Consider the following 57,542-nt stretch of genomic DNA (forward strand, 5'->3'; position numbering starts at 1 on the left):
CCCGCCGATCTCCTCAACGGCCCGCCCCTCGTGGTTGCCGGCTATGGCCGCACGGAGGAAGACGGGCCCGGTGAGGAGGCCTTCAGCCAGACCGGCCGCCAGCTCAGCGCCCCCAAGATGCGCCTGCAGGAAGGTTATGTGCCCTTTGTCGAGACAGAGGCCTGCCGTCAGCAGATCGACAGCCTCGTCGCGCGCTATGGCCTGTCTGACATATATACGGATGTCGCCATCAGTTCCGACAGCCAGATCTGCGCCGGCGCGGGCACGACGGATTCCTGTCAGGGCGATAGCGGCGGCCCGCTGGTCTATCGCGACTATGCCGGACCGCCGGTCCAGATCGGCATTGTCAGCTGGGGCCTCGGCTGCGGCCGGCCCGAAAGCCCTGGAATCTACACCCGTGTGGCGGCTTATGCGGACTGGATTTCCGGCATTACGGGACTGCAGATCGCGGCGCCGCAGCCCTGATTGCAGTTTTCCGTGAAAACCCGTGTCAGGCAGGCTTGCAAGCTGCGAAACCTGCCTGTATGTGTCCGCCTTCCTTTTGGCGGCACCCGTAGCTCAGCTGGATAGAGCACCAGACTACGAATCTGGGGGTCAGGAGTTCGAATCTCTTCGGGTGCACCATAAGTTTCAAGGCATTGGCAATATAAGCGTCAGGACTTCGGGCCTGCCTTTGTGTTGGCCGGCTATTGTCCTGGCCGTCGTCAAAGCGGCAAAAAGCTCCCCTTTAAGACCCCACTGGAGCTGCAGCCCTCACTGCGCTAGAGCCCTCGCATGACAGCGACATTCATTCTGGGAGGGGCGCGTTCGGGCAAGAGTGCGCGGGCGCAGGCACTGGCGGAGGCGGCGGGGGAGACCCGTCTCTATATCGCCACGGCTGAAGCGCTGGATGCGGAAATGGAAGAACGGATCGCGCGCCACAAGGCCGATCGCGGCGCGGGCTGGCGCACGGTGGAGACACCGCTGGACCTAGTGGCTGCGCTGGAGGGGGCTGAAGCGCCTGTCGTGCTGGTCGATTGCCTGACGCTGTGGCTGTCCAACCTGATGCATCATGGGCGGGACGTGGAGGCGGAATGTGCGGCGCTGTGCGCTTGTTTGGCGCGTTTCCAAGGCGAGGTGATCCTTGTGTCGAACGAGGTCGGCCTTGGCCTTGTGCCGGAGACGCCGCTGGGGCGGGCGTTCCGGGATGCGCAGGGACGGCTGAACCAGCGCGTGGCGGCGGCATGTGATGTGGTGGAATTCGTCGCGGCGGGCCTGCCGCTGCGCCTTAAAGGCTGAGCGCGGCGGCGAGGCGGCGTTCGGCTTCGGCGTTCGAAGGCAGGCCGATGCGGAGGAGATCGGGGGCATAGTCGAACCGGCGGACATAGAGGCCGGCCTCGGCGAGCCGGTGCCAGAGTTGCGGGGCATTCTCGGTGCGGACAAGGCGGAAGAGATCTGTCCCGCCTACGAGCCAGAGGCCTGAATCCAGAAGAATTTTATCGAGACGGCGGCGGGCGGCAGCGAGCTGTTCGCGCGTTTCGGCCTGCCAGTGATCGTCACCATAGGCCTGTCTGCCAATCGCGAGGGCCGGGCCGGACACGGGCCAGACGCCGAGGCGCTGGGACGTGGCTTCCAGCAGGGTAGGCGGGCCGAGCAGGGCGCCGAGGCGGAGGCCCGCGAGGCCGTAGAACTTGCCGAAGGAGCGCAGGATGATGAGGCGTTCGGCGCCTGCCATGGGGGCGAGGCTGAGGGCGGGGACAAGGTCTGCATAGGCTTCGTCGACGATCAGCCAGCCATTGCGGGCCGCCTGGCGGGTCAAAGCCTGCCCCAATTGTGACCGTTCGTGGACCATTCCCGTGGGATTGTTGGGGTTACAAAGGACCAATGCGTCGACTTTGCCCGCTTCTGCCAGCGGATCGGCCGTTTCGAGCACGTCGGCGCCGCTCGCCCGCCATGCGCGCGCATGGTCGCCATAGGTGGGTGAGGCGAGGGCGACGGTGCGCGGCGCGATGACGGTGGGCAGGAGACGGATCAGCAGCTCGCTGCCGGGGGCCAGCAGGAGGGCAGACTCCGGCGCGCCGATGGCACTGGCCATGGCGGCGCGGCAGGCCTGCATGGCGGCGACAGTGGGCAGGTGCTGCCACGCGGCGGCGGGAAGGGCGCCGGCGAGGTAGGGCCAAGGGTTGATGCCGGTGGAGAGGTCGATCCATGGGGTCGGCGCGTTCGGGTAGGCGGCCTGCATGCGGTCCAGCGCGCCGCCATGGAGGAGGTCGTCATTCATGCGAGGCTCCTGATCCATGCGGTTGCGGCGAGCAGCATAGCGAGCAGGACCATGGCGCGGAGATAGAGGTTGAGGCCGCGCTTCAATGCCAGCGGTGAGGGATCGGGCGCGCCAGCGTTCAGCCATGGCTCGTCGCTCACGCGGTCCCCATAGCGGCGCGGGCCGGAGAGGCGGACGCCGAGGGCGCCGGCCATGGCGGCCTCGGGCCAGCCGGCATTGGGCGAGCGGTGACGGCTTGCATCGTGCAGCAGGGTGCGAAGTGCGCTTGTGCCTCCGGACCTGGCTGCAAAGGCAAGACCCGTCAGGCGGGCGGGGACGAGATTGGCGACATCGTCCAGCCGGGCGGCAAAGCCGCCAAAGGCGGCGTAACGCTCATTCCGATGACCGATCATGGAGTCGAGCGTGTTCACGGCCTTGTAGGCGGCGAGGCCCGGCAGGCCGAACAGGGTACCCCAGAAGAGGGGAGCGGTGACGCCGTCGGACGCGTTCTCGGCAAGGCTTTCAAGCGCGGCGCGGGCAATGCCAGACTCGTCGAGCCGGGCCGGGTCGCGGCCGACGATTTGCGAGACGGCGGCGCGCGCGCCTGCTATGTCACCAGCGGAGAGGGGGCGGGCGACGGCAGCGACATGTGTGTAGAGGCTGCGCGAGGCGATGAGGCTGGAGGCGAGCAGGGCCTCTATGGTCCAGCCGAGGATCGTGTCCGGCAGGGCGCGCGAGATGGCAAAGGCGAGGGTGGTTGCGGCGGAGATGGCGAGCAGGGATGACAGGGCGCCCGCCACATAGCGTGCGGGGTGGGGCCATGAAGGCTGATTGAAGGCGCGTTCGAGCCAGCTGATCCCGGCGCCGAACCACACAACCGGGTGCCGGATCAGGCGGTAGAGCCAGCCGGGCCAGCCGAAGGCGGCCTCGATGGCCCAGGCCGCCAGCATCAGGCCCGCCGCGCTCATGCCGTGCCGGGATGCCAGCCGGGTGCGCGCGCCTCGGCGAAGAGGCGGTCCACGTCAACGGCGGCTTCCACGCCGTCGGCCAGTGCATCCAGCGCGCGCTCGACCTCGCCATCATAATTGAGTGCAAAATCGCCGCGTCCGCCGGAGCGGGTGATCCAGCTGCGGCGGAAGCCGTCCTGCGCGAAGGCGCCGTGCAGGTAGGTGCCTTCGATACGCCCGTTCGGGCTGCGGGCGCCTTCGGGCCTGTCGTTGAGGGTGAACATGGGCCGGTCCGTGGCAGGGCCTTGGGTGATGCCGGCATGGATTTCGTAGCCGGCGACAGGTGCGCCGCTCAGGGCGCACTGGCCGCGAGTTTCATTCACCTGTTTGTCGGCAATCATGCGCGTCTCGACATCCAGCAGGCCGAGGCCTTCGGCTTCGCCGGGCAGGCCGTCAACGCCGAGCGGATCAATGATCCGTTTACCGAGCATCTGGTAGCCGCCGCAAATGCCGAGCAGGCGGCCGCCATTGCGGACATGGGCATGGATGTCATGGTCCCAGCCCTGTGACCGCAGGAAGGCGAGATCGCCCAGCGTGGACTTGGTGCCGAACAGGATCACCACATCGGTATCGCGCGGAATGGGGCGGCCGGGCGTGACCCAGTGAAAGTCCACATCGGGCTCGATGCGCAGCGGGTCGGCATCATCGAAATTGGCGATGCGCGACAGCATGGGCGCGGCGATGCGCAGGCCTTTGCCGGAGCGGGGCAGGGGCGCATCAAGGATGACGGCGTCTTCTGCGGGGAGCTGCGTGATGGCTGGCAGCCAGGGAATGACGCCGAAACAGGGCCAGCCGGTGCGTTGCTCAATGCCGCTGACGCCATCATCGAAAAGGCGGATGTCACCGCGAAACTTGTTGACGAGGAAGCCGCGGATCATGTCGGCATCGGCCGGGTCGATCACGGTCTTCGTGCCGACAAGGCTGGCGATGACGCCGCCGCGCTCGATGTCGCCGATCAGGCAGACGGGCACGCCGGCGCGGCGGGCAAAGCCCATGTTTGCAATGTCGCGATCGCGCAGGTTGATCTCGGCGGGGCTGCCCGCGCCTTCGACGAGAACGAGGTCATACTGGTTGGTGAGCCGGTCAAAGCTTGCCATCACCGCGCCCATCAATTGGTCGCGATGGGACATGTAATAGGCCGCGTCCATTGTCTGCACGGCCTTGCCATGGACGACGATCTGGGACTTGCGGTCTGTCTCCGGTTTCAGCAGGACGGGATTGAAATCCGTGTGCGGCGCAATGCCTGCCGCGAGCGCTTGCAATGCCTGCGCGCGGCCGATCTCGCCGCCACCGGGGCAGGCGGCCGCATTGTTGGACATGTTCTGCGGCTTGAAGGGCGCAACGCTGAGGCCTCGCCGCCGGGCAATGCGGCAGAGCGCAGCGGTGAGCACGGACTTGCCGACATCCGATCCCGTGCCCTGCAGCATCAGCGCGCGGGCCGTCATGCGGCGCCCTCGATATGGACCAGCGTGCCATGGACACGGGCGCGGACACCGTAGATTTCGGCGAGGCGTTCGGCGGTGAGGGTTTCGGTCGGCGGACCGTCGGCGACGATGCAGCCATCCTTCATCCAGATGAGCCGGCTGGCATAGCGGGCGGCAAGGGAGATGTCGTGGAGGACGACAAGGGCGCCGCCGCCGCGCGCGACATAGGACTGGATGATGTCCATGATGCGGAACTGGTGGCGCGGGTCGAGGGCGGCAACGGGCTCGTCTGCCACGAGCAGCGGCGCCTCGGCGGCGAAGGCGCGGGCGCAATGGACGCGGGCGAGTTCGCCGCCGGACAATGTGTCGGCGGAGCGGTGGGCGAGGGCGGCGAGGTCGCAGGTCTCCATCGCGCGATCAACGGCGTCGGCGTCCGGCTGGCTGAGGCGGCCCGGCGCGGCGCCATAGGCATAGCGGCCAAGGGCGACGACATCGCGCACGGCATTGGGCCAGGCGAGCGGGCGCTGCTGGGGCAGGTAGGCGACGCGGCGCGCGCGTTCCATGGGCGAGAGGCGGGCGCAATCATCGCCGTTGAGGGTCGCGGTGCCTGCGTCACGTTTCTCAAGGCCGAGCGCGGCGCGCAGCAGGCTGGTCTTGCCGGCGCCATTGGGGCCGAGCAGCGCGACGAGTTCGCCGGGCACGAGGGAGAAGCCGGCGCCTTCGACGAGCGTGGTGCGGCCTGCTTTGACTGTCAGGTTCGTGACGGTGAGATCAGTCATTGCCGGTCCGCCTCTGTATCGCGATCCAGACGAAGGCGGGCGCGCCGATCAGGGCGGCGACGACGCCAAGCTTCAGCTCGTTGGAGGTCGGGATGATGCGCACGCCAATGTCGGCCAGCACGAGGATGAGGCCCGCAAAGAGCGCCGAGGGAACAAGCGAGCGGGCGGGATCATGCCCCACGAAGGGCCGTATCACGTGCGGCGCGACAATGCCGACAAAGCCGATGGCGCCTGCGAGGGCCACCGAGCCGCCCGTCGCGAGCCCGGCGCCGAGCACGGTGAGGATGCGCTGGGTGCGGAGGTTCAGGCCGACGCCGCTGGCGGCTTCCTCGCCGAGCGTGAGGGCCGAGAGGCCGCGCCGGGAGGCAAGCAGGATGGCGGCGCCAACGAGAATGAAGGGCGCGGCGAGGCCGATCTCGCGGAAGCTGCGATTGGCGACCGAGCCGAGCATCCAGTTGATCATGTCGGCGAGCGAGAAGGGATTGGGCGCGAGGTTCATCAGGAGGCTCATGGCGGCGCCCGCAAAGCTTGAGAGGCCGACGCCGATCAGGATGAGCGTGACGACCGAGCGTGTGCGGATGGCGGCGAGCGTGATGAGGCCGGTGGCCGCCAGCGCGCCAAGGATGGCCGAGAGGGGCAGGATCCAGGGCGAGAGCGCGACCAGTCCGTAATAGAGCGAGAAGGTGGCGGCGAGCGAGGCTGTGGCGGAGACGCCGAGCACGCCGGGCTCGGCCAGCGGGTTGCGGAGCAGGCCCTGAAGGGCCGCGCCACTGATGCCGAGCGAGGCGCCGACCATGTAGGCGGCGAGGGCACGGGGGAGGCGGATCTGCCAGATCACCAGCCGGTCGCCTGCGTCGCCGGCGCCGAAGAAGGCGGCGAGCACGCGCTCGGGCGACATGGGCGTCGAGCCGAGCAGGCAGGCGGCGAAGAGGGCGAGCAGCGATGCGGCCACCAGCGCGGGGAGGAGCCAGACGGCGGGTTTCATTGCTCGCTCCCTTCGGCCAGCGCTTCGATGGCGTCGATCAGGAACCAGCCATTGCAGGAGGTCCACGCGCCTTCAAGTGAAACGACGGTGCGGTCGGCCAGCTGGGCGCGGGCGACGGGGTGGTTCATCGGGCTCCAGGCGTCCGGATGATTGGTGCGCGAGCCGAAGAAGGCGGCGGCGATGACGTCCGGGGCTTCATAGGCGAGGCGCTCGAGGGGAATGGAGCGCCAGCCGGGCTGTTGCTGGAAATTCTCGAGGCCGGCGGCAAGGATCATTTCGTGCACGAGGGAGCCGGGGCCGCTCGTGACGCCGGCGGGGGTCATGTAGAGCGCGGACTTGCCGCTGCTGCGCTGGGCCAGGTGATCGAGCCGCGCCTGCGTTTCGGAGGCCAGGGCGGCGCCGCGATCATGTTCGCCGAGGCCGTCGGCGATGCGCTGGACATTGGCGAGTACGCCGGGCAGGTCGCCGGCCCAGCCGACATCGAGCACGGTGATGCCGGCGCGCTCGAAGAATTGCGTCGCGTCCGGTCCGCCGCCATAGGAGCGCACGACCAGATCCGGCTTCAGCAGGATCACGTCTTCCGCAATCGGACGGACGGTGCGAAGGCCCTGGGCGGCATCGCGCATGTAGGAGAAGTCCTTGTCCGCATTGGGCGACACGGCGAGGATGCGGTCGCGGTCTGCAAATTCAAGGACGTACTGGTCGGCGCAATAGTCGAGACTGACGACCCGGACGGGGCGTGCCGTATCGGCCGCCGGCGGTGTGGGAGGACCACCGCAGGCGGCCAGCAGCCCGGCCAGGAAAAGGATCGTCAGTCTCGACACGCTGCTTCCTCTAGTAACGCAGTCTCAGGCCGACACTGCCGGAGAGGCCGGGTGTGCCGTAGCCGAGGACTTCCTGATAGTGCTCGTCGAACAGGTTTTCGATGCGGGCGAAGAGTTCGACACTGTCGGTCAGGTCATAGCGGCCTGTCAGATCGACCCGCGTCCAGCTGTCGAGCGTGCCGCCGCTGGAATTGGGCTCCTCGCCATTGTAGCGGACGAGAACAGCGCCGGAGAGCGGGCCATCGGGATCGAGCGAGACCGTAACGTCGCCGCTATGTTCCGGCATGCGGACGAGGGCATTGCCGTTGCCGTCTTCGGCGTCGATATAGGCGTAATTGGCCGAGACGCCGAGCCAGTTGGTGAACTGGTAGCCGCCGGTCAGCTCAATGCCTTCGGAGGTCACGAAGGCGATATTGTCGTATCCGGCGGTATAGGAGAAATCGATCATGTTCTCCGTTTCCTGATGGAAGACGGTGGCGCCGGCCTGCGCGCGGCCATCCAGAGAATTCCATTCGACGCCGAGATCATAGGCTTCGGATGTCTCCGGTTTCAGGTTGGCATTGGGTTCTGTCAGGCCACAGAACGAGCAGACATAGGTCGACTGGAAGATGGAGGGCGCCTTGAAGCCCTGACCCCAGCTGGCCCGCAGCAGGACCTGGTCGGTCGCGCTGTATGCGGCTGCGACACGGCCTGTGGTTTTGGAGCCGAACGTGTCGGTATCGTCGACGCGCACGCCGCCCGTGAGGGTCAGCTTCTCGACCGGCTTGTACTCATAGAGGGCAAACAGGCCATCAATCGTCGAATCGGAGTCATTGGCCGTCGTGTCTTCGCGTTCGGCGCCGAAGGCGAGCTTGTTGGCGGCATTGACCGTGAACGTGCCCTGGTAGCGATAGACCGCGCGGTCGCCTTCGGCGGCATAGCTTTGCGCGCCATCGGTGAAGTTCTTGCGGGTGATGTCGGAATAGCCAACCACGAACAGGTTTTCGAGCCGGTCATCGAACAGCGGCACTTTCAGCGAGAGATTGCCTGAGAGCGAATCTGACTCCGTCGACTCGTCGCCATCGGCTGTGCTGCCCTGCGCGCCGCCGGAATAGCTGTCATACTCGCTGGTGGCATCGCTGTAGAGCAGCGTGCCATCGAGGCGCATCTGGCTCGGCAGGTTCAGGCCGCCGCGCGCCGACAGGGTTGTGGAGTCGTAGCCGTCCTTCTCGGTATTGCCATTGGCTTCGTCGGCCTTGGAGATGCCGTCCGTGGTCATGCCGGTGGCGGCGATGCGGAAGTCGCCGGTGTCATTGGCGCCGCCAATGGATGCGCCTCCGCGGAACGTGTTGAACGAGCCGTATTCGCCGAACGCGCTGCCGCCGAGGCCGTCTTCCGGACGCTTGGTGGTAATGGCGACCACGCCGCCAATCGCGTCGCTGCCCCACAGCGTGGATTGCGGGCCCTTGAGCACTTCGATGCGTTCGATGTTCTCTGTGTCGAGATAGGCGAAGTTGTAGCCGCCGCCTGTGCCCGAAGGGTCGTTGATCGGCACGCCATCCATCAGGACAAGCGTCTGGTCGCTGGAAGCGCCGCGGATGCGGACAGTTGCGTTGCCGCCAAAGCTGCCGCTCTGGTTGATGGTGACGCCGGGCGCGGAGGCAATGGCATCAAGGGCAAAGTCGAAGCCGAGCTTGTCGATGGTCTCGGCGCTGATGATCGAGACGCTGGAGCCGACTTCGGTGGCCGTCTGGTCGAGGCGCGAGCCCGAAACGATCACGGTGTCGAGCTTGGTTTCTTCGGTATCAATTGCCTGGGCTAAAGCTGGCGCAGCCATAGCAAGGATGGTCATGCCCAGAAGGGCAGTCTTGAAAGACATAGTAGCATTCCTCTGCACCCTTGCCGCCCGCGAGGAGGGTACATTTCACAACGACATGCTGGCCCACTGCGAAACGCAGCCGGGCGGCCAGGCCTGATTTTACGGTTGTCGTCACAAAGGACTGGCGTTTAGCCTTCCCGCCCACTGAGAACTTTCCCCGGTTCTCGGACGAACGACGCGATGGCAGGTCTCCTGGCTCACCGATCATCACTTCAGGCCGGCCTTCCCAGGGCAAAAGCCCCAGTGGCAAGTTTGGCCATCAGCTCCTGGCTGACAGTTGCGGGTACAGCGCCGGATTTAAACCGGCTTCCCTCTTAGCTCCCGGTTAGGGGAGCACCATCTGCTGTGTCTGTTGCTGTAAGCGCGAAAGGCTGTCAACAGAAATGCGCGCTGCAGGGCGTGCTGGCGGGATCAGAAATCGAGGCCGCGCTGGGCCTTGATGCCGGCCTTGAACGGGTGCTTCACCTCGGTCATTTCGCTGACCAGATCGGCATAATCCATGAGTTCCGGCCTGGCATCGCGGCCCGTCAGGATGACGCTGGTGCGGTCGGATCGGGCCTTTAGGCCGTCAATCACGGCCTGCACGTCGAGATAGTCATAGCGCAGGGCAATATTGATCTCGTCGAGCACAATCAGGTCATAGTCGCCGCTCTGCATCATCTCGCAGGCGCGGGCGAAGGCGGCTTCGGCGGCGGCAATGTCGCGGTCCTTGTCCTGCGTGTCCCAGGTGAAGCCTTCGCCCATCGTGTGCCAGGTGACCTGATCGGCGAACTTCGCAAAGAACTGGCGCTCGCCGGTGATCCACTTGCCCTTGATGAACTGGACAACGCCCACTTTTTGGCCCCAGCCAAGCGCCCGGATGATGACACCGAAGGCCGAGCTGGACTTGCCCTTGCCATTGCCGGTGTGGACGAGGATGAGGCCGCGCCCGGGATCGCGGGCTTCGGATGTTTTCTTCTTCTGCTCGGTCTGCAGGGCCTTCATCTTTTCCGTATGCGTCGGGTCAGTGGTCATGCAGGAAGTCCTCGCGAAGGGTGATGAAATGGCCGAAGCCGATATTTGTGTTGTAGCCCTGGGATGTCGCCTCCTTGGCCAGCGCCGCCTTGATGACGCCCGCATGGGTGACAATCAAGGCGTGGCTTTCGCTGGTCTGCCATTCGGCCAGCGCTGCACGAACGCGCGCGGTCAGCATGGCGACGCTTTCGCCGCCATGGGGGCGGGCATGCAGGAAGTCGGTTGCCCATTGGTCGAGTTCGGCGCGGGGGATGTCGGACCAGGGGAGACCCTCCCATGCGCCGAAATCCATTTCGCGCAGGCGTTCGTCCATGGTGACCGGCAGGTTCATCGCCTCGCCAATATGCTCGGCCAGCAGGCGGCAGCGTTTGAGCGGGCTCGTGGCGATACGGTCCGGTGGGGGGAGGGCGGCCACCACGTCGCGCGCTTCCGCCGCAAACGTGTCAGCCACATCGAGATCCGTCATGCCGTAGCAGACACCGGACGCGATGGCGGGTGTGGTGTGGCGCAGCAGGGTCAGAGCCATGCGAGCAGCCCGAGATAGAAGCCGATCTCGCTTGCCTGCTGCACGGCGCCCAGCGTGTCGCCCGTATAGCCCTTGAGCTTGAACTCGAAGAAGGCGCGCATGGCGACATGGCCGATCGCGAGGCCGATGAGGCCATAGAGGAGAGGCGCCACGGGCAGGAGATTTATCCATGCGAGGCAGATGGCTGCACCGGTAATGATGGCAATCAGCAGGCTCGGCAGGGAGAGGCCTTTGGCGACGGGCTTGCCCGTGCCTTCGGCGCGGACATAGCGGCTGGTGGCAATCGTGAGAACGCTCGACAGGCGCGAAAGGCCATGCGCTGCGGGGAAGGCAAAGAGCAGCATATGTGCGGGCAGGGCGGTGAGCGTCGCCGCTTTCAGGGCGAGGGCGGCGACAAGCGCCAGCGTGCCATAGGTGCCGAGGCGGCTGTCGCGCATGATCTCCAGCGCGCTCTCTCGCGTGTGCCCGCCGCCGATGCCGTCGAACGTGTCGGCGAGGCCATCCTCATGGAAGGCGCCGGTGACGAGCAGGCCGGCGGCCACGGCGATGATGACGCTCACGAGGAGCGGGAAGATCAGGAGGGCGCCCCAGAAGACCGCGCTGCAAAAGGCGCCAACCAGCGCGCCCACGAGCGGGTAATAGGCGGCGGAGGTGGCCATGCGCGCCTCGGTATAGGTGAACCAGCCCGGCACAGGCAGGCGCGTCAGGAACTGGACGGCCAGCAGGAATGACGCGATCTGGTTCCTCATGCAGGGCCGCTGACGCCGGCGCTGTCAAAGCTCGCCATCTCGCGTAGCATGGCGGCGGCGGCCTTGACCAGCGGCCAGGCGAGGAGGGCGCCGGTGCCTTCGCCAAGGCGCATGCCAAGGTCGAGCAGGGGTTCAGCGTCCAGCGCTTCGAGCACGCGGGCATGGCCGGCCTCGGCAGAGCGGTGTGCATAGATGAAGAACGCGGCTGCCTCGGGCATCAGGTCGCTGGCGCAGAGGGCGGCGACGCTGGCGATGAAGCCATCGACGATCACGATCGTGCCAGCCTGCGCTGCGCCCATCATGGCGCCGGCCATCATGGCGATTTCGAAGCCGCCATATTCCATCAGCGCCGTGCGGGCATCGAGATGTGCCTCGGTGCGGGCGGCGGCCTTGCCGAGCAGGCCCCGCTTGCGGGCAAGGCCGGCATCATCAAGGCCCGTGCCGCGACCGGTCATGTCTTCGACCGGCAGGCCGAGCACCTTTGCGGCGACAAGGCTCGAGGCGGATGTATTGCCGATGCCCATCTCGCCGAAACAGGCGACGGCGTGGGTTTTTTCAGCGCCAAGCGCGCGGCCTGCGGCGATGGCCGCGTCCACCTGTGCGCCGGTCATGGCCGGGCCTTCAAGGGCATTCGCTGTACCGGCACCGATGCGGCGGGAGACGAGGGCCGGATGATCAACGGGTTCGCCCGCCACGCCGCTGTCGACGATGCGGATATCGGCGCCGAGGCTGCGGGCGAATACGTTCGCTGCCGCGCCGCCATTCAGGAAGTTTGCCACCATCTGGCGCGTTACGTCCTGCGGATAGGAGGAGACGCCAGCGGCTGCCATGCCATGATCGGCGGCAAAAATGGTCAGGAGGCAGGTTTCGGCGGAGGGCTTCAGCGTTCCCTGTATCTGCGCGATGCGGGCAGCGAGCGCTTCCATCCGGCCAAGCGAGCCGACCGGTTTGGTCTTCGTGTCGATGGCGTGCTGCAGGGCGGCGGTGAAGTCAGTGTCTTGGGTGATCATGCCGCCTGATAGCAAATGCGCGGGCCTTGGATAGGGGCGCTGTTGTTTTTGCTCGGAATGACGGGCCGCCCGAGGTTCCTGATGACGCCTCCGGACAGATGTGGCACGTTTGGCTCCAGCGAGGCTGGCGCACGATGCAGGCGCCTCCGATCAGAACGGCATTCAAGGCAGGAAACCCATGGCAATCATCTCCCTTTCACGCATCGTGGCGCACTGGGCCGCCATCCAGCCGGACCGGGCCGCGCTCGATCATCTAGGCGACACGCGCACCTGGGCCGAGCTTGAAGCCCGCACCAACCGGCTCGCGCGCGCCTATGAGGCGCTGGGCGTCAAACCGGATGATTTCGTCACGATTGCGCTGCCCAATGGCTGCGAGTTCATGGAATCCTGCATTGCCGTCTGGAAGGCGGGTGCGACCCCGCAGCCGATCTCGGCCAAGCTGCCCAAATTCGAGCGCGACCAGATCATCGAGCTGGGCCAGCCGACGCTGGTGGTCGGCGTTGAGGCGGGCGAATATGCGCCTGTGCCGTGCCTGACCAAGGGCTTCGAGCCGGATGCGTCCCTGTCGGACGCGCCGCTGCCGGAGCGGACGGCCAGTTCGATCAAGGCGATGACATCGGGCGGATCGACGGGCCGGCCCAAGCTGATCGTGTCCAAGATGCCGGCGGCCTGGGACCCGGAGATGGACTATCTCGAAATCCGGCAGCAGGGCACGATGCTGATTCCGGGACCGCTCTATCACAATGGGCCCTTCCTCTGGGCGTTCATTGCCCTGTTCAAGGGCTGCACCGTGGTCATCACCACCCGGTTTGACGCCGAACAGGTGCTGGAGCGCATCCAGACGACCGGCGTCGATATCGCCTATTTCGTGCCAACCATGATGCGCCGCATCTGGGCGCTGCCGGAAGAGGTGCGCAACAGCTATGACCTCTCCAGCCTGAAGACGATCTGGCACCTCGCGGCGCCATGCCCGGCCTGGCTGAAAGAGGCCTTCATCGAATGGCTGGGCCCGGAAGTGGTGTGGGAGCTTTACGGCGGCACGGAAGGGCAGGGGTCGACCACGATCCAAGGCACGGACTGGCTGAACCATCGCGGCTCGGTCGGCCGGCCCGTCGAGACCTGTGAAATGAAGATTGTCGGCGAAAATGGCGAAACGCTGCCGGCCGGTGAAGTTGGCGAGGTCTATATGCGGCCACTGGCCGGGCCGGGAACGACTTATGAATACCTTGGCGCGGAAGCCAAGATCATCGACGGCGGCTGGGAAAGCCTCGGCGATCTCGGCTGGATGGATGAAGATGGTTTCCTCTATCTGTCGGACCGCCTGTCGGACATGGTCCTCTCGGGCGGCGCCAATATCTATCCCGCTGAAGTGGAAGCGGCGCTGGACGCCTTTCCGGGTGTTCGCTCCTCCGCCGTGATCGGCCTGCCGGACGAGGATCTGGGCGCGCTGCTGCATGCGATTGTCGACTTCCCGGAGGGAGAGCCGGACGAAGCCGCGCTGATGGCGCATCTGGCCGAACGCCTTGTGCGCTACAAGATTCCGCGCTCGGTGGAATGGGTGCGTGAGCCATTGCGCGACGATGCGGGAAAGGTGCGGCGCAAGGCCCTGCGCGAGGCCCGGCTGGGCCAGTTGCAATCGGCAAATTAAGTATACCTGGCGCGATAGAGAAATTCTCTCTAAAGGCGAGAAATAAAAAGGAACGGTCTGCGTCATGAAGGCGTAGGAGGGGCATGGCCAATAATCATCCCCTCCAAAATGTTCTGAAGACAGCCGCGGACGAAGCCCCGGGGGACAAAGTCTCTTTCGGAGACCTCCTCGACCTTTGGGACGACCGCACGCTCGGACCGATCTTCACGATTCTGGGTCTTCTGATCGTGTTGCCGCCACTTGGCGCGATACCGGGCCTGCCCTTGGTGATCGGCATGGTTCTCGTGCTTTTTGGCTTCCAGATGATGGTTGGCAGCGCGCATGTCTGGGTACCGGATACGGTGGAAAACCTCTCGATTTCCAAGAAGAAGGTCCGCAAGGCGCACGAGAAGTCCAAGGGCATACTGCAGGAAATCGATTCCTTGATTACCGACAGGCTATCCTGGGCCGTCAGCCAGCCGGCGCGCCAGATTGCTGCAGGCGTGGTGATGATGCTGGGCCTGACATTGATTCCGCTGGAAATGGTGCCATTTGCGGTCGCCGTGCCCGGCCTGGCGATCACCATGATCGGACTGGCCATCTTTGCGCGTGATGGGCTGCTGATGCTGCTGGCGCTGGGCCTCAGCCTGGCGGCGTTTGGCGTGGTTGGCGTGGCGTTCCTGGCCTAGTCCGGCTGTGGCGCCTCATGGCGCCGCGTATAGAGGATCAGCAGGGCGACAAGGCCGATACTTGTGCCCTGGCTTGAGAAGAGTTCCAGCATGGCGGCGAAGAACCAGCTCGGAATGGACGCGCGGGCCTGTGTCTCGATCAGGATGTCGCCGCTGCCCTGGCCGAGCAGTTCTGCATTGGCCGCTTCGATCTTGGCCTGGAGGTCGTCGCGGCGGCGGGCGAGGCCCAGTTCGTTCTGGGCGTCGCGATAGGGTTTCTGCTCGGTGCGGCCGACGCGTTCGACTTCCGATATATAGGCTTCGAGGCCTTCGACGGACCGCGTTTCCGGGGGAATGCCGGAGAGCTGTACACGCCAGTCGGCCACTTGCTGTTCCAGAAGCGCCCGGTTCGATCCGGCGGTGGTCACCTCGGCCTGTGAGGCCTGATTATTGGCCGCAATGTACATTTGCGTGCCGAGGATGCTGGTGCCGGCGCCGGCAATGGCGAAGAGGAGGGCGCGGACGCCTTCCTTCATGCGCTTGTTGGCCGTGTGCCAGTAGAAGAAGGTGAAGCCGCCGAACGAGATGATCGAGGCGATAACGCCCGTCCAGCCCCAGATTCCGGCCTGCAGCGGGTCAGTCACCGAGCTGGAAAAGGCCTGGTAATTGGCAAAGCCCGAGAGGGCGGCCGCGCTGAGCCCTGCGCCAAGGAAGACAAGGGCGAGCAGGGTGATGATGAGGCGTTCGCCGAGGTTTCTGTGGGGTCGGGGAGAGTTGGCTTTTCGCCTATCGGCGGGTTTTCTGCGCGTCTTCCGTGGAGCTGCCGGGGTTACGGCATAGCGCTGAACATGACGTCCGCTGGCATACTCATCTCGCGGATCGACATCAGCTCTTGGCGGGATCGCCAAGGCTTTTGTTGTCTCTTCTCGATCCGGCAATTCGTTCAGCAATGCCCCCAGCTTGGGCAAACTTCCCTGCGTACCGCAATTGGCGCAATGGAAGGTCTGACGCTCGACATAGAGGGTGAGGCTATTATCGCCTGACTCGATACACTCCTCGGTGAGGGGACACTGGCACCTGATTTCTCCGTCGTCCTGACTGGCATCGTCGTCAATGCGCAACTTCTGGACAATTTCCTTTAGGAGAAGCTCGTCGCTTCTATCGCTCATGACCTGAGGTTCCCCGCATGTACCCGCTGGCCGTATTTATCCGAATCCGGCGCGCGGCGTCACCCCTTTGATCACAGGTCCGTTAGGGCTGACAATTTACACTCACCAGCGCTGGCGCGGGGTCTTAAGTATGTGTTAATTGGACCTGCCTGAGAATGGCTTGCAGAAAGCAGAATGGCCCGCCGGCCTATTGGAGACCACGCATATGATACCTCGTTCGCTGGCCATTCCGAAGACGTGGAAGACGTTCGATATTCCGAGCTTCTTCTCGGCCTTCGGTTATCCCGCTCTTGGCCTTGGCCTGTTCATCACGATGGTGGTGCTGGGCTTTGCGGTTAGCGAACTGGCCTTTCACTGGTGGTACCTGCCGCTGGCCTTTGGTGTGATCGCGTTCTCTGTCTTCATGTGCAATGCGGGGATTGGACCCTTGCACCGCATCCTGCAGCACCGGGCAGGGGAGCTGAAAGCACCGGCGCAGTTCCTGACCATGCTGAACCTTATTCTCGCCATGCAGGGCAATGTGAAGGACTGGGTGAACTATCACTCGCAACACCACCGCTTTGCCGATGGCCCGGGCGACCCGCACAACCCTTTCGAGTCCAAGCGCTGGGCCTGGGTCGGCTGGATCCTGTGGCGCGACAAGAAAGACACCGATCGTCCGATTGCCATGTGGCTGAAGGGCCAGCCGGTCATCGTGTGGATGGACCGTTTCTATAATGAGATCAGCCTTGTCGTGCACCTGTTCATCCCCGCGGCGATCTACCTGATCGTCTGGGCGAGCGGCGGATCGCTGGTGCTGACCGCGCTGATCCACGCAAGCGTCGTGATCGGCCGTGCCATCCAGTTCCATGCGACGGTCTATGGCATCAACGTGCTCGGCCACCTCAAGACACCGATATGGGCCGACCATCTGATGGCCCTGCTGACGGGCGGCGAAGCCTTCCACGATCACCATCATGATGCACCGATCAGCGCGTTGCACCGTCCGCGCAAGGGTGTGTGGAACCGGATCGTTGATTACAATGGCACGATCCTGCTCGCCTTCGAAAAGATCGGCTGGGTCAAGAACCTGAAGATTGCGCCGCAATTCGCCTGAGCCCTTCCGTGCCCGGCCCTTCTGTGAACGGCAGATGAACAAGCCCGCCCCTCAAAAGGCGGGCTTTTTCTTGGCATGGACGCAAGCTGGCCACAGGCGCGCCCTAATCTTCCGTAATGTTGTGTCTCACCAAGGCTGGGGAGCCGATGCAACAGGGAAGGGACGCCCCTATGAAATCCACACTCATCACACTTGCCATGACCGGTATCAGCCTCGCCATGGTTCTGCCCGCTGCCGCCAAGGCGCCGGCACCGAAACCTGCCGCTTCGGGCGAGTCGGTCCACTCCTATATCCTCCTTGACCGGACGGGCTCGATGAGCGGCATCTGGGACGAGGCGCTCGGATCGGTGAACGCCTATGCCAAGAGCGTCGGCGAGGCCGATGAAGGCGAGATCGAGGGCAAGGACATCAAGACCGCTGTTACGCTCGCCGTGTTCGACTATCAGGAATCCCTCCAGTTCGATGTGCTGCGCAAGGACGTGCCGGCCGAGAAATGGACCAATGTCACCAATGACGAAGCCAATCCGCGCGGCATGACCCCGCTGTTCGATGCCATCGGGCGCGTCGTCTCGCTGGCCGAAGCCGACAAGCCGGAAAAGGCCGTGATCGTGATCATGACCGACGGCTATGAAAACTCGTCGAAGGAAATCACCCGCGACGGCGCCAAGGCGGCGCTGGACCGGGCCAAGGCCAATGGTTGGGAAGTCGTCTTCCTCGGCGCCGAGTTTGCGAGCTTTGGCGATGCGGATGCGGTTGGCATGAGCGCCTCCAAGACCATGGCTGTCGGCCAGGGCCGCATGCAGGATTCGATGTCGGCCCTCGCCAAGAAGTCCCGCGCCTATGGCAAGGGCGAAGAGGCCGAAATCACCTTTGACGATGCTGACCGCGCCGCCGCCGACGAAGAAGGCGTCAAGCAGCGTAAAGGCCAGTAGGAACAGGTTCGGGGCAGTCACAGCTTCCCGTTCAGCTGCCCTGATGAGGAAAGCCCGCTCATGCCCGAGCGGGCTTTTTGATGTCCGGACACAGGCTTTTCCTGTTCATGTTTTGTGCTAGAATGACCGCCTCTTGCCGGGGGAGTGGAGCGCATGGACATGACGGGTGGGTGCAGCTGCGGCAGGGTGCGGTATCGCATGCGGGCCGCGCCGATGATCGTGCATTGCTGCCATTGCAGCTGGTGCCAGCGCGAAACGGGATCGGCCTTTGTCGTGAACGCACTTGTCGAGATGTCTGAAGTGGAATTGCTGGCGGAGGCGCCTGTCATCGTGGACACGCCGAGCCATAGCGGGCGCGGGCAGAGGATTGCGCGCTGCGCGGCGTGTCATGTGGCGGTGTGGAGCCATTACAGCACGGCCGGGGAACTCGCCGCCTTTGTGCGCGCAGGCACGTTGGACGATACGTGCGTGCTGGCGCCCGATGTGCACATCTTTACCGGATCGAAGCAGCCCTGGGTGGTGCTGGCCGACGGGAAGCCGGTCTTCGAGGACTATTATCCGAGCCCGGACGGGGTCTGGCGCGAGGATGCTCGTGTGCGTTGGCGGGCGCTGCTGGCGCAGGTGAAATGAAAAAGCCCGCCCGGATCGCTCCGGACGGGCCTTGTGTTCATTGCCGTGCCGGATGGCTCAGCGCGGGGCCATGCGGATGGCGCCGTCGAGGCGGACGTCTTCGCCGTTGAAATAGGCGTTGCGGCACATTTCAGTGGCCAGCGAGGCATATTCTTCCGGATTGCCGAGACGGGCAGGGTGCGGCACCTGGGCGCCGAGGGCTTGTTTCACGGGCTCTGGCGCAGCGGCCAGAAGCGGCGTGTTGAAGATGCCCGGCAGGATCGTGTTGACGCGAATGAACTCGCGGCTGAGGTCGCGGGCGATTGGCAGGGTCATGCCGACAACGCCGCCCTTGGAAGCGGAATAGGCCGCTTGGCCGATCTGGCCATCTTCAGCAGCGACCGAAGCGGTGTTGACGATTGCGCCGCGCTCGCCGTCGATCGGGTCGAGCGTCATCATGCCGGCGGCGGATTTCGCGATGCAGCGGAACGTGCCAACCAAGTTGATCTGGATGATCATGTTGAACTTGTCGAGCGGGAAGTGGCTCACTTCGCCGGTGTTCTTGTCGCGGCTGGCGGTCTTGATGGCGTTGCCGGTGCCGGCGCAGTTGATCAGGATGCGCTCCTGGCCGATGGCGGCGCGCGATTTTTCGAAACCGGCATCGACCGAAGCATCGTCGGTGACGTTGACATTGCAGAAGACGCCGCCAAGCTCTTTGGCAAGGGCTTCGCCTTTTTCAGCGTTGAGGTCGAACAGGGCAACCTTGACGCCATAGGAGGCGAGTTTCCTGGCGGTTGCGGCGCCGAGGCCGGATGCGCCACCTGTAATGACGGCGGAAATGGATGAGTCGAGTTTCATGGGGCACTGCCCTCCCTGGTTTTCGTCGGAACGGGATGTGTCTATAATGGTCTGAGGAGGACGCAATGACTGACGCAGCGGAAATTATAAATACCGTAAGGGGCCGTAACGGCACTTATCTGCCGAAGACCATCGAGCGGAATGAGCGTCTCGCACGCGGCGTGCTGCCCAAGGTGATGCGCGTTCTCAGCCGTGTGCCTTTCGCCGACGACCTGCTGGCAGCCTATTATGCCGCGCGCGACCCCCTCACGCCCGTGAAGGCGAAAGCCATCCTGTTTGCGGCTGTGGCCTATTTCGTGATGCCCGCCGATGCGCTGCCCGATGTGATCGTGGGCCTCGGCTTTACCGATGACGCGACCGTGCTGGCGACAGCGCTGAGCGTGGTGGGCATGTATGTGAAGGAAAGCCACCGCAAGGCGGCGCGGCGCGTGCTGCGTCTGCCGGAGCCGATCAAGCAGGCCGATTAGGTCCGCATGACGGGGGGCGATATCTCGTTCTACGGCGCAATGGCGCTTGGCGCGCTTTATGGCGTGGGCTTCTGCTATCGTGAGAAGGGCCTCGCAGGTCTTGTGATCAAGACCGGGTCGACGGCCCTGCTGGCGCTGTGGGCCTTTCTGGCAGGTGGACCGCTGCTGCTGGTGGCGGCGCTGGGCTTTTCTTCGCTGGGCGACCTGTTCCTGGCGCTGAAGGGCGAGTCCTGGCTGAAGCCGGGCATGGCGGCCTTCTTCTTTGCGCATGTGGCCTATGTGGCGCTGTTCTGGGGACTGGGGGCCGAGGAGCGGACGCTGCTCGTGCTGGCAGCACAGATTGTGCTCGTGTTTGCCGGGGCGGCGTTCCTGCGCTGGCTGTCGCCATGGCTGGGCGAAATGCGCATCCCCGTCTTTGCCTATACAGCTGTGATCCTGATGATGGGGGCTGCCGCGCTGAACCTGCCGCCGATGCTGTGGCCGGTGACGCTCGGTGCGCTGATGTTCATCGCCTCGGATGTAATCCTGTCGCTGCAGCTGTTCAAAAAGCCGACGGATGTGCCTGCGGGCACGCTGTCATCGCTGGCGGTGTGGTGTCTCTATTTTGGCGGACAGGCGTTGATCGCCTGGGGGCTGCTGGCGATGCTCGCCTAGCACGGCCTGTCGCCGTCGACCGTGGCGCGGCGCATGTGGCGGCGGTGGCCGTGATAGTCGTTGAGGGCATAGTGCCAGACGCAGCGATTGTCCCACATGGTGACGTCGCCTGCCTGCCATTGGACGCGGCAGGTGTTGCGCTCTTCCTTTGACACGTCGAACAGGTAGTTCAGCAGGGGACGGCTTTCCTTGCGGCTCCAGCCGGCAAAGCGCAGCGTGAAGGCGGGGTTGATGAAGAGGCCCTTGCGGCCGGTTTCCGGGTGGGTCCGGATGACGGGGTGTTCGTATTCGGGGGCTTCCGGGGCCGCTTTGGCGTCCATCGACTGGCGCACGGCGGCGGAATAGCCATCAGCGCCGTATTCCTTGCTGGCGGTATGGATCGCGGTCATGGTGCCAAGTGTCTTCTGCAGGCCGGGGGAGAGGCGGTCATAGGCCGCCTGCTGGTCGGCGAAGAGCGTATCGCCGCCATAGGGCGGGACTTCGATCGCGTGCAGGATCGAGCCGAGGGCGGGCTCTTCAAGGAAGCTCATGTCGGAATGCCAGCCGCCGCCGAAATTGGTCTTTTCCTCCGGCTCCTTGATGATCTCCAGGAGTTCCGGATGACCGTGCATGCCCTTGACGTAGGGGTGGATGTTGAGCGTGCCGAAGCGGCGGGCAAAGGCCTTTTGCCGCTCAGGGGTCAGCCCGTTCTGGCCGCGCAGGACGATGACCTTGTGGTCGAGAAAGGCCTGATGGATCGCGTCGAAATCGGCATTTGAAAGGTCAGATGTCAGATCTGCGCCGTGGATGACGGCGCCGAGTGTGCCGGTAAGAGGCTGGATGGTGAGGGTCATGCGGCAAATGAACCACCGTCCCGGGACCTATGCAAGAATGTCATTTGCAAGCCCCCATCAAATATGCGACTGACGCGGCGGGCCACATGCCCCCAACGGCATGCAGCCTATCTGTGAGGATAGGAGTAAAACAGATGACGACGACCGCCAAACCCGGCGTGCTTCCAGCATGCCCGCATTTTTCTTCCGGCCCGACTGCCAAGCGTCCCGGATTTTCCCTCGAAAAACTCGAAACTGCCGTCCTTGGCCGCTCGCACCGCTCCGGTGATGCGAAGAAGAAGCTGAAGGCCGCGATCGACCGTTCCAAGGCGCTGCTTGGCATTCCTGACGATTACCGCGTGGCCATCGTGCCGGCCTCCGATACGGGCGCTGTCGAGATGTGCATGTGGTCCATGCTTGGTGCCAAGCCTGTCGATGTGTTCGCATGGGAAAGCTTTGGCCAGGACTGGGTGACGGATGCGACGAAGCAACTGAAGCTGCCTGACTGCAAGACATATGGCGCCGACTATGGCGCGCTGCCTGACTTCACCCAGGCGCGCGACGATGCCGACATCATCTTCACTTGGAACGGCACGACGTCCGGTGTGCGCGTGCCGAACGCCGACTGGATCAAGCCGAACCCTGACCGCGTCGTGATCTGCGATGCGACGTCTGCTGCCTTCGCGCAGGACATTGAATGGGCGAAGCTCGATGTCGTGACCTATAGCTGGCAGAAATGCCTTGGCGGGGAAGCTGCGCACGGCATGCTGGTGCTCAGCCCGCGCGCTGTTGCCCGCCTTGAAAGCTACACGCCTGACCGCGCCCTGCCGAAACTCTTCCGCATGACCAAGGGTGGCAATCTGGACGAAGCGCTATTTGAAGGCGCGACGATCAACACGCCGTCCATGCTGTGCGTGGAAGACTTCCTGCAGGCGCTCGACTGGTGTGAAAGCCTTGGCGGCTGGAAGGCCCTTGAAGCCCGCTCGAACGAGAGCCTCGGCCACCTCACGGATTGGGTCGCCAAGACCGACTGGGTCGATTTCCTCTGCCCTGACGCATCCGTGCGTTCGAATACCGGCGTGACGTTCAAGATCGTCGATCCGCGCGTTGCAGGACTCGACGAGGACGGCCAGCGCGATTTCGTCAAGCGCATGATGAAGCGCCTCGAAAAGGAAAACGCCTGCTTCGACGCTGCCGGTTATGCCAAGGCCCCTCCGGGACTGCGCATCTGGTGCGGCGGCTCGGTTGAGCCGTCGAACGTGGCTGCGCTGACGCCCTGGCTCGACTGGGCCTTCGCGGAAGAAGCCGCGAGCCTCTAGCCGCTTTCTCCCGCGCCCTCGTCCTTCGACTGTGTTCGGGACGAGGGCGCACGGAAACTCCCCCACAAGCAGGCTCATCCTCAGCAACGTCCAAGGAGAGCCGGGCCACGCGCCCCGAATTCACAAAGAGAACCAAGATGCCAAAAGTCCTTATCGGAGATACGCTCTCCCCCGCCGCCGTTGAAATCTTTCATGCACGCGGCATCGAAACGGTCACCAAGACCGGCCTCAACACGGAACAGCTGATTGCTGAAATTCCTGAATATGACGGCCTCGTCGTCCGTTCGGCCTGCAAGCCGAACGCGGATGTCATGGCCGCCGCCACGAACCTGAAAGTCATCGGCCGGGCCGGTATCGGCGTCGACAATATCGACATCAAGGCGGCGACCGCCAAGGGTGTCGTGGTGATGAACACGCCGTTTGGCAACGCGATCACGACGGCCGAACATGCCATCGCCATGATGTTTGCGGCTGCCCGCCAGATCCCCGCGGCCAATGCCGAGACACAGGAAGGCAAATGGCCGAAGTCCGGCTATATGGGCATCGAGGTCAGCTACAAGACGCTTGGCCTGATCGGTTGCGGCAATATCGGCAGCCGTGTCGCCGAGCGCGCTATTGGCCTGAAGATGAAAGTGGTCGCCTATGACCCGTTCCTGACGGACGAACGCGCCGTTGAACTCGGTGTCGAGAAGGTGGAACTGGAAGAACTGCTGAAACGCGCCGACGTGATCACGCTGCACGTTCCGCTGACGGACCAGACCCGCAATGTTCTTTCGCGCGAGAACCTGGCCAAGACCAAGAAAGGCCTCATCATCGTCAACTGTGCCCGTGGCGGCCTGGTCGACGAAGAGGCTGTCGCAGAGATGCTGGAAAGCGGTCATCTCGCTGGCGCGGCCTTCGACGTGTTTGCGGTCGAGCCTGCCAAGGAGAACGTCCTCTTCGGCAAGAAGAACTTCATTGCAACGCCGCACCTTGGCGCAGCGACGAACGAAGCGCAGGAAAACGTGGCGCTTCAGGTGGCCGAGCAGATGTCGGACTATCTCCTGTCCGGCGCTGTGACGAATGCCCTCAACATGCCGTCGATCACGGCGGAAGAAGCCCCGCGCATCAAGCCGTTCGCAGGCCTTGCCGAGAAGCTCGGCTCGTTTGCGGGTCAGATCTCGGACTTCGGCTATGATGAAGTCGTCATCGAGTATGAGGGCGAGGTCGCTGACCTTAACCGCAAGCCACTGACGGCGGCTTTGCTGGCCGGCCTGCTGCGCGCCTCGCGCGGCGATGTGAACATGGTGTCGGCGCCGGCGATCCTCGCCGATAGCGGCGTCAAGCTGACCGAGACGAAGACCGAGGCGAGCCCTGTCTATGACAGCCTGATCCGCGTCAAGGTGAAGACCAAGGCCACGAAGAACGCGACCGAAGGCGGCTGGCGCACGCTGGCGGGCACGGTCATCGCCGGCCAGCCACGCATCGTCGAGATCAAGGGCATGGCGCTCGAAGGCGATTTCTCGCCGGTCACGCTCTATGTGAACAACCTCGACAAACCGGGCTTTATCGGTGCCCTCGGCCAGATGCTGGGCGAGGCGAAGGTCAATATCGCGACCTTCCACCTCGGCCGTACGGAAGCGGGCGGCGAGGCGATTGCGCTGATCGGCATCGACTCGGTGCCGGCGGATGCCCTGATGGACAAGCTCGAGAAGCTGCCGCAGGTCCGCTATGCGAAAGTGCTGACCTTCTAAGCCGTCACGGCCTGAATAAAACTTATGCAAACAGGGCGGGCTGCTGACAAGGTGGCCCGCCCTTACGTACCGGGCTCCAGACAAGACAGGAGCCTCTCATGGCAAAAATCGCTATCGTTTATCATTCCGGCTATGGCCACACGGCCAAGGTCGCTGAACATGTCCGCATCGGCGCTGCACGTGCAGAAGGCGCCGAGGTTACCCTCTACAAGGCCGATGACCTGACCAGCCCTGACGCTGGCCCGTGGGACGAACTGGCCGCCGCCGACGCCATCATCTTCGGCGCGCCGACCTATATGGGCTCGGCCTCAGCCGTGTTTAAGCAGTTCCAGGATGCGACGTCCAAGCCGTGGTTCAGCCACGCCTGGAAGGATAAGATCGCTGCCGGCTTTACCAATTCCGGCAACCTTTACGGCGACAAGAGCACCACGCTGCTGCAAATGGCGACGCTTGCCGCGCAGCATGGGATGATCTGGGTCGGCACCGGCATGATGCCCGGCTACAATGCCTCCACCAAGGATATCAACGCCGTGCACAACCGCGCCAGCTTTACGATAGGGCTCGGCACTCAATCCCTGACCGATAAACCGGCAGAAGAGACACCCGACCGTTTCGACCTCGAAACAGCCGAGATGTTTGGTGGGCGCGTCGCAGAAGCCACACTTCGCTGGGTGCGCGGCAAAGCCTGACGGAACCGTCTTGACGGGGCGGTGTTTAGGCCCTTGGTCAGGTCACAAAACTGTAATGGGGTTATCATTGATGCACCGCGCTGTTCTCAGCCTAACGGCCGTGCTTGCAATTGCAGGCACGGCTTCCGCCGATATCCTGGATGAAGTGCGCTTCGGCGTCATGCAGGAGAATATCTGTGTGCTCGACTGCGACAATGCCAACAAGGAACCGGGCCAGAGCCTGACCGGCGAGCTTCTGTTCAAGTCGCCTGATGTGCTTGATCTCATCTGGAGCCCAAGGCCCTATGTGATGGGTAGCGTCAACCTGAACGGCGACACGAGTTTCGGCGGCTTCGGCCTGCACTGGTCTTTCCCGTTTTCCGAGCGCTGGGCGTTCGAGCCGAGCGTCGGCTATGTCATCCACGATGGCGAACTGGAAAGCCCGTTCCCGCAGGGTGATCCGCGCGGCGACGCCTTTACCGAGGATCATGTCCTGCTTGGATCACGTGACCTTTTCCGCACCACGTTCGGCCTGAAATATAAAGTGGACGAGACCTGGGGCGTGGAAGTCCTGTACGAGCATCTCAGCCACGGCCAGATCCTCGGTAATGGACGTAACCAGGGCCTCGACAATGTCGGCGTCCGCGTGAGTTACGCGCTGGGGAACTAGGTTCGTGCGCCGCTTGGCGTAGCGATACCCCTTGCGCTCAAACCTGTTCCTGCCACTCTCTCCTGAAAATACAATCAGGAGGAAGTGATGCCGGACAAGCATGTCGTTGTGATCGGTGCCGGGCTCGGTGGCCTGACAGCCGCCATCAAGCTGCAGGAAGCAGGCTATGGTTTCACGCTGCTGGAGCAGGGGGACCGTGTGGGCGGCACCTGGGCGGCGAATACCTATCCGGGCTGTGCCTGCGATGTTCAGGTGGCGCTCTATCAGCTCTCCTTTGCGCAATCGATGCACTGGACGCGCCTTTACCCTCAGCAGGCCGAGATCCAGGCCTATGCCGAGGAAGTCACTGACCGGTTCCAGCTGCGCCCGCACCTTCACCTGAATGAAGGCGCGACATCGGCGGTCTGGAACGCGGACACGAAAAAATGGACGGTGACGACGGTCAAGGGCCGCACCATCGAGGCGGATGCCGTGATCGGTGCGCTTGGGCAGCTGAACCGTCCCTTCTGGCCTGACATTCCGGGCATGGATACTTTTGCCGGGGCGAAGATGCACTCGGCCGGCTGGGATCATTCGGTGGATTTCAAAGGCAAGCGCGTCGGCGTGGTCGGTTCGGCGGCGAGCGCGGTGCAGCTCATCCCGCAGGTCGCCATGGAAGCGGCCAATGTAGGTGTGTTCCAGCGCTCGGCCAATTGGGTCGTGCCGCGCAATGACCGCGAGATCCCGCCGGAGGAGCTGGCGCTGATGTTCACCGTGCCTGAAAAGGCGATGGAATTTGCCGAGATCAACCGGCGCATCATTTATGAGAATGCCGACTATTTCTTCTGGCAGGCTTTCCAGTGGACGCCTGAAGGCCGTGCCTTCTTTACGCGGCAGGCAACGGACCACCTGAATGCGCAGGTTCCCGATGCGGAATTGCGCAAGAAGCTGACGCCGGATTATCCGGTCGGCTGCCGCCGCATCCTGATTGCCGACGATTTCTATCCCGCCCTGATGCGCGACAATGTCGACCTGATCACGGACGGCATTGCCGAAATCGTGCCGGAAGGCATCCGCACCAAGGATGGCACGCTCCACGAATATGACATTCTTGTCTTCGCGACGGGCTTTGAGACGACCGGCTGGCACTGGTCGGTCGATGTGGTCGGGCAGGATGGCATCACGATCGAAGAGGCCTGGGAGGACGGTCCGGAAGCCTATCTCGGCATCACAGTGGCTGATTTCCCGAATTTCTTCGTGCTCTACGGCCCGAACACCAATCTCGGGCACAATTCCATTACGTTCATGCTGGAGCGGCAGGTCGAGTACACGATCAAGGCGCTGGCCAAGATGAACGAGAGCGGCGTGACGGCCATGGCGCCCAAACGTGCCGCGCAGGACCGGTTCAACAAGGACATCCAGGCGCGTCTCGGCACCACTGTCTGGGCCGATCCGGCCTGTAACAGCTGGTACAAGACCGATGATGGCCGCATCACCCAGAACTGGGCTGACCATACGCGCGCCTATGCCGAGGCCGTCGCCGAAGTGGACCTGAAGGACTATGAACTCGTGAAGTAGCGGCAAAAGGCCCGAAAGCGGCATCTGCCCCCTTGCTTTTCGGGGCAGATTCCTGCCCTTGTCGCGGCGGCTGAACACGGGAGCAGTATATGTCAGGTGTCGTCGTCGTAGGCGCCCAATGGGGCGATGAAGGCAAGGGCAAGATCGTCGACTGGCTGTCGAGCCGGGCCGATGTGGTCGTGCGGTTTCAGGGCGGGCACAATGCCGGCCACACGCTCGTCATTGACGGCAAGGTCTTCAAGCTGGCGCTGCTGCCCTCGGGCCTTGTGCGCGGCGGAAAGCTGTCTGTCATCGGCAATGGCGTCGTGGTCGATCCGTGGCACATGCTGACGGAGATTGAAGGCATCCGCGCCCAAGGCGTTGAAGTGACGCCCGACAACCTGATCCTCGCTGACAATGCCTCGCTGATCCTGCCCTGGCACAAGGATATTGATGCTGCGCGGGAAGGGGCCCTCGGCGCCGCCCAGATCGGCACCACCAAGCGCGGCATTGGCCCGGCCTATGAAGACCGCGTGGGCCGCCGTGCCATTCGCGTGGCGGATCTCGCTGACCCCGCTGCCCTCGACATGAAGATCGAACGCCTGCTGGCCCACCATCGCCCGCTGCGGACCGGCCTCGACCTGCCCGAGCCCGATGGCGCGCAGCTGAAGGCAGACCTGCTGGCGATTGCGCCGCAAATCCTCGCCTATGCGCAGCCTGTCTGGAAAGTGCTGGACGAGCAGGTCCGGCGTGGCCGCCGCATCCTGTTCGAAGGCGCGCAGGGCGTGATGCTTGATGTCGATCACGGGACATACCCGTTCGTGACCTCGTCCAACGTTGTGGCCGGCAATGCTTCGGCAGGCTCGGGCGTGGGTCCGGGCGCGATTTCCTATGTGCTCGGCCTGGCCAAGGCCTATACGACACGCGTGGGCGCAGGCCCGTTCCCGACGGAACTGAATGACGAGATTGGCGAGCGGCTTGGCCGGATCGGCAAGGAAGTCGGCGTGAACACGGGCCGCGCGCGGCGTTGCGGCTGGTTTGACAGTGTCATGGTGCGCCAGGCCTGCGCGACGAGCGGCGTGACGGGCCTTGCCCTCACCAAGCTCGACGTGCTCGACGGCTTTGACGAGATCAAGGTCTGCGTGGCCTACAAGCTGAACGGCAAGATAATCGACCATTACCCGGCCGGCCTCACCGATCAGGCTGCAGTCGAGCCTGTCTATGAGACGATGGAAGGCTGGAAGGGTTCGACCGCCGGGGCGCGCTCCTGGGCGGACCTGCCGGCGGAAGCGGTAAAATATGTCCGCCGCCTTGAGGAGCTCGTCGGCAAGCCCTGCGCCCTCGTCTCGACATCGCCTGAGCGTGAAGACGTGATCCTGATGCGCGACCCGTTCGAGGGCTGAGGCCAGCATATTCCTGTATTGCTTTGTCGCCCCTGCGGGGGTTAGCTTCAGCTGTGGAACGTGTGCGGGGACGGGTTGGATGACGCGCTTGAAAGTCCTTTTGGCAAGTGTGCTGTGCGCCGTGGCGGCAGCCTGCGCCTTCGGTTCCTACACGCCGCTTATCCCGCCCGAGGATGTTGTGCTGCCCCTGGGCAGGGCGGAAGTTGCAGGCGCCTATGTCCAGAGCAGCGAGGATCCCACGCGCTGGGACCCGTCGACAGACAATGGCATTGCCGAGGAATATGACCTTCGCCAGGAAGGCTATGGCTATTGGCTGGATGAAGACGTCTGGCTTGTTTTCGGCAGGATGCACGGCAGGGAAGACGAATACATAATGCAGATCGCGACGCCGGAAGACAGCGTCGAGGGTGGCTATGTCTACAATTACGCCATGGGCAAGCTGGTCGGGGATCGCCTGTTCGTGAAATTTCCCGATTGCGATGATCTGTCCATCGACTCCATGAATGCACTTGAACTCGATAGTGAGTGCGCGCTGACCAGCTATGACGGCCTCAAGCGTGTGTTTGCCGAAACGGAAAGTAGCTCTGCCTATACGACCTATTACCAGCTGCGGTAGGCGCGCAGTGTATACGCAGACTCCCTGAGTGACGCCGGCCTCCCCATCTGAAGGAATAGGGGCTGTTGAAACCCTGTCATGTGAAGGAGATCGCCATGTCTCATACCCCGCACGAACTCGCAGAAGAGTTTCCGGAATACGTTGAGAACATCCACACGCTGAAGGTGTCCAATCCGCACTTCGCGCGCCTCGCCGAGGAATATCATGAGGTGAACCGTCATATTCACCGGCATGAAAGCGGCGTGGAGCCGGCCAGCGAGACGCATGAGACCGAGTTGCGCAAGCGGCGGCTGGTTCTGAAGGATGAAATCTACACCATTCTGAAGGACGAGGATGCGTCGGCCTGATTTCTGTCCATCATTTTAGGAAGTCCCGCCGGAACGGCGAGAGGGCTTGAGCGGTTGATCTGCATATTCAAGCAGAGGACTTCCGATATGACAGATACAACCAACAAGACCGATATTGACGCCCTGAACGACATCACGAAAGTGCTGATCGATAGCCGCAAAGGCTATGAGAAATGTGCAGAGATTGCCGATGAGAGCTTTGGCCTTCGCTCGCAGTTCCAGCAGCGCGCAAAGGACCGGGAGATGCTGATCAGCCGTTTCCAGGCCCAGGTGCGCACATTTGGCGGTGAGCCGCAGACGGATGGCGGGGCCCTTGGCGCCCTTCATCGCGGCTTCACGCAGTTCGCGTCGGTGTTCAAGGATGACAAGAAGGCTGCCCTTGAAGCGGTGGACGATGGTGAAGAGCACCTTGCGAACGCCATCAAGGAGCGTCTCGACAAACCCGAGCTGCAGTCCGGCTCGCGGGCGCTGCTGCAGGAAGCCTATTCAAGTGCCCGTTCGGGTGAAGCATTCGCTGACAGCCTGACTTCATAAGGCATCTCAGCCTTCGAAAATGCGAAAAACCGGTCCTTTCAGGGCCGGCTTTTTGTTTTGGGGCAGGGGATGTGATCCGAAAGTGGTCGAAACGGCGTAAGATATTCTAAATAATATACGCAATATGTTACCTCTACCATGAAGAGCCAACGACAGCGGCTGATGCCGAACCTTACCATCAATCATGATGCCGGATTGGATAGTCGCCTACCGCGTATCCCCGATCTGGTGGCGAACGTATTTGTGCTTCACCCCGCTCTGGCCGTCATGGCCTTTTTCCTGACGGCGGGAGCAATATTCTTCACACGCGGCACCGGAGACATTGCAGCCGTATGGCCCGTGAATGCCGTGCTGCTGATTACGCTGCTCAAGTCGCGCCGCATACATTGGCCGTCACTGTTCCTCTGGTTCGGTCTGGGCGAATTCTCGGCCCACCTGCTGGTCGGCGGTATGGGGGCAGATGCGCTCCTCGTCCTGCTCGGCCATAGTATGGAAGTTCTGATCGCCGCCCTGATTGTCGGCCGGCATCCAGCCTCCGGACTGATCTCCACGGCGCGTATCGCCCGGCTCTTCATGGGCGGGCTATTGGGGTGCCTGGCTTCAACGGCAATCATGATGGCGGCCTGGAGCGCGCTGAGCCCACAGGACTTGCTGATCCACGGCGCACTGTGGTTTTTCGCCGACTTTCTCGGCTTGCTCCTTTTCGCGCCGCTGGTGTCGGCGCTCGCTTCGAGGGAATCCACCAAGGGTGAACGGATTGACTGGATGTCGGCCTTTCAGATGGGGCTGGTTGTTGCCGTAACGATCGCCGTGTTTGCGCAGTCGAAATATCCGCTGCTGTTCTTTGTGCCGCCTATCCTTGTGCCGATCACCTTGCGCCATGGCGTGCGGGGCGCCGCGGTCGCCCTGATTGTCGTTTCCCTGATAGCGATCCCGTTCACCTATATGGGTAGCGGGCCGACAACGCTGACGAAGGGCGACGTCGTCGTACACATGCTGATTCTGCAGTCTTTCATGGCGGCAAATTCCTTCATGGCACTCGCCCTCGGCGCGTCTGTTGCCGAGCGGCGGCGGCTGACCGAACAGCTGCGCAATTCCAAGCGGCGGATCATCCAGCGTTCCGGTCAGGAGAAAGTGCTGCTGGCGAAGGCGGAACTGGCCGAGCAGATTTCACAGGTCGGTCACTGGACGCTGAGGCCAGGGACGGGTGAAGTCTACTGGTCGCCTGAAGTCTATCGCATTCATGGCGTCGATCCCGAGACTTTCGACCCCATGCTGGATGCGGCCGTGGGTTTCTATCATGGCGAAGACGAGGCGCGCGTATCGGAGATGCTTGCGCGTCATATGGCCTCTGGCGAGGACTGGGACTTTGAAGCATCGCTGGAGCGGCGTTCCGATGGCGCCATCCGGCGCGTCAGGTCCATTGCCAAGTGCCACAAGGGACCGGATGGCAGCGTCGAGAGCATCTTCGGGGTGTTCAAGGACATTACGCGCGAACACGAACTCTATGAGAAGATTGCACAGCAGGAGGAGCAATACAGGCTGCTCGCTGAACATTCGACCGATATCGTCCTGAAATTCGGCCTGGATGGCATCATCAGTTATGCCTCTCCGTCCGCTGCCAAAATCGTGCCACCTGACGAGGCGGTCGGCCGGTCGGCGATGGACTTTGTCGTACCGGAAGACCAGGAGTTCGTGCGCACTATCACACGGGCGCTGGTTACCGATGGCGAGCCGGACCGGTCTGTCGTGCGCGAGCACAGGGCCCCGCTGGCCGACGGCAGCATCGTGTGGTTGGAAGGCAGCCCGCAGCTAATCCGCGATAGGGATGGCAATCCGGTCGAGATCGTCTCCACCTACCGCGACGTAACCGATCGGCATGAACGCGAAAAAATGCTCGCCGAAGCCCGGCGGGAAGCTGAAACTGCAACCATTGCCCGCACTGAATTCCTGTCGAACATGAGCCATGAGATCCGGACACCGCTGAACGGTGTGTTGGGCTTTACAGATATTCTCAAATCGACCCCGCTGAGCGACGAGCAGCTGTCGCATGTGCAGCGCATCTCGTCTGCCGGGCGCACGCTTCTCGAAATCGTCAATGATATTCTGGACTTCTCCAAGATTGATGCGGGACGACTTGATGTCGAGAAGCGACCCTACGACTTGCGCACCGTGGTCACGGACGTGGTCAAACTGATCTCTGCCGCGCGGCCAAACCCGAATGTGACTATCACTCATCAGATTGCAGCCGATATCGCAGCGAACGTCGTTGGCGATGAGACACGCACACGCCAGATCCTCACGAATCTTGTCGGCAACGCCGCCAAGTTCACGGAGGCTGGCCATGTGATGGTGGATGTGCGCCTGCGGGGCGGCAAGATGTGCATCATCGTAGCCGATACAGGCGCAGGCATTCCCGCGGACAAGCTGGAACATGTTTTTACTGGCTTTTCGCAGGTTGACTCCTCAATCAGCCGCCGTTTCGGCGGTAGCGGGCTCGGCCTTTCGATCAGCCGCTCGCTGGCGGAATTGATGGATGGCGACCTTCAACTGACCAGCACCGAAGGGGAGGGCACGAATGCCATCCTGACCTTGCCCTATATCCCGGACAGGCGGACAGGTCGCACCGAAGGCGGTGCACTGAAGGAAGACAGGCGCGCGCCTCAGGCCTCACGGATCATGGTGGTCGATGATGTGGAGATGAACCGGGCCTTGCTCGAAATCGGTCTCCAGCAATCCGGCCATGAGGTTACGACCTTTGCTTCGGCGCCGGATGCCATATTGGCGCTTATGGAGGGCCGCATGTTCGACATCATCCTCATGGATGTGCAAATGCCGGACATGGATGGCCTGACGGCGACCCGTCGGATACGCGAACTGCCAGGTCCTGTGGGCCGCACGCCGATTGTCGCGCTGACGGCGAACGTACTGGCGGGTCAGGCTGAAGAGTGCCGCGAAGCCGGCATGGATGCCCACTTTCCAAAACCCGTCGATATCGTGCGACTGAACGGCCTGATTGACCGCCTGTTGCGTAAAAAACGGAAGGAAGCCGCAAGTCAGGTTGCGGATGCCGAAATGAAGATCGCCAAGCTGAAAGATGAATGCCGCAAGGATATTCTGGAGCTGCCAGGGCAACTCGGCGCGCTGCTGAAAATCACCTCACCTGCCGAACGCGCAAAAGCGGTGGCGGCACTGGCACATTCGGTTGCCGGCACGTCGGGCAGTCTCGGTTTCAGCCAGGTTTCAGATGCCGCTTTCCGGCTTGAGGCAATGGCAAAGGCCATTCTGGAAGGAAGCTCAGAACCCGCCAAACTGAAAGACGCGGTCGAGGATTTCGTCAGCGTTGCTGCGGAAACAGAAGCGGCCTGATCGACAGGGCAGGTCAGTCCTTGCTGTCATCATCCGCTTGGTCAGGGTCAACGCCTTCTGCATCGGACGTCGGATCGGTGTAGGAAGCCACAATGGGCGCTGCGCCAAGAATGATGTCGTCATTGCCCCTGAAGTGATCGGTTGGCTCATCCCGCTCAGGCGCATGCGGGCCTTCGCCAGGCAGCATCTGCATCCGGCGGTGGCGTGCAGCGGTTTCGATCTGCTCTGCCTCTTCGGGCGAGGTGCGGGGACGGGCTTCGGCGTCGAGTGTCTTGCGGGTCATGGATGATCTCCTCTTCGCCAATCAACGGATTGTGGTGAGGAGAGTTCCGCGCGGCGGTGTGTCAGACTGTCTGCAGGATCGTCTTGAGGGCCGCCACGAGCTTCAGGCTGTCCTGCGGCGTGTTGTAGAGGCTGGGTGTTACGCGGACGCAGCAGCCCTTGGCCACGCCGGTGCGGTGGACGGTGAAGATGCCATGATCGTCGAGCAGAGTTTTGACGAGGGCGAGATTGTCTTCAAGGCTGGTGCGGCCCTTGATGCGGATCGACGTGATGCCGGCATGCATGCGCGGATCATCTGGCGTCAGAATTTCAAGGCGCGGGTCACTGCGCATCTCGGCAACCCAGAGATTGCGGAGATAGGCAAAGCGCGCCGCCTTATTGGCAGGACCGACCATTTCGTGAAAGTCGATTGCATCCGGCACAGAGAGGGAAGCGGCGAAATTTGTCGTGCCCGTATGGACGCGGTTGAAGATGGTGCCGATGCCTTCAGGGCGTTCGGATATGTTGGGTGCAATCGATTCAAGCCGGCCCTTGCGAATGTACATGATGCCGACGCCGAGCGGCGCGCCGATCCATTTGTGCATGTTGAAGCCGACAAAGTCCGCACCGAGATCATCTACGGTAAAGTCCAGCTGGCCCCATGAGTGGGCGGCATCGACGATACAGTCGACGCCCTGTTCGCGGGCCATGGCGACGATTTCCCTGATGGGCATGACGAGGCCCGTGCGGTGGCTGACATGCGTTAGCAGCAGGAGGCGGACCTGCGGATTGGCGGCCAGCGCATCCGCATAGAAGACGACAAGTTCGTCATGGGTGACAGGTTCCGGAATGGCAAGGCGCACAACGGAGCAGGCATTGCGTTCGGCCAGCGTATCCATCGCGGTCAGCATGGAATCATAGTCGAGATCGGCATACATGACCGCATCTCCCGGCTTAAGTCCGCGATAGCCCCCGATCAGGCCTTGCAGCGCCTCGGTGGCACCGCGCGTGAGCACGATTTCGTCCGTGCTGGCGCCAAGCAGGCTTGCGACACGGGCATGAATAGGCACCATGTCAGCATTGTACTTGCGGCGGGCATAGAAGGAGTTTTCGCGGTTCACGCGCTCGGTGTTGCGGATATAGGCGTCGAGTACAGGACGGGACATCAGGCCCCAATAGGCGTTCTCGAGATTGGTGACTTCATCCGTGACGTCATATTGCGCCGCGATGCGCGACCAGTAGGCTTCGTCATCAGGGGCGATGCCCCCGGATACAGAAGACGGCGGCGTGCCTGTCGCGCAGGCGGAGAGGGGAAGGGCGGAGGCCGCCGTGAGGGCGCCCTTCATGGCCAGCCGTCGTGTCATGTCCATCGTCTTGCCTCTCGCCTCAACTGCTGCCGGCAAAAGACCTTATCTCGATGGGACGTGTCAAAGGTTTCCCCGCTGCTGACAGGGAAACCTTCTGGGGTGCGTGTAATTGGGGCGGCGGTCCCCTTATGCCTACTGCAGGCTGCTTTCGGGCAGGGCCCAGGCGATGACCTGGTCACCCACGGGCGTTTTCATGAAGTGGTGCCCGCCCGTCATCAGGACGAGATATTGGCGGCCGCCGGACATGTAGGTCATCGGCGTAGCCTGACCGCCCGCCGGCAGCGTGTCGTGCCAGACTGTCTTGCCGGTGCGTGTGTCGATGGCGCGGATAAGGCCGTCAGTGGTTGCGGCGACAAAGACAAGGTTACCCGCCGTGGCCAGAGGGCCGCCATTGTTGGGCGTGCCGATAGTGAGCGGCAGCATGGACGGGATCCCGAACGGGCCATTATTACGCGCCGTACCGAGATCGCGGTCCCACAGGGTCTTGCCGGTCGCCATGTCGATGGCGCGCATGCCGCCATAGGGAGGCTGCTTGCAGAGGAGGCCCGTGAAGGGCATGCGCCAGCCAGCATTCACATTGATGGCATAGGGCGCGCCAGCCTGCGGGTCGCCAGCGCCTTCAGCGCCATGGGTCACTTTACCGTCGGGCGTTTCACCGCGCGGTTTCCAGCCGAGCTTGTCTGCCTCGGCGCGAGGCACAAGGCGATTGTAATTGGGCATGTCGTTATAGTTGGCGAAGATCACGCCGTGGACGGGGTCGACCGCGACGCTGCCCCAGTCTGAACCGCCATTATAGCCCGGATATTCGATCCAGTGCGTGTCGGTGGTCGGCGGCGTGTACATGCCCTTATACGAGGCTTTGCGGAACGCGATCCGGCAGATCATCTGGTCGATCGGCGACATGCCCCACATGTCCTTTTCCTTCAACTCCGCCTTGGCGAGGGTGTGGAAGGTGGAATGGGGCTGGGTTGGGCTGCGCTGTTCAGGCTCGACGCCGCCAGTCGGGGCGGGGCGTTCCTCGACACCGCTGAGCACTGCGCCGGTCTTGCGATCCAGGATATAGATATCGCCCTGCTTGCCGGGCAGAAGGATGGCAGGGATCGTCTGGCCGTTCTTTTTGTAGTCGACGAGGCTTGGCTGTGAGCCAAGGTCATAGTCCCAGACATCCTTGTGGACAGCCTGGAAGTGCCAGGCGGGTTTGCCGGTGTGCACGTCTATGGCGACGAGGGATGTGGCGAATTCGTTTTCGAGGTCGGTGCGATCGCCGCTCCAATAGTCGACGGCGGCGCTGCCGAGGGGCAGGTAGACCAGGCCAAGCGCATCATCGCCCGCTGCGGTGGTCCACATGTTGGGCGTACCGCGGGTGAAGGTTTCGCCTTCGGGCGGGAGTTTGGTGATGTCGGGGCGCGTCATGTCCCAGGACCACAGCATCTCGCCGGTGACGGCATCAAAACCATGGATGACACCCGATGGGGCATCGAGTTTCTGGCCATCCAGCACCTGCTGGCCGGTAACGATCACACCGTCCACAATGGTCGGTGCGGCGGTCATGGAGACCATGCCGGGCACGATATCGCCCATGCCGGTCTTGATGCTGGCCGAGCCGTTGTCACCGAAGTCCTGGCAGGGGCGGCCGGTTTCGGCATCGACGGCCACAAGGCGTCCGTCAAGCGTGCCTTCGATGATGCGCGTATGACATTCGGCGGCGGTGGCGTCGGGCGATTCGTAATAGGTCACGCCGCGACAGGCGGCTGTGTAGGGGATCCATGACTTGTCGACGCCGGGGTCGTAGCGCCAGATCTGCTCGCCCGTTTCAGGATCAAGCGCCATCATGATGTTTGTGGCCGAGCAGAGATAGAGCCGGTTGCCGACTTTCAACGGTGTGGTTTCGGCGCCGTAGGAATTGTCTTTCATGTCATCAGGCAGGTCGCCTGTATGGCTGAGCCAAACGCGTTCAAGCTTGTCGACATCATCGGCGTTGATCTGCGTGAGCGTGGAATAGCGTTGGCTTTGGACGCCGCCATAGGATTCCCAGTTGCTGCGGTCAGCCACTTGTCCGCTCGCTTGCGGCATCGGCGCAGCATGAATGGCACTGCTGGAATTGTAGAGGAGCGTGCCGCCAATGACGGATGCGACCAGAACCGCCGCCATGCTGATACCGGCTTTCCTCCAGCCGAAATCCGCCGGACGGAGGAGGGGCAGCAGCGCCAGGGCGATCATCAGCAAGATCAGGGGGCAGACGAAGCGGGGCACCCAGGCCCAGAAATTACCGCCCGCCTCGAAGGCTGACCAGATCAGCGTCAGCGCGAACAGGCCGACATAGATCCAGACGCCGAGGGCCATGCGCCGCGCGACAAGAATGCCGGACGCGACAAGCGCCAGACCTGCAATCAGATAGTACCATGACCCGCCAAGGGTCACGAGTCGAAGGCCGCCGATCGCGAGTACAATGCCGAGCAGCGCGAACAAGGTGCCTGCGGCAATGAGAATGATGCGTGTTCGGGATGAGTCGGCCATGACTGCGCCTTTCAGGTCTACCGAGAGGCGCCACCCGCCTCCTTTAAAGAAGGCGAACGGGTAAATTGGTCTACGGTTCCGTATTATGGGCAGTGGTCAAAAAAGATGACCACTGCCCATTTTTCCCGGCGTATTTAGCGGCAGCCTTTTGAGGGGCCTACATCTGCCCTGAGACTTCTAGCACGTCTTCGACGGTCCGCAGGCCCGGCTTGGGGCTGGTCACGAGGACGGCCATGTTGCCGGGGAGGTGCTTGTTGTCGAGCATCTTGTCATGGGCGGCCGGAATGTCTGCCCAGGAGAAGACTTCCGACATGCCGGGGTCGATGCGCCGGTTGATGACGAGATCATTCGCTGCGGAAGCCTGTTTCAGGTGGGCAAAGTGGCTGCCCTGTACGCGCTTCTGGCGCATCCAGAGGAAGCGAGCATCCATGGTTAGGTTGAAGCCGGTCGTCCCGGCACAGATGACCACCATGCCGCCGCGCTTCACGCAGAAGACCGAGACGGGGAAGGTGCTTTCGCCCGGATGTTCGAACACGATGTCGACATCCTTCTTGTCCGTGAACTGCCAGATCGCTTTCCCGAACTTGCGCGACTCTTTCATATAGTCGGCAAATTCCGGGCCGTTGACGGTGGGCAGCTGGCCCCAGCAATTGAAGTCCTTGCGGTTGAGCACGCCCTTGGCGCCGAGGCTGAGCACGTGTTCCTTCTTGTCATCGCTGGAAACGACGCCAATCGCGTTCGCGCCGGTGACGGCACACAGCTGCACGCCGAAACTGCCAAGGCCACCCGAGGCGCCCCAGACGAGCACGTTGTCAGCCGGCTTCACGATGTGCGGGCGGTGGCCGAACAGCATGCGATAGGCCGTGGCGAGCGTCAGCATGTAGCAGGCGCTCTCTTCCCAGGTCAGGTGTTTCGGACGCGGCATGCACTGGCGGGCCTGAACGCGGCAGAACTGCGCGAACGAACCGTCCGGCGTTTCATAGCCCCAGATGCGCTGGCTGGGCGAGAACATCGGGTCGCCGCCATTGCACTCTTCGTCGTCACCATCATCCTGGTTGCAGTGGATCACGACTTCATCGCCGGGCTTCACACGGGTCACCTTGCGGCCCACGGCCCAGACGATGCCTGCGGCATCGGAGCCGGCAATGTGGTAGGGCTGCTTGTGGATGTCGAAGGGCGAAATCGGCTCGCCTAGACCGGCCCAGATGCCATTATAGTTCACGCCGGCAGCCATCACGAGGACGAGCACTTCGTCGGAATCGATTTCCGGTACCGGAACCTGCTCAAGCTGCATCGCGGACGACGGGCGCCCATGGCGCTCACGCCGGATGGCCCATGCATGCATGAGTTTCGGCACATGGAACTCCGGCGGAATCTCGCCCAGTTCGTAAATGTCTTTCTGTTGTCTGCCCATAATTGAAATACCAATCCTCCAGAATCACGTCAGGGAGCATCGTGCGCACGATTATTGCGTGTCTTCACAAAGCCCCCGGGTCGCGGCACCTTGGCTTTTGGCCAGCAAGGATGCAAGGATTTTGTTGCGCCGCACAATATCGCAATCCCAACAGCGTGACAAAAATGACAATATGCCAGACTGCCTACCTCAACGGCGCCTTCTGTTCTGCAGCAGATGCTATGGTTTCGCCCTTTGATCGCGGGTTCCTGTTTGCCCATGCCGCCTATGAGGTAACGGCCGTTTATGGCGGCCGCCTCGTCGATTTCGAGGGCCATATGTCGCGTCTTGATCGCACATTGACGGGAATTGCCCTGCCGAACCCGCTTGGCGCCGAAGGCTGGGCCAAGGTGCATCGCGATCTCATTGAGTTCAACAACCTGACCGAAGGGCTGATCTATCTTCAGGTCACCGGCGGCGCCTATGGCATGCGTGACTTTGCCGGGCCTGAGGAATTCGAGCCGACCGTTTTCCTCTATGCCGACACCAAGCAGCTGATCGGCGAAACGGCGCGCGATGGGGTAAGAGCGATCTTCCTGGACGACATGCGCTGGAAGCGGCGTGACATGAAGACGACGCAGCTGCTGTCGCAGGCGTTGGCCTATCGCGCCGCCCGGGAGGCGGGGGCGGACACGGCTTTCATGGTCGAGGACGGGCAGGTAACCGAGGCCGCGTCGGCCAATGCCTGGATTGTCGATGAGGCGGGTCAGTTGATCACGCGGGAACTCTCATCCTCGATCCTGTCTGGCATCACGCGGGCCGGTGTGCTGGCCCTGCTGGAAGGGTCCGGCCTGACCCTCGTTGAGCGATCCTTCACGCCCGAGGAGGCTCTGGCGGCGGTTGAGGCGTTCACGACGTCTGCAGGCGCGATGATTGCGCCCGTGATCGCCATTGATGGCCAGCCGATTGGCAATGGCAAGCCGGGGCCGGTGACGCGCCAGCTCCAGCGGCTCTATTATCAGGCGATGGGGGCCGATGTCGCGGCTGTTGCCCCTTGGGCGATGGGCTGAGGCGGGGCAAAAACGGCCTTTGCCTTCAGAATGAGGATCGTGCTGGCAAGGCAGAATGTCACGAAATTGGCGGCGATGATTGATGGGCTGGCCAGCATTATGCCATAGGCCAGCCAGACGGCAACGCCGAGCGTGAACATGGCGTACATGATAAGGGATATTCCCTCTGTCTGGCGCGTCCGCAGGATTTTGACGGCTTGGGGCACAAATGAGGCTGTCGTCAGGATTGCAGCCAAAAATCCAATATATTCAGCCACTTCATGTGTCCTCTGTCAGCGTCTGAGAGACTTGTACATCAACCCGGGCCTAGCGGCGAGTAGCGGGATCGGTATCGTCTTCAGCGTCGTGGAACTCACCCTCGATAATGTCACCCCCGGCCAGGTCGCTCCCCGGATTGGCATTACGGAACGATGTGTTCAGTGTGCTCATCACGGTGCTGACCTCTGTTGTCGCAATGCGGGCACTGATCGCATTGGCCGCAAGGGCAAAGCCCGTCACGCCGATCAAAATTGCTGCATCTTCGAGGCCGAAGCCGCGCGCCAGGGAGGTGTCGCGGAAAAGCGCCAGGAAGCCGAGGAAGATAATGAAGAGGCCGGCGAGGCCGCCAAGGCGCACGGCGAAGCCGGGCAGTAGCGCTGTCATGGCAATGGGGGCCGGGTTTCCTGTCAGGCGGGCGAGACGCAGGCGCTCAACGAGGTTCACGCCCATCATGGCGGCTGCGAGCAGGACGATCATCAAGGCGCTGCGCTCCATCAGCGCCACAAGCAATACGCCGAAAGGGAAGGCGAGCAGGGTGGCAAGGCGAAGGCCAAGGGCGGTCTGGAGCGGGGAGGTGGACTGGGTCAGGGCGTTTCCGGGTCGGTTCGAGGTACGTCAAAGGGTATTCGCGGGTCTGTCGCGGGTGGTGTAGTGTCCCGGATGTGGCCACGCAAATGCGTCAGCACAAGGGCGTGTCGTGCCGCTTGCACTCCGGCGCGCCGCGCGGCATGTTGCGCCGCAACAATACAAAGGGGAGCCCCGGCATGGCCGATACACAGAGACCGATCCAGCACGCGCCTGACAGGCCATGGATTTTCCGCACCTATGCGGGCCATTCAACGGCGCAGAAATCGAACGAACTCTACCGGGGCAACCTGGCCAAGGGGCAGACCGGCCTCTCCATCGCTTTCGACCTGCCAACGCAGACCGCCTATGACGCCGACCATATCCTGGCCAAGGGCGAAGTCGGCAAGGTGGGTGTGCCGGTCAAGCATATGGGCGACATGGCGCAACTGTTCGACCAGCTGCCGCTGGAAGAGATGAACACGTCCATGACGATCAATGCGCCAGCCGCGTGGATGCTGGCCATGTATGTGGCGCTGGCCGATGAGCGCGGCGACGACCGGGCCAAGCTGCGCGGCACCACGCAGAATGACATCGTGAAGGAATACCTGTCGCGCGGCACCTATGTGTTCCCGCCGGAACCGTCGATGCGGCTGATCGCGGACATGGTGAGCTGGTGCTATACAGAAGTTCCAAAATGGAACCCCATGAATGTGTGCTCCTACCACCTGCAGGAGGCCGGTGCGACGCCGGAACAGGAGCTGGCCTATGCGCTGGCGACCGCGATTGCCGTGCTCGACAAGGTGAAGGCTGGGGGGCAGGTTCCGGAATCAGACTTTGAAACCGTTTTTGGACGTATTTCCTTCTTCGTGAATGCGGGAGTGCGTTTCGTTACGGAACTTTGCAAGATGCGCGCATTCGTCGATCTCTGGGAAGAGATCGGCCGCGAGCGCTATGGCGTGACTGACCCGAAAGCGCTGCTCTTCCGCTATGGTGTGCAGGTGAACTCGCTGGGCCTCACCGAGCCGCAGCCGGAAAACAATGTCTACCGCATCCTGATCGAGGCGCTGGCCGTGACCCTGTCGAAGCGCGCCCGCTGCCGCGCGCTGCAACTGCCGGCCTGGAACGAGGCCATGGGCCTGCCGCGCCCATGGGACCAGCAGTGGAGCCTGCGCCTGCAGCAGATCCTGGCCTATGAAACGGACCTCCTGGAATTCGAGGACATCTTCGACGGTAGCCATGTAATTGAAGGCAAGACCGAAGAGCTGAAAGAGAAGGCCCGAGCGACGCTGGCCGAAATCGATGCGCTCGGCGGGGCCACCAATGCGATCACGCACATGAAGGAGAGCCTGGTCGGCGCGCATATCGACCGGATCAAGGCCATCGAGAATGGTTCGCTCAGCGTGGTCGGCGTCAACAAGTACACGTCCACCGAAGAAAGCCCGCTCGGCGTCGGTGACGGTTCCATCCAGACGGTCGATCCGATGGAAGAGGCCATGCAGGTGCGCGACCTCGCCAACTGGCGCGCGACCCGTGACGTGAAGAAAGTGAACGCGGCGCTGGACGAGCTGCGCAAGGCCGCTGCCGAAAACCGCAATATCATGGAGCCGTCGATTACGTGCGCCAAAGCGGGCGTGACGACGGGCGAATGGGGCACGGCGATGCGCGAAGTGTTCGGGGAATTCCGTGCACCGACGGGCGTGGCCATGGTTATCAGCAGTGGCGGCGATGAAGAGATCGAAGCGGTGAAGGCAGAGGTCGACCGCGTGTCGGACGCGCTGGGCCGCCGCCTCACCTATGTGCTGGGCAAGCCGGGCCTTGATGGCCACTCGAATGGCGCCGAGCAGATCGCGGCGCGCGGACGGGAAGTGGGCATGGATGTCGTCTATGAGGGCATCCGCTTCACGCCGGCCGAGATTGCCGCACAGGCGAAGGAAGCCAAGGCGCATGTCGTGGGCCTGTCGATCCTTTCCGGCAGCCATCTTGATCTCGTGCGCGAGACGATTGCCGAGATGCGCAAGCAGGGGCTCGAGAACGTGCCGCTGGTCGTCGGTGGCATCATTCCGCCGGAAGATGCCCAGGCGCTGCGCCAGATGGGCGTTGCCCGCATCTACACGCCGAAGGACTTCAAGATCACCGGCATTATGGGCGACGTGGTGAAAGTGGTCGAGAAGGCGTGGCTCGCGACGGCCTGATGTAGCCGTCAGTTGCGCGGTTTAACCTCCGTGCGGATACAGGACATGGTTGCCGTTCGATTTCCTTCTTCACCATAGTCTATGTCACATTGGTAGTGCAGGCTTTCGCTCGCATCAGATGCGGCCTGCCCAGTTTCGAAAATGGAAAGGCCCGCAATCACGATGAAGATAAGCATCGAGACCAGCACGATGGCTGATGACATCGTAATCATCCGTCCGATCCGCGGATACCGTTTGTCATCGTCGCTACAGCCCTTAGCGTAGATATTCGAGGCGAGGCTGGTGACGCGTACACATTGAAGAACAGATACCAAGAGAAGCCCGAGGACAATCATGGCGAGAGTTCTCAGCTTCGGCTGCTCGTCGCCTAGGTACTGGAAGGCGAAAAAGGAGAGGCCAGCGATGAGAAGGCTCGCGGCCGAGATGAGCGAGCGGGCTGTGTTCACCCGTGTGTCTATGGCTTTGGCCGTGTCAGCGGGTATAGGCATCGTCTGTGCGTCCCTGAACCGCTAGGCTATGTCCAAAGGTCTGATCAATATCGGCGGACCTTGATCGAGCGGGCCCTGTCTCGGCAGCGTACCTCCGGTGTTGCCATTGCTGATGCAGTAGCCCCGGTCTTCAAGCCATGGACAGATTACGCCAGCAGCGCGTTGATAATCTCCTGCCTGGAAGGCTTCCACAAAGGTTGGCACTTCAGCGGCGTCATCGACCAAATCCTGATCAAGAAAAGCAAACTGGGCTCGGGCAATGCGTTGCCACCTCTGGTCACTGATCCGACCAAGCCCTCGCAGATTACGCGTGACCAGTTCTGCCACACTCCTGGCGAGCCCCTCGAAACCCTCTGGAGAGGATTTAAAAGTCGTCCTGTAGCGCGGTACGTTATGCTGCTTATCGGCGAAAAAAGCCGACAGGGCAGTTACCCGAACGTATTCGGCGCGTTTAACAGGCGTCAAAAGGAAGGTCTCAGCCAACTTTCCAGTCCCCAAACCGGCTATTCACTTATACGCCAAAATGGTCCGTAAGGCAATTAAAGGTTGAGCCGGTTGTGCGGTATGGCGCGGAACGCCTTAATGCCATGAAACTCTAGACGGTGTAAGGGAAGCCAAGTATGGGCGGCGCATTCGTACAATTCAGTCTGAGCGGGAGCCGGCATGGGACAGTTTGAACTCGGCTGGGAAGAATGGCTGGCGCTGCCGGATCTTGGGCTTCCTGCGATCAAGGCCAAGGTGGACACCGGCGCGAAGACCTCGGCGCTGCACGCCAGCGTGATCGAGCCATTTGGCCCCAGCACAAAACCCCAGGTGCGCTTCCTGATCCAGCCGAACCCGGCAGACCCGAGCCTTGAAATCACCTGCTCGGCGCGCGTGATCGACCGCCGCGAAGTGACCAGTTCGAATGGCGATACCGAGCTGCGCTATGTCATCGAGACCGATGTGCAGATGGGCAAGCGACGCTGGCCGATCCAGCTGACCCTGTCGAACCGCGAAAGCATGACCTATCGCATGCTGTTTGGCCGCGCCGCCATCCAGCCGGACATGATCGTCAATCCGAACGTCTCGTTCAGCCAGCCCGTGCTGGATTTTGCCCGCTATGGCAGCCTGCCCAAGCGTACGCCGGTGAAACGTCCCTTGCGCATTGCGCTGCTGACACGCGAGCCCAACAATTACTCGTCAAAGCGCCTGATGGAGGCGGCGGAGGCCCGCGGCCATGTCATCGAGGCGATTGATACGGCGCGCTGCTATATGCAGATCGGTACGCTGGACCCGGAAGTGCACTATGATGGCAAGGCGCTGGCGCGTTTCGATGCGGTCATCCCGCGCATTGGTGCGTCGATCACAGACTATGGCATGGCCGTGTTGCGCCAGTTCTCAAATACCGGCGCTTTCTGCCTGAACGGGGCAGGGGCCATTGGGCGTTCGCGCGACAAGCTGCTGGCGCACCAGTTGCTGGCCCGCGCCAAGATCGACATGCCGATCACGGCTTTTGCGCACAGCCCGAAGGACACAAAAGACCTGATCTCGCTCGCCGGAGGCGCGCCTGTGGTTGTGAAGCTGCTGTCCTCGACGCAGGGCAAGGGCGTTGTGCTGGCCGAGACACGAAAGGCCGCCGAGAGCCTGGTGGATGCATTCCGCGGCCTGGAGGCAAACTTCCTTGTCCAGGAATTCGTGGCCGAGGCGGCTGGCGCGGATACACGCTGCTTCGTTATCGGCAACAAAGTGGTTGGCGGCATGAAACGTCAGGCCGCCAAGGGCGAGTTTCGCTCGAACCTGCACAGGGGCGGCACGGCGAGCGCCGTGAAGCTGACCCCTGCAGAGCGTGAAGTCGCGCGCGATGCGGCGAAGGTGCTTGGCCTGCGTGTGGCGGGTGTTGACCTGTTGCACACCGAGGATGGCCCGAAAGTGCTGGAGGTGAATTCCTCGCCGGGTCTTCAGGGCATCGAGAGCGCGTCAGGCAAGGACATCGCCGGCATGATAATCGAGCATCTGGAGCGTCAGGTTCGCCCGCTCGCCAAGGTGCGCGAAACCACCGGACGGACCGGACGAACGGGGCGCCGCGTCAACGTGAACTGAACAACTTTCCGCGCTCGGTGATGAGAATGATCACGAGCGATGCGACGCCGAGGCAGACAAAGCCAAGCGTGACCGGGATGGTCGAGCCATTGTACTGGCTGGAAATGGCCATGCCGATGAGGCTCGCCACTGTCGTCGTGGCAAAGCCATAGGCGGCTGAGGCCGTGCCGGCGATTTTGCCCAGTGGTTCCATGGCGAGGGCGCTGAAGTTCGAGCCCATCAGGCCGAAGCAGCCGAAGCAGAGCGCGAAGACGGGGAAGAAAATATAGAGATGGTCGCCAAACACATAGGTCAGCAGTGACAGCAGCCCTGCGCCGATCGTGAAGATGAAGAGTGCTGTCTGGCTGATCCGGCGCATGCCGATCTTCTCGACGATGCGCGAGTTCAGGAAGTTGGCACAGGCGAGCGTGCCTGCAATGCCGGCGAACCAGAGGGCGAAGGTCTCGGTCTGGCCGAAGACCTCGCGGAAGATCTGCTCGGATGAGGCAATGAACGAGAAGAGCGCGCCGAAGATGACGCCCGATGCGCACATGTAGCCGAAGGTGACGCGCGATTTCACGATCTCGCCATAGGCTCCGATTGCGCGGGCGAGATTGAGCTCCATGCGGGCATTTTCCGGCAGTGTTTCCGGCAGTCGCATCCATGTCCACACGAACATGATCACACCGAACAGGGCGAGCACGAGGAAGATCGCCTCCCAGGGGGCGACGAACAGGACGAGCTGGCCGATACCGGGCGCGAGGATCGGCACGACCATGAAGATGGTCATCACCAGCGACATGAAGCGCGCCATCTGGCGTCCTGCGAAGAGGTCGCGCACGATCGACACGGCCACGAGACGCCCGCCTGAGGCGAAGACGCCCTGCGCAAACCGCATGACCAGCAGGGCATGGAAATCCCGCATCACGATGCACGCCAGGGCCGTGATGACATAGCCAATCAGCGCGATGAAGAGCGGGTTGCGACGGCCGAAACGATCGGAAATGGGCCCCCAGATGATCTGCGGCGCACCGAAGCCGAGCACGTAGGAGAAGATGATCATCTGCTGGCGGTTGTCGCTTTCCATGCCGGGCGCGGTGAGGCCGACAGCATGGGCGATCTGGTTGAGGGCGGGCAGCATGATGTCGATGCCGAAGGCGTTCAGCGCCATCAGGCCGGCAATCATCACGACGAGTTCGCTGCGCCCCGGCACCGGACGTTTGGCCCCGGGCAGGATGCCTGTTGGTGGAATGGCGGTGGGTTCTTGGTCGGCCATGGGCCCGCCTTTCCTGTCAGGTGCGGTTTGGGGGGAAGGACCCTATCTGGGCCAAGCCTTGCCGCTTGCCTAGGGGCGAATGCGCGAAAAATGTGCACCATGCAAAAACGCCGCCCTGGAAAGGGCGGCGTTTGAGGCGGGGTCGGGACAGATCAGGCCTCGGGGCGCTGGATCTGGGTGCCGAGGTTGAAGATGACCTGATCGGCGTCGAAGAAGGCCGGATCATCGGGTTTCGGGCCTTTGCCCATAACGATCTCGGCAGAGGCGACATATTTCGTGACTTCGCGATATTCCTGCGGGCCGTCCCAGAAGGGATCATAATAGCCCCAGCGCGATGCGTAGAAAGAGCGCGGATAGGCCCAGCGGCGGTAGGGGTCATAGAAGTAGCCGGCGCGAGGGCCGTAATAGCTATAGTCGAGATAGAAGTTGCTGTAGAAGGGCGAATAGCCTGTACCTGTCGGCACGACGCGGCTGTCCGCGTCTGTCGCGCGGTGAACAACGCGGAAATGGTCAAAGCCATTCTGCTTGGTCAGCTCTGCGGCGCGATAGAGCATGTAGGTTTCAACGGTCTTCCGGTCTGTCAGGCTGTTGCCTGCGAACTGGACCTGGAAGCGGTTGGATTCGATCTGCTGTTCCGAATAGCCGCTCTGTGTGTCGAGCGCGGCTTGATAGGGGGTCGCCGTCGTACAGGCGACAAGCATGGCGAGCGATGCAAGGCCGGCGGCAATCTTGGTAATTTGCATTTTGATGGTCCTCCTGAGGGGAGCTGGTTACCCTCAATGTAAGCCAATCCCGCCTGAACGCCAGTTGAACTGGCAGGTTCCAGCTCTCCCATTTGTCATATGACAATCACGTTTTCGGGAACTAGCCTGTGATGTGGGGCATTCCGTGACTACGAGGAGGCGCCATCATGCCAGAAGTAATGCGTAGCTTCAGAACCCGTCTTGGCCTGATTTCGGCAGCTCCCTTGTTACTGGCGGCCTGCAGCGGTGGAAGTGATGGCGGCAATGGGCCCGCGCCAACGCCGACCCCTGCCAACCGTACGCCAGTCTTCACATCATCGCCCACAGCCAGTGTCGATGAGAACACCACGGGCACACTCTATACGTTTGCCGTATCGGACCCGGATGGTGATGATGTTTCCGTCTCGGTCGTTCCCGGGGGCGACGAGGCGGCCTTCAACATTGATACGACGGCCGGCACGATCAGTGCCGCGACACAGCTCGACTTCGAAGCGCCTGCGGATGCCAATGGCGACAATGTCTACAACATAACACTCGAGGCACGCGACCCGGGCGGGCTCACGGCGCAGCTGGACCTCGAAATCACGGTGAATGACGTGGTCGAGGGCATGACGGTCGCCCGCGTTGGCACGGGCTTCACCCAACCGCTCTACCTTGCAGGCCTGCCGGGCACGACGCAGGTCGTCGTGCTTGAGAAGGGCGGACGCATTCGCGTGCTGGACCCGGCGACAGGCGCAATCGATCCGGTCGATTTCCTTGATGTATCCGGCGAGACATCCGCGGCCGGGGAAGGGGGGCTTCTGGGCCTGGCCTTCTCGCCGGATTTTGCCACTGACCGGACCTTCTACATCAACATGACCAATAATACGGGCGACACGGAAATCCGGCGCTACCAGATGTTCTCAGGTTCGCTGACACAGGCCGATCCGGCAACGGCTGACGTGATACTGACATTCGACCAGCCGCAGGCGAACCATAATGCCGGCTGGATCGGCTTTGCGCCGGACGGGCTGCTGGTTGTGCCGACCGGTGATGGAGGCGGCGCGGGCGATCCGAACGGCTATGCCCAGAACCCGAATTCGCTGCTGGGCAAGATCCTGCGCATTGATGTGAGCGGCGATGATTTTCCCACGGATGATGCGCGCGACTATGCGATCCCGCCGGGCAATGCCTTTGCCGGAGCTGCAGGGCGGCCCGAGATTTTTGCGCTTGGCTTGCGCAACCCGTTCCGCTGCAGCTTCGATGAAGTGACGGGAGACCTGTTCATCGGCGATGTCGGGCAGGACGCTATCGAGGAAGTCGACCGGCTGAGCATGTCCGATGGCGGCACGAATTTCGGCTGGAACATCCAGGAGGGCACGCAGGACTATGGCGGCGCAGACCGTACCGATCTTGTCGATCCCGTGATCGAATACTCGCATGGCAGCGGGATGACACAGGGGCAGTCCATAACGGGGGGCTATGTCTACCGGGGCGATCTGGAGCTGATCAAAGACCATTATGTGTTTGCGGATTTTGTCTCGAATAATGTCTGGGCCGTGCCAGTGGATGATCTCGGCCCAGACCGCACCATATTCGGCAGTGAATTCCTGCGCATCAACGGATCGCTGAGGCCCGAGACGGGCACGGTGGAAAGCATTTCCAGCTTCGGCGAGGACAATGAGAGCAATCTCTATATCGTCTCCATTCTGGGAGACGTGTTCCGCATCGAGGCCGAACAACCCTGATCCCGCACAGAAAAAAGGGCGGCCTCGCGGGCCGCCCTTGATCGTGTCCGTATCTCAAACCTGACGGATCAGGCGGCCTTGTAGCCGATGACAGCTTTGGTCTCGAGGAATTCCTCGAAGCCAAGCTCGCCCCATTCGCGGCCATTGCCCGACTGGCCGTAGCCGCCGAACGGCGCGGAGAAGTCAGGGTTCGCACCGTTGACCAGGATCTGGCCGGCGCGGATCTTGTTGGCCACTTCATTGGCTTCCTTTTCAGGGCCCTGAACATAGCCGGCCAGACCGTAGACCGTGTCATTTGCCATCGAGATGGCATCTTCCAGCGTGTCGTAAGGCAGGATGCAGAGCACCGGGCCGAAGATTTCCTCGCGGGCGATGGTCATGTCATTGGTGACATCCGCAAAGACGGTCGGACGGGTGAAGTAGCCCTTGTTGAAGCCTTCCGGACGGCCCGTGCCGCCTGCGACCAGCGTGGCGCCTTCGTCGATGCCCTTCTGGATCAGGTCCTGGACCTTCTGGAACTGGCTGCCGTTCGAAATCGGGCCGATGGCGCCGGGCGTTGCTTCGCCGGGCATCATGACCTTGACCGATTCTGCAGCGGCCTTGGCGATCTTGATCGCGTCAGCCTGCTGGTCCTTCTGGACGAACATGCGCGACGGGGCGTTACAGGACTGGCCTGTATTCGTCATCATCTGGCGCACGCCGCCACCGACAGCTTTTTCAAGGTCAGCCGTCGGTAGGACGATGTTCGGCGACTTGCCGCCGAGTTCCTGGGCAACGCGCTTTACGGTGGGTGCAGCGGCTTGGGCCACCAGCACGCCGGCGCGTGTCGAACCGGTGAAGCTCATCATGTCGACATCCGGGTGAGCCGAAAGAACGGCGCCCACGTTCGGGCCGTCGCCGTTGACGAGGTTGAACACGCCTTTTGGCACGCCGGCTTCATGCAGGATTTCAGCGAAGATCAGCGCATCAAGCGGCGCGATTTCGGAAGGTTTCAGGACCATGGTGCAACCGGCCGCAAGGGCTGGAGCCACTTTACAGGCGATCTGGTTGAGCGGCCAGTTCCATGGCGTGATGAAACCGCAGACGCCGATCGCTTCCTTGCGCAGGAGCGTCGTGCCTTTCAGTTCTTCCCACTCATAGCTGCGCAGGATGGCGGCTGTTGTGGCGAAGTGGCCCATGCCGGCCGGAACCTGCGCTGCGTTTGCGAGCCACATGGGCGCGCCCATCTCGTCGGAAATGGCGCTGGCAAGGTCCGGAATGCGCTTCTGGATACCGGCCGTGATCTTGTCGAGCAGGTCAGCGCGATATTCGACGCTGGTCTGCGAGAAGGACGGGAAAGCGGCCTTGGCGGCGGCAACAGCCTTGTCGACATCGGCTTTCGAGCCGAGCGAGATGCGCGCAAAGGGTTCTTCGGTTGCGGGATTCTCGACGTCGAGCGTACGCGGCTCGACCGGATCGACCCATTCACCATTGATGTAGAACTTGAGATAATCTTTCATAGGCGTGAGCCTCCCTGTGGTGTCCGTTGTTCTTGCCGGACTATAGGTGACGTGTGCGTCACCGGCGAGTCCTGACGCAAAGGAAATCTGGTTAGTAACAAGGAATTCATCAAGGGCAGGGCTGGGACCTAGCGCTTCATGCCGCCCAATATGCCGCGCAGGATATAGCGGGTGATCTCGCGTGTGGCCGTGCGGGCCGCCTGCTTGCCGGCTGCCTCGATCGGGGTCTGGCGGCGCGACCGGGTCGATTTTGCACGGGTTTTCTTCTTGGCGAGCGCTTCTGCTGCCTTGGCTTCCTTCGCAGCGAGCTTTTCGGCCTGCTCGGCCGCTTCGGCTTCCTTCTCTTCCAGGATCTCGTAGGCGGACTCCCGGTCGATCACTTCGTCATACTTGCCGGCAAAGGGGCTGTCCTTCTGCACGGCCGCCCGTTCCGCGTCCGTTGCGGGGCCAAGACGGGAGGAAGGCGGGCGGACCATCGTGCGCTGCACGATCGACGGTGCGCTCTTGGTATCGAGCGTCGAGACGAGCGCCTCGCCCGTGCCGAGCTGGGTGATGAGTTCCTCCGTGTCGAAGGCCGGGTTCGGCCGGAAGGATTCGGCGGCCGCCCGCACGCCCTTGCGCTCGGCCGGTGTATAGGCGCGCAGGGCATGCTGCATCCGGTTGCCGAGCTGGGCGAGCACGCTCTCGGGCAGGTCGCGCGGGTTCTGGGTGACGAAGAAGACGCCGACGCCCTTGGAGCGGATCAGGCGCACGACCTGTTCGATCTTCTGCATCAGGGCAGGGGGGGCGTCATTGAAAAGGAGGTGGGCTTCGTCGAAGAAGAAGACGAGTTTCGGTTTGTCCGGATCGCCGACTTCCGGCAGGCGCTCGAACAGTTCCGACAGGAGCCAGAGCAGGAACGTGGAATAGAGCTTCGGGCTGTTGATGAGCTTGGTGGCGTCCAGCACGTTGACATAGCCGCGCCCGTCGCGCGTCGTGCGCATCAGGTCTTCCAGATCCAGCGCAGGCTCGCCGAAGAAATGTTCGGCGCCTTCACGTTCGAGCATCAGCAGGTTGCGCTGCACGGCGCCGAGCGAGGCAGCGGCGACATTGCCATAGGACTGGCTGATCTCGTCGCGCACTTCTTTTTGCGACAGGTGCAGCAGCAATTTGCGCAGGTCCTTCAGGTCCAGCAGCAGGAGCTGGTTGTCGTCTGCATATTCGAAGGCGATGTTGAGCACGCCTTCCTGCGCATCGGTCAGGCCCATCAGGCGCGACAGGAGGAGGGGGCCCATCTCGGAAATGGTCGCGCGGATAGGGTGGCCGTTTTCGCCGAACACGTCCCAGAAGATGGTCGGGGCGGCGGCATAGCCAAAGTCTTCCAGACCGATCAGTTCAGCGCGGGCGACGAGCTTTTCGTGCAGTTTGTGGTCGGCGCTGCCGGCAACGCATATGCCCGAGAGATCGCCCTTCACGTCGGCGCAGAAGACGGGCACGCCTGCATCGGAAAAGCCCTGCGCGAGGATCTGCAGGGTCACGGTCTTGCCGGTGCCGGTTGCGCCGGCAACAAGGCCGTGACGGTTGGCCACTTTCAGCAGCATCTCCTGGGCTGTGTTCGGTGTTCCCGTGCCGTCTGCGTCAGCGCCGCCGATGAAAAGTGCGTCCGTCATGTTGGCCATTTCTCCCCTGATGCGGAGCGGACGCTAGTGGTTTCACAGGATTCGGCAAGGCCCCCACTGAGCTTGGCTGCCATCCGGGAAGGGCGTGGCTTGACGCCGGGCAAGGCTGCTTCCAACCTGTAATTCTAACGGGGGCCCCTGCATGGATCGCGCGACCAAGACCGGCATCTGGATCATTGCAACCGGCGTGATCATCACCTTCCTCTATTTGGGGCGGGGTATCCTTTCGACATTTGCCATGGCGGTGTTCCTGTTCCTCGTGATCGAGGGCTTTGCGCGCATGATCGACAACTGGTCGCATTCGATGCGCCGGAGTGCGGCGCGGGCCGTCGCCATCCTCATCGTGCTTGGCGGCTTTGTCGGCTTCATCGCGCTGCTCGCCAATGGCGTGTCTCAGTTCGGGCGCGATGCGGCGGAGTATGAGGAGAAGATCAACGGCCTGATCCAGGACGCCTACAGCCTGGTGAACATGGATAATGCGCCGACGCTGACCCATCTCATGTTCAATGAGGGTGGCCAGCGCTTCTTCGCCACGATTGCCAATGCCACCGGCGACCTCTCGGGCGACCTGATGCTGATCTTCATCTATGTCGCATTCCTGTTCCTGGCCCAATCCGGCTGGACCCGGAAGCTGGACAATATTTTCCCGAATTACGAGAAGCGCACGATGGTGCGCGAGGTTGGCGACGAGGCGCGTCGCGGCATCGAGACCTACCTCTGGACCCAGACGGTAATCTCGGCGCTGATCACGGCGCTGACCTATGTGTCGCTGCTGCTGCTGGGCGTGCAGAATGCACTTTTCCTCGCGGCGCTGATTTTCGTGCTGAACTATATACCGACCGTCGGGTCGATCGTGGCTGCGCTCGTGCCACCGCTCTTCGCGCTGGTGCAGCCGGATATACCGGCCTGGATACCGGGCGCGCCGCCCCAGGATATCTACATCTACGCGGCCATCGTCTTCGGCATTGTCAGCTTCTGGCAGTTTTCGATCGGAAATTTCATTCAGCCGCGGATGATGGGAGATTCTTTGAACCTTTCCGCTTTGGTTGTATTGCTGGCGCTTGCGATCTGGGGTGTGCTCTGGGGCATACCCGGCATGTTCCTGTCGGCGCCGCTGACTGTGTTGATGATGATACTGTTTGCGCAATCTCAGGCCACCCAGTGGATTGCGATCCTGCTTTCGGCCGACGGTAACCCGCAAGGAATAACCGATCCCAAGATGTCAGCCCCAACTGTCAAAGTTGATAGCGAAAACATTTGAAGTATGGCATCGCGCAGCTTCCGAATTGACTGCATGCTTCGCAGTGAACTCTTCATGGTTTTTAATGTAGCAATACCAGCGGCAACCCTTGTCTTCCAAAGATAAGGCCCGAAATTAACAAGATCAGGCCTCCGCGTGCGTCCCCCCACCCAGCCTGCGGAAAGCCTGTAGGGCCCGTCGGACACGTCCCCGTTCGGCGGGCCCGCCTTATTTGGCATCCCGTGCATTTGAAATTGCCCCGGAGGCAGAAAGTTCCATTTGTAACAGGCCATTGAAGGTCGCTCCGGTGCACGTTACACCGGGTCGGATAGTCTTCACTGCCAGTGAGCGAAAATCCCATGTCCCGAACACCGTCCAAGGTCGACCCGCTTCAGCAATTGCTCAAGCAGGTGAAAGTGGAATCCAGCAATGAAGACCTGACCGGCCTGACAGAGGCTGATCTCATGTCCCTCGCCGAAGGGCTCTGGACCTGGGCAAGCGATATTGCACCTGACACGCAGGATGCGCGCGTTGTGCGCGACCCTGTTGGGGCAAAAGGTCCCCTGCAGCGCTCCGTTCTGGAAGCGGTCGGGCCGGACATGCCCTTCCTGGTGGATTCGCTTCTGGCCGAGTGCGCGGCTGAAGGTCATGAGGTCAAGGCGCTCTTCCATCCGATCGTGAAGATGGATGATGGCCGGGTTGTTTCCGTGATCCAGATTCATTTGCCGCCGATGACGCCGGCTGAAGCAAAACGTCTGACCGAGGGCGCGCGCATAACGCTGAGCGACACGCGTCAGGTTGTCAGCGACTTCGAGCCGATGAAGGAGCGCATGCGGGCCGAAATCCGGAATATCGCCGAGCAGCAAAATCACGCTGCGGACGACCGGGCTGAATCCATCGCCTTCCTTGAATGGCTGCTGGAAGAGCATTTCGTTTTCTTCGGCTGCCGGGAGTATCGCTTCGAAACCGATGCCGCCGGCAAGGTCCTGCCCGAAGAGCCGATCATGGTCGAAGGCTCCAATCTTGGCATCCTGCGCGACGAGCAGCTCAACGTGCTCTCGCCCGACAGCGAGCCGCTCGTTCTGACGCCCGAGATCGGTGAGCTTCTGGCCGAGCCATTCCCAATGTTCGTGGCCAAGTCGACGCTTGTCAGCCGTGTCCATCGCCGCGTGAAGTGCGACTATATCGGCGTCAAGAAATATGACGCCGAGGGCAGGGTGAACGGCGAGGTCCGCTTCCTCGGCCTGTTCACGGCTGAGGCTTATGATGAAACAGCGCGCTCCATCCCGTTCGTGCGCCGCCGTGTGAAGAAAGTGATCGAGGCTTCCGGCGCAACGCCCGGTGGCCATACCGAGAAGACCATCGCGAACCTCTTGGAAACCTGGCCGCGCGACGAGCTGTTCCAGACCCATTCACGCACCCTGACACCGATGATCGTCGGCGCCATGCACCTTGTGGGCCGCCCGCGCACGCGCCTCTTCCTGCGCCGTGACCAGTTTGACCGCTTCGTGACCGCCATCGTGTTCGTGCCGCGTGAGGCCTACGACACCAATTTGCGTATACGTATCGCAGAGGTGCTGACGCGCGCCTATGAGGGCACGCTTGAAAAATTCCAGCCCTATTTCGACACCGGTCCTCTGGCCCGCGTGCATTTCGAGGTTTCACTCAACCGCGACCATCCCGAGCCGGACGCCGCAGAGCTCGAACGCGAGATTGCCGCGCTGGCACGGACCTGGGACCAGGGCTTCCGCGAGGCCATCATGGCCAGCCCGCTCGCTGACGCTGACCGCGATGGCGGGCGCGCTTTCCTGGGTGCCTTCAACGCCGCCTATCGCGAAGCCTTCCCGCCAGCCGAGGCGCTGCGCGATGTGATGACGATGGCGGGCCTGCACGCCGCGACGCCCGTCCTTGCCCGCGCCTTCCGCCTCGACGGCGACGCCGATGATGCCGTTCGTGTGAAGATCTATGCCCGCAAGGGGGCGATCCCCCTGTCGCGCTGCGTGCCCGTGTTCGAGAACATGGGCCTGTTCGTGAACTTCGAGACCGGTTATCCGGTTCGCCCTTCGGAGAAGCCGGCTGCCGATGCGCCGGACACGTACTGGATCCACTCGCTATCCATGCAGTCGGTCACGGGCGATGTCGTTGACCTTGAAAAACTGGCGCGGGGATTTGAAGACGCCTTCGTCGCCGTGTGGAGCGGCCTTGCCGAGAATGACGGCTTCAACCGTCTCGTCCTCTGTGCCGGTGCCAGCTGGCGCGAAGCGGCGCTGATGCGGGCCCTCTCCGCCTATCGTCGCCAGTCGGGCCTCGACCAGCCGCAGGACGTGCAGGAGGATGCGCTCGCCGCCCATCCGAAAATCGTGCGCCTCTTGCTTGACCTCTTTGCCGCGCGGTTCGACCCGTCAGCCCATGAAGGGCTCGATGCGCGCCGATACGCAACCGCCGAGATACGCTCCGCAATCGAGGCAGCGCTCGCAGACGTGGCGACGCTGACCGATGACCAAATCCTCCGCCGCCTGACAGACCTTGTCTTCGCCCTGCAGCGGACCAATTTCTACCAGGTCGATGCAGACGGCCGCCCGCTCTCCTTCATCAGTTTCAAGGTCGCCAGCCGCGAGCTGGAGGACCTGCCGGACCCCAAGCCCTATCGCGAGATTTTCATGTCGAGCCCGCAGGTCGATGGCGTGCACCTGCGCTTCGGCCCTGTCGCGCGCGGCGGCCTGCGCTGGTCGGACCGCGCTGCGGACTATCGCACCGAAGTGCTGGGCCTCGTGAAAGCGCAGCAGGTCAAGAACGCGGTCATTGTGCCGGTTGGCTCGAAGGGCGGCTTCTTCCCGAAACAGCTGGCTGACCGGTCTGACAGAAATGCCTGGTTCGAGAGCGGGCGCGATGCCTACAAGCAATTCATCACGGCGCTGCTGGAGCTGACCGACAATCTCGATGGCGCGAACGTGCTCCATCCGCAAAATACGGTCATCTGGGACGGTGAAGACCCGTATCTCGTCGTCGCCGCCGACAAGGGCACGGCGACCTTCTCCGACACGGCCAACGCAATCAGCGAAGCGCATGGCTTCTGGCTGGGCGATGCGTTCGCCTCCGGCGGCTCTGTCGGTTACGATCACAAGAAAATGGGCATCACGGCGCGCGGCGCCTGGGAAGCCGTCAAACGCCACTTCCGCGAAATGGGCAAGGATATCCAGACCGAGCCTTTCACTGTGATCGGCGTGGGCGACATGAGCGGCGACGTGTTCGGCAACGGCATGCTCCTGTCACCGGAAATCCGTCTGATGGCGGCGTTCAACCATATGCACATCTTCGTCGACCCGAATCCGGGCGACTCGGGCAAGAACCTTGCCGAGCGCCAGCGCCTGTTCGACATGCAGGGCTCCAGCTGGTCCGACTACAACACAGACCTGATCTCCAAGGGCGGCGGCATCTTCCCCCGCACCGCCAAGTCCATCCCGCTCAGCGATGAGATGAAGGCCATGACGGGCCTCAACAAGGAGGCCGTCACCCCGGACGAACTGATCCACGCCCTCTTGAAAACCGAGACCGACCTGCTCTGGTTCGGCGGCATCGGCACCTATGTGAAAGCCAGCAGTGAAACCCACGCCGAGGCGGGCGACCGGTCAAGCGATGCGTTCCGTGTGAGCGGGCGTGATCTCAAGGCGAAAGTCATCGGGGAAGGGGCGAACCTTGGCCTCACGCAGGCGGGCCGTATCG

At 62.5% G+C, this 57,542-nt stretch carries 51 protein-coding genes, 1 tRNA gene and 1 riboswitch (1 of these 53 running past the window's edge); of the genes, 26 read left to right on the forward strand and 26 right to left on the reverse strand.

Features of this window, described 5'->3' with window-relative positions:
• The 3 genes from HY30_RS12575 to cobU form a co-directional block, all read left to right on the forward strand.
• The coding region (locus tag HY30_RS12575) for a serine protease (RefSeq protein WP_155839329.1) at positions 1-465 on the forward strand (465 nt) is incomplete at its 5' end.
• Between the two features lie 82 nt (positions 466-547).
• Positions 548-624 (forward strand) — tRNA-Arg (locus tag HY30_RS12580).
• 150 nt (positions 625-774) lie between these two features.
• Positions 775-1,278 (forward strand): bifunctional adenosylcobinamide kinase/adenosylcobinamide-phosphate guanylyltransferase, encoded by a 504-nt coding sequence (cobU, locus tag HY30_RS12585; protein ID WP_034741039.1) that lies wholly within the window; start codon positions 775-777, stop codon positions 1,276-1,278.
• Here the strand turns inward: cobU and cobD are convergent.
• The 11 genes from cobD to cobT form a co-directional block, all read right to left on the reverse strand.
• Positions 1,268-2,260 (reverse strand): threonine-phosphate decarboxylase CobD, encoded by a 993-nt coding sequence (cobD, locus tag HY30_RS12590; RefSeq protein WP_051615447.1) that lies wholly within the window; start codon positions 2,258-2,260, stop codon positions 1,268-1,270. The genes cobU and cobD overlap by 11 nt on opposite strands.
• Entirely contained in the window at positions 2,257-3,207 is a 951-nt protein-coding gene (gene cbiB / locus HY30_RS12595; protein ID WP_034741045.1) for an adenosylcobinamide-phosphate synthase CbiB, read from the reverse strand. Before cbiB ends, cobD begins: the two co-directional genes overlap by 4 nt.
• A complete protein-coding gene (locus tag HY30_RS12600; RefSeq protein WP_034741048.1) occupies positions 3,204-4,691 on the reverse strand; it encodes a cobyric acid synthase in 1,488 nt (495 codons plus the stop codon). The genes cbiB and HY30_RS12600 overlap by 4 nt, the downstream gene beginning before the upstream one ends.
• Positions 4,688-5,449, reverse strand: a complete 762-nt coding sequence (locus HY30_RS12605) for an ABC transporter ATP-binding protein (RefSeq protein ID WP_034741051.1) — start codon at positions 5,447-5,449, stop codon at positions 4,688-4,690. The genes HY30_RS12600 and HY30_RS12605 overlap by 4 nt, the downstream gene beginning before the upstream one ends.
• Positions 5,442-6,434, reverse strand: coding sequence for a FecCD family ABC transporter permease (locus tag HY30_RS12610; protein WP_034741054.1), 993 nt, complete (start codon positions 6,432-6,434; stop codon positions 5,442-5,444). The genes HY30_RS12605 and HY30_RS12610 overlap by 8 nt, the downstream gene beginning before the upstream one ends.
• A complete protein-coding gene (locus HY30_RS12615; protein WP_034741057.1) occupies positions 6,431-7,258 on the reverse strand; it encodes an ABC transporter substrate-binding protein in 828 nt (275 codons plus the stop codon). Before HY30_RS12615 ends, HY30_RS12610 begins: the two co-directional genes overlap by 4 nt.
• A gap of 10 nt (positions 7,259-7,268) precedes the next feature.
• Complete coding sequence (locus HY30_RS12620; RefSeq protein ID WP_034741060.1) at positions 7,269-9,116, reverse strand: TonB-dependent receptor plug domain-containing protein; 1,848 nt, start codon at positions 9,114-9,116, stop codon at positions 7,269-7,271.
• Between the two features lie 165 nt (positions 9,117-9,281).
• A riboswitch (cobalamin riboswitch) is annotated at positions 9,282-9,472 on the reverse strand.
• A gap of 55 nt (positions 9,473-9,527) precedes the next feature.
• Positions 9,528-10,130, reverse strand: coding sequence for a cob(I)yrinic acid a,c-diamide adenosyltransferase (gene cobO / locus HY30_RS12625; protein ID WP_034741063.1), 603 nt, complete (start codon positions 10,128-10,130; stop codon positions 9,528-9,530).
• Positions 10,120-10,656, reverse strand: coding sequence for an alpha-ribazole phosphatase (cobC, locus tag HY30_RS12630; RefSeq protein ID WP_051615448.1), 537 nt, complete (start codon positions 10,654-10,656; stop codon positions 10,120-10,122). Before cobC ends, cobO begins: the two co-directional genes overlap by 11 nt.
• Positions 10,647-11,405: an adenosylcobinamide-GDP ribazoletransferase gene (gene cobS, locus HY30_RS12635; RefSeq protein WP_034741066.1), complete on the reverse strand. Its 759-nt coding sequence runs from the start codon at positions 11,403-11,405 to the stop codon at positions 10,647-10,649. Before cobS ends, cobC begins: the two co-directional genes overlap by 10 nt.
• Positions 11,402-12,415: a nicotinate-nucleotide--dimethylbenzimidazole phosphoribosyltransferase gene (gene cobT, locus HY30_RS12640; protein WP_034741069.1), complete on the reverse strand. Its 1,014-nt coding sequence runs from the start codon at positions 12,413-12,415 to the stop codon at positions 11,402-11,404. Before cobT ends, cobS begins: the two co-directional genes overlap by 4 nt.
• A gap of 178 nt (positions 12,416-12,593) precedes the next feature.
• On the opposite strand from cobT, the gene HY30_RS12645 reads away from it, so the two are divergent.
• A complete protein-coding gene (locus HY30_RS12645; protein ID WP_034741072.1) occupies positions 12,594-14,063 on the forward strand; it encodes an AMP-binding protein in 1,470 nt (489 codons plus the stop codon).
• An 83-nt stretch (positions 14,064-14,146) separates the two neighbouring features.
• Positions 14,147-14,731, forward strand: coding sequence for an exopolysaccharide biosynthesis protein (locus HY30_RS12650; protein WP_051615449.1), 585 nt, complete (start codon positions 14,147-14,149; stop codon positions 14,729-14,731).
• Here the strand turns inward: HY30_RS12650 and HY30_RS12655 are convergent.
• The gene (locus HY30_RS12655) at positions 14,728-15,879 is read right to left on the reverse strand and encodes a hypothetical protein (RefSeq protein ID WP_034741077.1); all 1,152 of its coding nucleotides are present in this window, start codon (positions 15,877-15,879) and stop codon (positions 14,728-14,730) included. The genes HY30_RS12650 and HY30_RS12655 overlap by 4 nt on opposite strands.
• 205 nt (positions 15,880-16,084) lie before the next feature.
• On the opposite strand from HY30_RS12655, the gene HY30_RS12660 reads away from it, so the two are divergent.
• The 3 genes from HY30_RS12660 to HY30_RS12670 all read left to right on the forward strand — a co-directional run bounded on the left by HY30_RS12660 (position 16,085) and on the right by HY30_RS12670 (position 18,537).
• Complete coding sequence (locus HY30_RS12660; RefSeq protein WP_034741080.1) at positions 16,085-16,975, forward strand: stearoyl-CoA 9-desaturase; 891 nt, start codon at positions 16,085-16,087, stop codon at positions 16,973-16,975.
• 170 nt (positions 16,976-17,145) lie between these two features.
• On the forward strand, positions 17,146-17,907 hold the full coding sequence (locus tag HY30_RS12665) for a vWA domain-containing protein (protein WP_034741083.1): 762 nt from the start codon (positions 17,146-17,148) through the stop codon (positions 17,905-17,907).
• A 153-nt stretch (positions 17,908-18,060) separates the two neighbouring features.
• Positions 18,061-18,537, forward strand: a complete 477-nt coding sequence (locus HY30_RS12670; protein WP_206741474.1) for a GFA family protein — start codon at positions 18,061-18,063, stop codon at positions 18,535-18,537.
• 57 nt (positions 18,538-18,594) lie between these two features.
• Here the strand turns inward: HY30_RS12670 and HY30_RS12675 are convergent, their stop codons facing one another.
• Positions 18,595-19,374, reverse strand: coding sequence for an SDR family NAD(P)-dependent oxidoreductase (locus HY30_RS12675; RefSeq protein ID WP_034741086.1), 780 nt, complete (start codon positions 19,372-19,374; stop codon positions 18,595-18,597).
• Between the two features lie 65 nt (positions 19,375-19,439).
• On the opposite strand from HY30_RS12675, the gene HY30_RS12680 reads away from it, so the two are divergent.
• Both HY30_RS12680 and HY30_RS12685 read left to right on the forward strand, forming a co-directional pair.
• Positions 19,440-19,841, forward strand: a complete 402-nt coding sequence (locus HY30_RS12680) for a YkvA family protein (protein WP_034741090.1) — start codon at positions 19,440-19,442, stop codon at positions 19,839-19,841.
• A gap of 6 nt (positions 19,842-19,847) precedes the next feature.
• Entirely contained in the window at positions 19,848-20,495 is a 648-nt protein-coding gene (locus tag HY30_RS12685) for a lysoplasmalogenase (protein WP_034741093.1), read from the forward strand.
• Here HY30_RS12685 and HY30_RS12690 read toward each other — a convergent pair.
• A complete protein-coding gene (locus HY30_RS12690) occupies positions 20,492-21,328 on the reverse strand; it encodes a TauD/TfdA dioxygenase family protein (RefSeq protein WP_034741095.1) in 837 nt (278 codons plus the stop codon). The two genes, HY30_RS12685 and HY30_RS12690, sit on opposite strands and share 4 nt — an antisense overlap.
• A 134-nt stretch (positions 21,329-21,462) precedes the next feature.
• Here HY30_RS12690 and HY30_RS12695 point away from each other — a divergent pair, with 134 nt between their 5' ends.
• The 10 genes from HY30_RS12695 (at position 21,463) to HY30_RS12740 (ending at position 33,502) form a co-directional block, all read left to right on the forward strand.
• Entirely contained in the window at positions 21,463-22,626 is a 1,164-nt protein-coding gene (locus HY30_RS12695; protein ID WP_034741098.1) for a phosphoserine transaminase, read from the forward strand.
• 137 nt (positions 22,627-22,763) lie between these two features.
• The gene (gene serA, locus HY30_RS12700; RefSeq protein WP_034741102.1) at positions 22,764-24,359 is read left to right on the forward strand and encodes a phosphoglycerate dehydrogenase; all 1,596 of its coding nucleotides are present in this window, start codon (positions 22,764-22,766) and stop codon (positions 24,357-24,359) included.
• Positions 24,360-24,457: 98 nt separating this feature from the next.
• Positions 24,458-25,048 carry a flavodoxin family protein gene (locus HY30_RS12705; protein WP_034741104.1) on the forward strand — a complete coding sequence of 197 codons (591 nt, stop codon included), beginning with the start codon at positions 24,458-24,460 and terminating at the stop codon, positions 25,046-25,048.
• Positions 25,049-25,118: 70 nt separating this feature from the next.
• The gene (locus tag HY30_RS12710) at positions 25,119-25,697 is read left to right on the forward strand and encodes an acyloxyacyl hydrolase (RefSeq protein WP_034741107.1); all 579 of its coding nucleotides are present in this window, start codon (positions 25,119-25,121) and stop codon (positions 25,695-25,697) included.
• Positions 25,698-25,784: 87 nt separating this feature from the next.
• Entirely contained in the window at positions 25,785-27,254 is a 1,470-nt protein-coding gene (locus HY30_RS12715; RefSeq protein ID WP_034741110.1) for a flavin-containing monooxygenase, read from the forward strand.
• A gap of 89 nt (positions 27,255-27,343) precedes the next feature.
• The gene (locus HY30_RS12720; protein WP_034741113.1) at positions 27,344-28,636 is read left to right on the forward strand and encodes an adenylosuccinate synthase; all 1,293 of its coding nucleotides are present in this window, start codon (positions 27,344-27,346) and stop codon (positions 28,634-28,636) included.
• A gap of 79 nt (positions 28,637-28,715) precedes the next feature.
• Entirely contained in the window at positions 28,716-29,252 is a 537-nt protein-coding gene (locus HY30_RS12725; protein ID WP_034741115.1) for a hypothetical protein, read from the forward strand.
• A gap of 95 nt (positions 29,253-29,347) precedes the next feature.
• On the forward strand, positions 29,348-29,599 hold the full coding sequence (locus tag HY30_RS12730) for an HP1242/YdcH family protein (protein WP_034741118.1): 252 nt from the start codon (positions 29,348-29,350) through the stop codon (positions 29,597-29,599).
• 87 nt (positions 29,600-29,686) lie between these two features.
• A complete protein-coding gene (locus HY30_RS12735) occupies positions 29,687-30,133 on the forward strand; it encodes a PA2169 family four-helix-bundle protein (protein WP_034741120.1) in 447 nt (148 codons plus the stop codon).
• Between the two features lie 162 nt (positions 30,134-30,295).
• Positions 30,296-33,502, forward strand: a complete 3,207-nt coding sequence (locus HY30_RS12740) for an ATP-binding protein (RefSeq protein ID WP_034741123.1) — start codon at positions 30,296-30,298, stop codon at positions 33,500-33,502.
• A gap of 13 nt (positions 33,503-33,515) precedes the next feature.
• Here HY30_RS12740 and HY30_RS12745 read toward each other — a convergent pair whose 3' ends face one another.
• The 4 genes from HY30_RS12745 to ccrA all read right to left on the reverse strand — a co-directional run bounded on the left by HY30_RS12745 (position 33,516) and on the right by ccrA (position 39,061).
• Complete coding sequence (locus tag HY30_RS12745) at positions 33,516-33,785, reverse strand: hypothetical protein (RefSeq protein ID WP_034741128.1); 270 nt, start codon at positions 33,783-33,785, stop codon at positions 33,516-33,518.
• Positions 33,786-33,846: 61 nt separating this feature from the next.
• Complete coding sequence (locus HY30_RS12750; RefSeq protein WP_034741131.1) at positions 33,847-35,133, reverse strand: aminotransferase class V-fold PLP-dependent enzyme; 1,287 nt, start codon at positions 35,131-35,133, stop codon at positions 33,847-33,849.
• A gap of 129 nt (positions 35,134-35,262) precedes the next feature.
• A complete protein-coding gene (locus tag HY30_RS12755; protein WP_034741135.1) occupies positions 35,263-37,647 on the reverse strand; it encodes a membrane-bound PQQ-dependent dehydrogenase, glucose/quinate/shikimate family in 2,385 nt (794 codons plus the stop codon).
• A 157-nt stretch (positions 37,648-37,804) separates the two neighbouring features.
• Entirely contained in the window at positions 37,805-39,061 is a 1,257-nt protein-coding gene (gene ccrA / locus HY30_RS12760; protein ID WP_034741139.1) for a crotonyl-CoA carboxylase/reductase, read from the reverse strand.
• A gap of 221 nt (positions 39,062-39,282) precedes the next feature.
• Between ccrA and HY30_RS12765 the strand changes: the two genes are divergently transcribed.
• Positions 39,283-40,110, forward strand: a complete 828-nt coding sequence (locus tag HY30_RS12765) for an aminotransferase class IV (protein WP_241765716.1) — start codon at positions 39,283-39,285, stop codon at positions 40,108-40,110.
• On the opposite strand, the gene HY30_RS12770 is transcribed toward HY30_RS12765, so the two are convergent.
• Both HY30_RS12770 and HY30_RS12775 read right to left on the reverse strand, forming a co-directional pair.
• Entirely contained in the window at positions 40,059-40,367 is a 309-nt protein-coding gene (locus HY30_RS12770; protein ID WP_051615451.1) for a SemiSWEET family sugar transporter, read from the reverse strand. The genes HY30_RS12765 and HY30_RS12770 overlap by 52 nt on opposite strands.
• Before the next feature lie 49 nt (positions 40,368-40,416).
• The gene (locus tag HY30_RS12775) at positions 40,417-40,848 is read right to left on the reverse strand and encodes a hypothetical protein (RefSeq protein ID WP_162176945.1); all 432 of its coding nucleotides are present in this window, start codon (positions 40,846-40,848) and stop codon (positions 40,417-40,419) included.
• Between the two features lie 248 nt (positions 40,849-41,096).
• Between HY30_RS12775 and HY30_RS12780 the strand changes: the two genes are divergently transcribed.
• Positions 41,097-43,127 carry a protein meaA gene (locus HY30_RS12780; RefSeq protein ID WP_081812246.1) on the forward strand — a complete coding sequence of 677 codons (2,031 nt, stop codon included), beginning with the start codon at positions 41,097-41,099 and terminating at the stop codon, positions 43,125-43,127.
• Between the two features lie 8 nt (positions 43,128-43,135).
• Here HY30_RS12780 and HY30_RS12785 read toward each other — a convergent pair whose 3' ends face one another.
• The gene (locus HY30_RS12785; RefSeq protein ID WP_034741146.1) at positions 43,136-43,615 is read right to left on the reverse strand and encodes a hypothetical protein; all 480 of its coding nucleotides are present in this window, start codon (positions 43,613-43,615) and stop codon (positions 43,136-43,138) included.
• A gap of 21 nt (positions 43,616-43,636) precedes the next feature.
• Positions 43,637-44,098 carry a hypothetical protein gene (locus HY30_RS12790; RefSeq protein WP_034741149.1) on the reverse strand — a complete coding sequence of 154 codons (462 nt, stop codon included), beginning with the start codon at positions 44,096-44,098 and terminating at the stop codon, positions 43,637-43,639.
• 180 nt (positions 44,099-44,278) lie between these two features.
• Here HY30_RS12790 and rimK point away from each other — a divergent pair, with 180 nt between their 5' ends.
• Entirely contained in the window at positions 44,279-45,697 is a 1,419-nt protein-coding gene (rimK, locus tag HY30_RS12795; protein WP_034741152.1) for a 30S ribosomal protein S6--L-glutamate ligase, read from the forward strand.
• Here the strand turns inward: rimK and HY30_RS12800 are convergent.
• On the reverse strand, positions 45,684-46,952 hold the full coding sequence (locus HY30_RS12800; protein ID WP_081812227.1) for a multidrug effflux MFS transporter: 1,269 nt from the start codon (positions 46,950-46,952) through the stop codon (positions 45,684-45,686). The genes rimK and HY30_RS12800 overlap by 14 nt on opposite strands.
• A gap of 152 nt (positions 46,953-47,104) precedes the next feature.
• Positions 47,105-47,695 (reverse strand): CC0125/CC1285 family lipoprotein, encoded by a 591-nt coding sequence (locus HY30_RS12805; RefSeq protein ID WP_034741154.1) that lies wholly within the window; start codon positions 47,693-47,695, stop codon positions 47,105-47,107.
• A gap of 167 nt (positions 47,696-47,862) precedes the next feature.
• Here HY30_RS12805 and HY30_RS12810 point away from each other — a divergent pair, with 167 nt between their 5' ends.
• Positions 47,863-49,422 carry a PQQ-dependent sugar dehydrogenase gene (locus HY30_RS12810; RefSeq protein WP_241765717.1) on the forward strand — a complete coding sequence of 520 codons (1,560 nt, stop codon included), beginning with the start codon at positions 47,863-47,865 and terminating at the stop codon, positions 49,420-49,422.
• Between the two features lie 68 nt (positions 49,423-49,490).
• Here the strand turns inward: HY30_RS12810 and HY30_RS12815 are convergent, their stop codons facing one another.
• Positions 49,491-50,921, reverse strand: a complete 1,431-nt coding sequence (locus tag HY30_RS12815) for an aldehyde dehydrogenase family protein (protein ID WP_034741157.1) — start codon at positions 50,919-50,921, stop codon at positions 49,491-49,493.
• Positions 50,922-51,049: 128 nt separating this feature from the next.
• On the reverse strand, positions 51,050-52,570 hold the full coding sequence (locus HY30_RS12820) for a helicase HerA-like domain-containing protein (protein ID WP_051615483.1): 1,521 nt from the start codon (positions 52,568-52,570) through the stop codon (positions 51,050-51,052).
• Between the two features lie 151 nt (positions 52,571-52,721).
• Between HY30_RS12820 and HY30_RS12825 the strand changes: the two genes are divergently transcribed.
• Together HY30_RS12825 and HY30_RS12830 are read left to right on the forward strand one after the other, a co-directional pair.
• Positions 52,722-53,840, forward strand: a complete 1,119-nt coding sequence (locus HY30_RS12825) for an AI-2E family transporter (RefSeq protein WP_051615453.1) — start codon at positions 52,722-52,724, stop codon at positions 53,838-53,840.
• A 338-nt stretch (positions 53,841-54,178) separates the two neighbouring features.
• A protein-coding gene (locus tag HY30_RS12830) for an NAD-glutamate dehydrogenase (protein ID WP_034741161.1) crosses the window boundary here: on the forward strand, positions 54,179-57,542 show its 5' portion. Its footprint extends 1,361 nt past the window's final position; the window shows 3,364 of its 4,725 coding nt (coding positions 1-3,364); it begins with the start codon at positions 54,179-54,181; the stop codon falls past the right edge of the window.

The organism is Hyphomonas chukchiensis, assembly GCF_000682695.1.
Taxonomy (GTDB): Bacteria; Pseudomonadota; Alphaproteobacteria; order Caulobacterales; family Hyphomonadaceae; genus Hyphomonas; species Hyphomonas chukchiensis.

Coding starts and splice junctions, on each gene's coding strand:
- cobU (WP_034741039.1), top strand. CDS start 775: ATGACAGCGACATTCATTCTGGGAGGGGCGCGTTCGGGCAAGAGTGCG.
- cobD (WP_051615447.1), bottom strand. CDS start 2,260: ATGAATGACGACCTCCTCCATGGCGGCGCGCTGGACCGCATGCAGGCC.
- cbiB (WP_034741045.1), bottom strand. CDS start 3,207: ATGAGCGCGGCGGGCCTGATGCTGGCGGCCTGGGCCATCGAGGCCGCC.
- HY30_RS12600 (WP_034741048.1), bottom strand. CDS start 4,691: ATGACGGCCCGCGCGCTGATGCTGCAGGGCACGGGATCGGATGTCGGC.
- HY30_RS12605 (WP_034741051.1), bottom strand. CDS start 5,449: ATGACTGATCTCACCGTCACGAACCTGACAGTCAAAGCAGGCCGCACC.
- HY30_RS12610 (WP_034741054.1), bottom strand. CDS start 6,434: ATGAAACCCGCCGTCTGGCTCCTCCCCGCGCTGGTGGCCGCATCGCTG.
- HY30_RS12620 (WP_034741060.1), bottom strand. CDS start 9,116: ATGTCTTTCAAGACTGCCCTTCTGGGCATGACCATCCTTGCTATGGCT.
- cobO (WP_034741063.1), bottom strand. CDS start 10,130: ATGACCACTGACCCGACGCATACGGAAAAGATGAAGGCCCTGCAGACC.
- cobC (WP_051615448.1), bottom strand. CDS start 10,656: ATGGCTCTGACCCTGCTGCGCCACACCACACCCGCCATCGCGTCCGGT.
- cobS (WP_034741066.1), bottom strand. CDS start 11,405: ATGAGGAACCAGATCGCGTCATTCCTGCTGGCCGTCCAGTTCCTGACG.
- cobT (WP_034741069.1), bottom strand. CDS start 12,415: ATGATCACCCAAGACACTGACTTCACCGCCGCCCTGCAGCACGCCATC.
- HY30_RS12645 (WP_034741072.1), top strand. CDS start 12,594: ATGGCAATCATCTCCCTTTCACGCATCGTGGCGCACTGGGCCGCCATC.
- HY30_RS12650 (WP_051615449.1), top strand. CDS start 14,147: ATGGCCAATAATCATCCCCTCCAAAATGTTCTGAAGACAGCCGCGGAC.
- HY30_RS12655 (WP_034741077.1), bottom strand. CDS start 15,879: ATGAGCGATAGAAGCGACGAGCTTCTCCTAAAGGAAATTGTCCAGAAG.
- HY30_RS12660 (WP_034741080.1), top strand. CDS start 16,085: ATGATACCTCGTTCGCTGGCCATTCCGAAGACGTGGAAGACGTTCGAT.
- HY30_RS12665 (WP_034741083.1), top strand. CDS start 17,146: ATGAAATCCACACTCATCACACTTGCCATGACCGGTATCAGCCTCGCC.
- HY30_RS12670 (WP_206741474.1), top strand. CDS start 18,061: ATGGACATGACGGGTGGGTGCAGCTGCGGCAGGGTGCGGTATCGCATG.
- HY30_RS12675 (WP_034741086.1), bottom strand. CDS start 19,374: ATGAAACTCGACTCATCCATTTCCGCCGTCATTACAGGTGGCGCATCC.
- HY30_RS12680 (WP_034741090.1), top strand. CDS start 19,440: ATGACTGACGCAGCGGAAATTATAAATACCGTAAGGGGCCGTAACGGC.
- HY30_RS12685 (WP_034741093.1), top strand. CDS start 19,848: ATGACGGGGGGCGATATCTCGTTCTACGGCGCAATGGCGCTTGGCGCG.
- HY30_RS12690 (WP_034741095.1), bottom strand. CDS start 21,328: ATGACCCTCACCATCCAGCCTCTTACCGGCACACTCGGCGCCGTCATC.
- HY30_RS12695 (WP_034741098.1), top strand. CDS start 21,463: ATGACGACGACCGCCAAACCCGGCGTGCTTCCAGCATGCCCGCATTTT.
- serA (WP_034741102.1), top strand. CDS start 22,764: ATGCCAAAAGTCCTTATCGGAGATACGCTCTCCCCCGCCGCCGTTGAA.
- HY30_RS12705 (WP_034741104.1), top strand. CDS start 24,458: ATGGCAAAAATCGCTATCGTTTATCATTCCGGCTATGGCCACACGGCC.
- HY30_RS12710 (WP_034741107.1), top strand. CDS start 25,119: ATGCACCGCGCTGTTCTCAGCCTAACGGCCGTGCTTGCAATTGCAGGC.
- HY30_RS12715 (WP_034741110.1), top strand. CDS start 25,785: ATGCCGGACAAGCATGTCGTTGTGATCGGTGCCGGGCTCGGTGGCCTG.
- HY30_RS12720 (WP_034741113.1), top strand. CDS start 27,344: ATGTCAGGTGTCGTCGTCGTAGGCGCCCAATGGGGCGATGAAGGCAAG.
- HY30_RS12725 (WP_034741115.1), top strand. CDS start 28,716: ATGACGCGCTTGAAAGTCCTTTTGGCAAGTGTGCTGTGCGCCGTGGCG.
- HY30_RS12730 (WP_034741118.1), top strand. CDS start 29,348: ATGTCTCATACCCCGCACGAACTCGCAGAAGAGTTTCCGGAATACGTT.
- HY30_RS12735 (WP_034741120.1), top strand. CDS start 29,687: ATGACAGATACAACCAACAAGACCGATATTGACGCCCTGAACGACATC.
- HY30_RS12740 (WP_034741123.1), top strand. CDS start 30,296: ATGCCGAACCTTACCATCAATCATGATGCCGGATTGGATAGTCGCCTA.
- HY30_RS12745 (WP_034741128.1), bottom strand. CDS start 33,785: ATGACCCGCAAGACACTCGACGCCGAAGCCCGTCCCCGCACCTCGCCC.
- HY30_RS12750 (WP_034741131.1), bottom strand. CDS start 35,133: ATGGACATGACACGACGGCTGGCCATGAAGGGCGCCCTCACGGCGGCC.
- HY30_RS12755 (WP_034741135.1), bottom strand. CDS start 37,647: ATGGCCGACTCATCCCGAACACGCATCATTCTCATTGCCGCAGGCACC.
- ccrA (WP_034741139.1), bottom strand. CDS start 39,061: ATGGGCAGACAACAGAAAGACATTTACGAACTGGGCGAGATTCCGCCG.
- HY30_RS12765 (WP_241765716.1), top strand. CDS start 39,283: ATGGTTTCGCCCTTTGATCGCGGGTTCCTGTTTGCCCATGCCGCCTAT.
- HY30_RS12780 (WP_081812246.1), top strand. CDS start 41,097: ATGTTGCGCCGCAACAATACAAAGGGGAGCCCCGGCATGGCCGATACA.
- HY30_RS12785 (WP_034741146.1), bottom strand. CDS start 43,615: ATGCCTATACCCGCTGACACGGCCAAAGCCATAGACACACGGGTGAAC.
- rimK (WP_034741152.1), top strand. CDS start 44,279: ATGGGACAGTTTGAACTCGGCTGGGAAGAATGGCTGGCGCTGCCGGAT.
- HY30_RS12800 (WP_081812227.1), bottom strand. CDS start 46,952: ATGGCCGACCAAGAACCCACCGCCATTCCACCAACAGGCATCCTGCCC.
- HY30_RS12805 (WP_034741154.1), bottom strand. CDS start 47,695: ATGCAAATTACCAAGATTGCCGCCGGCCTTGCATCGCTCGCCATGCTT.
- HY30_RS12810 (WP_241765717.1), top strand. CDS start 47,863: ATGCCAGAAGTAATGCGTAGCTTCAGAACCCGTCTTGGCCTGATTTCG.
- HY30_RS12815 (WP_034741157.1), bottom strand. CDS start 50,921: ATGAAAGATTATCTCAAGTTCTACATCAATGGTGAATGGGTCGATCCG.
- HY30_RS12820 (WP_051615483.1), bottom strand. CDS start 52,570: ATGACGGACGCACTTTTCATCGGCGGCGCTGACGCAGACGGCACGGGA.
- HY30_RS12825 (WP_051615453.1), top strand. CDS start 52,722: ATGGATCGCGCGACCAAGACCGGCATCTGGATCATTGCAACCGGCGTG.